Source organism: Streptomyces sp. L500, from assembly GCF_054551825.1.
In genome coordinates, this window is sequence record NZ_JBTOLC010000041.1 from 1 (window position 1) to 52,641 (window position 52,641).

Annotated in this window: 47 protein-coding genes and 1 pseudogene; 22 read left to right on the plus strand and 26 right to left on the minus strand. The window is 73.2% G+C overall.

All coding sequences use genetic code 11. The annotated features are described in order from the left end of the window. Window positions 1-368 (minus strand): annotated as a pseudogene (locus ACX9I7_RS26610) (hypothetical protein); the annotation flags it as partial. Window positions 369-1,058: 690 nt separating this feature from the next. Between ACX9I7_RS26610 and ACX9I7_RS26615 the strand changes: the two are divergent. The 7 genes from ACX9I7_RS26615 (at window position 1,059) to ACX9I7_RS26645 (ending at window position 8,995) form a co-directional block, all read left to right on the plus strand. Next, window positions 1,059-2,300: a S8 family peptidase gene (locus ACX9I7_RS26615; RefSeq protein ID WP_387569802.1), complete on the plus strand. Its 1,242-nt coding sequence runs from the start codon at window positions 1,059-1,061 to the stop codon at window positions 2,298-2,300. A 224-nt stretch (window positions 2,301-2,524) separates the two neighbouring features. Further along, window positions 2,525-2,728, plus strand: a complete 204-nt coding sequence (locus tag ACX9I7_RS26620; protein WP_386727304.1) for a hypothetical protein — start codon at window positions 2,525-2,527, stop codon at window positions 2,726-2,728. Window positions 2,729-2,850: 122 nt separating this feature from the next. Beyond that, window positions 2,851-3,081 (plus strand): hypothetical protein, encoded by a 231-nt coding sequence (locus tag ACX9I7_RS26625; RefSeq protein ID WP_387569805.1) that lies wholly within the window; start codon window positions 2,851-2,853, stop codon window positions 3,079-3,081. 148 nt (window positions 3,082-3,229) lie between these two features. Beyond that, the gene (locus ACX9I7_RS26630; RefSeq protein WP_387569807.1) at window positions 3,230-5,596 is read left to right on the plus strand and encodes an Orn/Lys/Arg family decarboxylase; all 2,367 of its coding nucleotides are present in this window, start codon (window positions 3,230-3,232) and stop codon (window positions 5,594-5,596) included. A gap of 16 nt (window positions 5,597-5,612) precedes the next feature. Next, window positions 5,613-6,410, plus strand: a complete 798-nt coding sequence (locus tag ACX9I7_RS26635) for a 3-hydroxybutyrate dehydrogenase (RefSeq protein WP_387569810.1) — start codon at window positions 5,613-5,615, stop codon at window positions 6,408-6,410. Between the two features lie 43 nt (window positions 6,411-6,453). Beyond that, window positions 6,454-7,647, plus strand: coding sequence for a saccharopine dehydrogenase family protein (locus ACX9I7_RS26640; protein WP_459388761.1), 1,194 nt, complete (start codon window positions 6,454-6,456; stop codon window positions 7,645-7,647). A 247-nt stretch (window positions 7,648-7,894) separates the two neighbouring features. After that, complete coding sequence (locus tag ACX9I7_RS26645; RefSeq protein WP_459388762.1) at window positions 7,895-8,995, plus strand: calcium:cation antiporter; 1,101 nt, start codon at window positions 7,895-7,897, stop codon at window positions 8,993-8,995. 49 nt (window positions 8,996-9,044) lie between these two features. On the opposite strand, the gene ACX9I7_RS26650 is transcribed toward ACX9I7_RS26645, so the two are convergent. From ACX9I7_RS26650 to ACX9I7_RS26685, 8 genes are all read right to left on the minus strand, one after another. Next, window positions 9,045-10,235 carry an MFS transporter gene (locus ACX9I7_RS26650; RefSeq protein ID WP_459388763.1) on the minus strand — a complete coding sequence of 397 codons (1,191 nt, stop codon included), beginning with the start codon at window positions 10,233-10,235 and terminating at the stop codon, window positions 9,045-9,047. Next, a complete protein-coding gene (locus ACX9I7_RS26655) occupies window positions 10,232-11,251 on the minus strand; it encodes an agmatine deiminase family protein (protein ID WP_459388764.1) in 1,020 nt (339 codons plus the stop codon). Before ACX9I7_RS26655 ends, ACX9I7_RS26650 begins: the two co-directional genes overlap by 4 nt. Window positions 11,252-11,325: 74 nt before the next feature. Further along, window positions 11,326-12,189 carry an aminoacyl--tRNA ligase-related protein gene (locus ACX9I7_RS26660; protein ID WP_459388765.1) on the minus strand — a complete coding sequence of 288 codons (864 nt, stop codon included), beginning with the start codon at window positions 12,187-12,189 and terminating at the stop codon, window positions 11,326-11,328. Next, entirely contained in the window at window positions 12,179-12,454 is a 276-nt protein-coding gene (locus ACX9I7_RS26665; protein ID WP_358633568.1) for a phosphopantetheine-binding protein, read from the minus strand. Before ACX9I7_RS26665 ends, ACX9I7_RS26660 begins: the two co-directional genes overlap by 11 nt. Next, window positions 12,438-13,325: a diiron oxygenase gene (locus ACX9I7_RS26670; protein ID WP_387569826.1), complete on the minus strand. Its 888-nt coding sequence runs from the start codon at window positions 13,323-13,325 to the stop codon at window positions 12,438-12,440. Before ACX9I7_RS26670 ends, ACX9I7_RS26665 begins: the two co-directional genes overlap by 17 nt. A gap of 94 nt (window positions 13,326-13,419) precedes the next feature. Next, window positions 13,420-14,796, minus strand: coding sequence for a condensation domain-containing protein (locus ACX9I7_RS26675; protein ID WP_459388766.1), 1,377 nt, complete (start codon window positions 14,794-14,796; stop codon window positions 13,420-13,422). A 216-nt stretch (window positions 14,797-15,012) separates the two neighbouring features. Beyond that, window positions 15,013-15,780 carry an antibiotic biosynthesis monooxygenase gene (locus tag ACX9I7_RS26680; protein ID WP_459388767.1) on the minus strand — a complete coding sequence of 256 codons (768 nt, stop codon included), beginning with the start codon at window positions 15,778-15,780 and terminating at the stop codon, window positions 15,013-15,015. Window positions 15,781-15,913: 133 nt separating this feature from the next. Then, window positions 15,914-16,846, minus strand: a complete 933-nt coding sequence (locus tag ACX9I7_RS26685) for a LysR family transcriptional regulator (RefSeq protein WP_459388768.1) — start codon at window positions 16,844-16,846, stop codon at window positions 15,914-15,916. An 87-nt stretch (window positions 16,847-16,933) separates the two neighbouring features. Here ACX9I7_RS26685 and ACX9I7_RS26690 point away from each other — a divergent pair, with 87 nt between their 5' ends. Next, window positions 16,934-18,322 (plus strand): MFS transporter, encoded by a 1,389-nt coding sequence (locus ACX9I7_RS26690; protein WP_387569837.1) that lies wholly within the window; start codon window positions 16,934-16,936, stop codon window positions 18,320-18,322. 25 nt (window positions 18,323-18,347) lie between these two features. Here ACX9I7_RS26690 and ACX9I7_RS26695 read toward each other — a convergent pair whose 3' ends face one another. The 5 genes from ACX9I7_RS26695 to ACX9I7_RS26715 all read right to left on the minus strand — a co-directional run bounded on the left by ACX9I7_RS26695 (window position 18,348) and on the right by ACX9I7_RS26715 (window position 22,328). Further along, on the minus strand, window positions 18,348-19,259 hold the full coding sequence (locus ACX9I7_RS26695) for a LysR family transcriptional regulator (RefSeq protein WP_387569840.1): 912 nt from the start codon (window positions 19,257-19,259) through the stop codon (window positions 18,348-18,350). Between the two features lie 184 nt (window positions 19,260-19,443). Then, a complete protein-coding gene (locus ACX9I7_RS26700) occupies window positions 19,444-20,118 on the minus strand; it encodes a type 1 glutamine amidotransferase domain-containing protein (RefSeq protein WP_459388769.1) in 675 nt (224 codons plus the stop codon). Window positions 20,119-20,168: 50 nt separating this feature from the next. After that, complete coding sequence (locus ACX9I7_RS26705) at window positions 20,169-20,897, minus strand: HAD family hydrolase (RefSeq protein WP_358633545.1); 729 nt, start codon at window positions 20,895-20,897, stop codon at window positions 20,169-20,171. A gap of 91 nt (window positions 20,898-20,988) precedes the next feature. Beyond that, window positions 20,989-21,549, minus strand: coding sequence for a DJ-1/PfpI family protein (locus ACX9I7_RS26710; RefSeq protein ID WP_387569848.1), 561 nt, complete (start codon window positions 21,547-21,549; stop codon window positions 20,989-20,991). Window positions 21,550-21,575: 26 nt separating this feature from the next. Next, entirely contained in the window at window positions 21,576-22,328 is a 753-nt protein-coding gene (locus tag ACX9I7_RS26715; RefSeq protein WP_459388770.1) for a cupin domain-containing protein, read from the minus strand. A gap of 319 nt (window positions 22,329-22,647) precedes the next feature. On the opposite strand from ACX9I7_RS26715, the gene ACX9I7_RS26720 reads away from it, so the two are divergent. From ACX9I7_RS26720 to ACX9I7_RS26755, 8 genes are all read left to right on the plus strand, one after another. Continuing rightward, the gene (locus ACX9I7_RS26720) at window positions 22,648-23,472 is read left to right on the plus strand and encodes a DJ-1/PfpI family protein (RefSeq protein ID WP_459388771.1); all 825 of its coding nucleotides are present in this window, start codon (window positions 22,648-22,650) and stop codon (window positions 23,470-23,472) included. Continuing rightward, the gene (locus ACX9I7_RS26725) at window positions 23,469-24,710 is read left to right on the plus strand and encodes a ferritin-like domain-containing protein (RefSeq protein ID WP_459388772.1); all 1,242 of its coding nucleotides are present in this window, start codon (window positions 23,469-23,471) and stop codon (window positions 24,708-24,710) included. Before ACX9I7_RS26720 ends, ACX9I7_RS26725 begins: the two co-directional genes overlap by 4 nt. Before the next feature lie 23 nt (window positions 24,711-24,733). Further along, entirely contained in the window at window positions 24,734-25,465 is a 732-nt protein-coding gene (locus ACX9I7_RS26730) for an SDR family oxidoreductase (protein ID WP_459388773.1), read from the plus strand. Between the two features lie 121 nt (window positions 25,466-25,586). Next, window positions 25,587-27,608, plus strand: a complete 2,022-nt coding sequence (locus tag ACX9I7_RS26735) for a M6 family metalloprotease domain-containing protein (protein WP_459388774.1) — start codon at window positions 25,587-25,589, stop codon at window positions 27,606-27,608. A gap of 101 nt (window positions 27,609-27,709) precedes the next feature. Continuing rightward, entirely contained in the window at window positions 27,710-28,774 is a 1,065-nt protein-coding gene (locus ACX9I7_RS26740; RefSeq protein WP_459388775.1) for a chitinase, read from the plus strand. Window positions 28,775-29,203: 429 nt separating this feature from the next. Then, window positions 29,204-29,950 carry a polyprenyl diphosphate synthase gene (uppS, locus tag ACX9I7_RS26745; RefSeq protein WP_459388776.1) on the plus strand — a complete coding sequence of 249 codons (747 nt, stop codon included), beginning with the start codon at window positions 29,204-29,206 and terminating at the stop codon, window positions 29,948-29,950. Window positions 29,951-29,996: 46 nt separating this feature from the next. Continuing rightward, window positions 29,997-30,584 carry a GNAT family N-acetyltransferase gene (locus ACX9I7_RS26750; RefSeq protein WP_459388777.1) on the plus strand — a complete coding sequence of 196 codons (588 nt, stop codon included), beginning with the start codon at window positions 29,997-29,999 and terminating at the stop codon, window positions 30,582-30,584. 9 nt (window positions 30,585-30,593) lie between these two features. Then, window positions 30,594-31,805: a cytochrome P450 gene (locus ACX9I7_RS26755; RefSeq protein ID WP_459388778.1), complete on the plus strand. Its 1,212-nt coding sequence runs from the start codon at window positions 30,594-30,596 to the stop codon at window positions 31,803-31,805. A 15-nt stretch (window positions 31,806-31,820) separates the two neighbouring features. On the opposite strand, the gene ACX9I7_RS26760 is transcribed toward ACX9I7_RS26755, so the two are convergent. Both ACX9I7_RS26760 and ACX9I7_RS26765 read right to left on the minus strand, forming a co-directional pair. Further along, complete coding sequence (locus ACX9I7_RS26760; protein ID WP_387569879.1) at window positions 31,821-32,024, minus strand: ferredoxin; 204 nt, start codon at window positions 32,022-32,024, stop codon at window positions 31,821-31,823. 15 nt (window positions 32,025-32,039) lie between these two features. Further along, the gene (locus ACX9I7_RS26765) at window positions 32,040-33,230 is read right to left on the minus strand and encodes a cytochrome P450 (protein ID WP_459388779.1); all 1,191 of its coding nucleotides are present in this window, start codon (window positions 33,228-33,230) and stop codon (window positions 32,040-32,042) included. 134 nt (window positions 33,231-33,364) lie between these two features. Here ACX9I7_RS26765 and ACX9I7_RS26770 point away from each other — a divergent pair, with 134 nt between their 5' ends. Continuing rightward, window positions 33,365-33,940, plus strand: a complete 576-nt coding sequence (locus ACX9I7_RS26770) for a TetR/AcrR family transcriptional regulator (protein ID WP_459388780.1) — start codon at window positions 33,365-33,367, stop codon at window positions 33,938-33,940. 79 nt (window positions 33,941-34,019) lie between these two features. After that, complete coding sequence (locus ACX9I7_RS26775) at window positions 34,020-35,621, plus strand: phytoene desaturase family protein (protein WP_459388781.1); 1,602 nt, start codon at window positions 34,020-34,022, stop codon at window positions 35,619-35,621. Between the two features lie 13 nt (window positions 35,622-35,634). Here ACX9I7_RS26775 and ACX9I7_RS26780 read toward each other — a convergent pair whose 3' ends face one another. After that, the gene (locus ACX9I7_RS26780) at window positions 35,635-36,750 is read right to left on the minus strand and encodes a serine hydrolase domain-containing protein (RefSeq protein WP_459388782.1); all 1,116 of its coding nucleotides are present in this window, start codon (window positions 36,748-36,750) and stop codon (window positions 35,635-35,637) included. 120 nt (window positions 36,751-36,870) lie between these two features. After that, the gene (locus tag ACX9I7_RS26785; RefSeq protein ID WP_459388783.1) at window positions 36,871-37,221 is read right to left on the minus strand and encodes a hypothetical protein; all 351 of its coding nucleotides are present in this window, start codon (window positions 37,219-37,221) and stop codon (window positions 36,871-36,873) included. Between the two features lie 166 nt (window positions 37,222-37,387). Between ACX9I7_RS26785 and ACX9I7_RS26790 the strand changes: the two genes are divergently transcribed. Beyond that, a complete protein-coding gene (locus ACX9I7_RS26790; RefSeq protein ID WP_459388784.1) occupies window positions 37,388-38,257 on the plus strand; it encodes an ATP-grasp domain-containing protein in 870 nt (289 codons plus the stop codon). 8 nt (window positions 38,258-38,265) lie between these two features. Here the strand turns inward: ACX9I7_RS26790 and ACX9I7_RS26795 are convergent, their stop codons facing one another. Both ACX9I7_RS26795 and ACX9I7_RS26800 read right to left on the minus strand, forming a co-directional pair. After that, entirely contained in the window at window positions 38,266-39,138 is an 873-nt protein-coding gene (locus ACX9I7_RS26795; RefSeq protein ID WP_459388785.1) for a class II glutamine amidotransferase, read from the minus strand. Between the two features lie 127 nt (window positions 39,139-39,265). Next, window positions 39,266-40,570 carry a CAP domain-containing protein gene (locus ACX9I7_RS26800; RefSeq protein ID WP_459388786.1) on the minus strand — a complete coding sequence of 435 codons (1,305 nt, stop codon included), beginning with the start codon at window positions 40,568-40,570 and terminating at the stop codon, window positions 39,266-39,268. 449 nt (window positions 40,571-41,019) lie between these two features. Here ACX9I7_RS26800 and ACX9I7_RS26805 point away from each other — a divergent pair, with 449 nt between their 5' ends. Next, on the plus strand, window positions 41,020-42,684 hold the full coding sequence (locus tag ACX9I7_RS26805; RefSeq protein ID WP_387569903.1) for an APC family permease: 1,665 nt from the start codon (window positions 41,020-41,022) through the stop codon (window positions 42,682-42,684). Window positions 42,685-42,702: 18 nt separating this feature from the next. Here ACX9I7_RS26805 and ACX9I7_RS26810 read toward each other — a convergent pair whose 3' ends face one another. Both ACX9I7_RS26810 and ACX9I7_RS26815 read right to left on the minus strand, forming a co-directional pair. Further along, the gene (locus ACX9I7_RS26810) at window positions 42,703-43,539 is read right to left on the minus strand and encodes an SAM-dependent methyltransferase (protein WP_459388787.1); all 837 of its coding nucleotides are present in this window, start codon (window positions 43,537-43,539) and stop codon (window positions 42,703-42,705) included. A gap of 89 nt (window positions 43,540-43,628) precedes the next feature. Next, complete coding sequence (locus ACX9I7_RS26815) at window positions 43,629-44,672, minus strand: hypothetical protein (protein ID WP_387570269.1); 1,044 nt, start codon at window positions 44,670-44,672, stop codon at window positions 43,629-43,631. Between the two features lie 80 nt (window positions 44,673-44,752). Here ACX9I7_RS26815 and ACX9I7_RS26820 point away from each other — a divergent pair, with 80 nt between their 5' ends. Beyond that, window positions 44,753-45,193 carry a MarR family winged helix-turn-helix transcriptional regulator gene (locus tag ACX9I7_RS26820; RefSeq protein ID WP_229820023.1) on the plus strand — a complete coding sequence of 147 codons (441 nt, stop codon included), beginning with the start codon at window positions 44,753-44,755 and terminating at the stop codon, window positions 45,191-45,193. A gap of 147 nt (window positions 45,194-45,340) precedes the next feature. Continuing rightward, on the plus strand, window positions 45,341-45,691 hold the full coding sequence (locus ACX9I7_RS26825; RefSeq protein ID WP_358633480.1) for a peptidase inhibitor family I36 protein: 351 nt from the start codon (window positions 45,341-45,343) through the stop codon (window positions 45,689-45,691). A 76-nt stretch (window positions 45,692-45,767) separates the two neighbouring features. Here the strand turns inward: ACX9I7_RS26825 and ACX9I7_RS26830 are convergent, their stop codons facing one another. The 4 genes from ACX9I7_RS26830 to ACX9I7_RS26845 form a co-directional block, all read right to left on the minus strand. After that, window positions 45,768-47,954 carry a fructose-specific PTS transporter subunit EIIC gene (locus ACX9I7_RS26830; protein WP_459388788.1) on the minus strand — a complete coding sequence of 729 codons (2,187 nt, stop codon included), beginning with the start codon at window positions 47,952-47,954 and terminating at the stop codon, window positions 45,768-45,770. Next, complete coding sequence (gene pfkB / locus ACX9I7_RS26835; protein WP_459388789.1) at window positions 47,951-48,940, minus strand: 1-phosphofructokinase; 990 nt, start codon at window positions 48,938-48,940, stop codon at window positions 47,951-47,953. The genes ACX9I7_RS26830 and pfkB overlap by 4 nt, the downstream gene beginning before the upstream one ends. Then, window positions 48,937-49,698, minus strand: a complete 762-nt coding sequence (locus tag ACX9I7_RS26840) for a DeoR/GlpR family DNA-binding transcription regulator (RefSeq protein WP_358634710.1) — start codon at window positions 49,696-49,698, stop codon at window positions 48,937-48,939. The genes pfkB and ACX9I7_RS26840 overlap by 4 nt, the downstream gene beginning before the upstream one ends. Before the next feature lie 122 nt (window positions 49,699-49,820). Next, window positions 49,821-52,532, minus strand: a complete 2,712-nt coding sequence (locus ACX9I7_RS26845) for a M4 family metallopeptidase (protein ID WP_459388790.1) — start codon at window positions 52,530-52,532, stop codon at window positions 49,821-49,823. Window positions 52,533-52,641: the final 109 nt, after the last annotated feature.

Sequence of the window (52,641 nt, forward strand, 5' to 3'; positions counted from 1 at the left end):
CCGGGGGAGCGGGCGGTGCGGGTGGCGCCGGGGCGGGGGGCGCTGGTGCTGGTGGTGCGCCCGGGGCGGGCGGTGCGGGCGCCGGAGGCGCGCCAGGCCCCGGTGCCGGTGGCGCGGGTGCGGGGGGTGGCGGTGGTGCGCCCGGGGCCCCCGGTGCCGGGGGAGCGGGCGCGGGCGGCGCGGGAGCCGGCGGGGCGCCCGGTGCAGGCGGTGCCCCCGGCGCTGGAGGCGCGCCAGGCCCCGGTGCCGGAGGCGCGGGGGCGGGAGGTGCCGGTGCGGGCGGCGCGGGAGCCGGTGGCGCCGGTGCCGGAGGGGCGGGAGCCGGCGGGGCCGGAGCCGGCGGTCGCGGCTTGCGGCAGCGCAGCCACACCTCCGCGTCCGCGTTCGCGGGAGGTACCTGCGCGTTGACGTTCAGACACCCCGTACCGCTGTCGATGACCTCGGCGTTCACCGCGCCGCCCAGGAGGGACGCGGTCACGTGGGTCGGCGGGTGGGGGAGCAGCGCCAGCGGATTCGGCAGGTGGTGGAGGACCGCCGTCACCGATGTGTCACCGAGCGCGGCGTGCGCGCCGCCGTCGTCCGCGGCCGCCTCGCCCGCCGGCGCGAACACGGCGAGCGCCGCCAACACCCCGGCGTGTGCTGCTCTTCGCCATCCCGTCACGAGGACAGCCTGCACAACCGAGCGTGTGTCCAGCCGTGTTCGCGAGCGGATTCCTCCGATGGGCGGAAAAATCGCCGAGCGCACCCGTAAGAGGTTTATTACGCCGACAAGGCGACGGCGAGCAAGTCGCGTGTGCGAGAGATGAGTTGTCTGTGTCGGGGTTGTAAAACGTGACAGCGGTTATCAGAAGTAGTTGTCCAACTTGCCTGTGTTCCTTGCTGTTTGTAGTTCCGCAAGGATGTTGCGTATGCCACACATCTTCGATCGGTGTTGATCTGAGCGCGTCAACGCTGCCAGGGTTTTGGATCACCCGGAGCGAATCGGTGTTCGCCTCGGGTGTGTCGTGTGACCGAACACGCGACGCCCCCCCACAACTCCACGAGGAGGAACCCTCGTTATGGCAGCCCACAAGCGCACCGGCAAACGGCGTCTCGTCCTGGCGATATCCACCGCCGCGGCCGTGACCGCCGGAGCCACCCTGCTGGCCCTGCCCGCAGGAGCCAGTGCGCCCGCGGAAGGTACCGTCTTCGGAACGGCGTCCAAGGACGCTGTCGACGGCAGCTACATCGTTCTGCTGAAGGACGGCGCGAAGGGCGTGGCGAAGAGCGCCGACGCCCACGCGGTCTCGACCGAAGGCAAGGGCCTGGCCGAGCGGTACGGCGGCAAGCTGGAGCGTACGTACTCCTCCGCCGTCCACGGCTTCTCCGCCAGCGGCCTCGACCTGAAGGAGGCGAAGCGGCTCGCCGCCGACCCCGCCGTCGCCAAGGTCGTCCAGAACCACCGCTTCACGGTCAAGGGCGCTCAGGAGGCCCCACCCTCCTGGGGCCTGGACCGGATCGACCAGACCGAGACCAAGGGCGACGGCAAGTACACCTACCCCGACAGCGCCGGTGAGGGCGTCACCGCGTACGTCATCGACACCGGTGTGCGCATCAGCCACAAGGACTTCGGCGGTCGCGCCTCGTACGGCTTCAACGCCGTCGACAACAACGACAAGGCCGACGACGGCAACGGCCACGGCACCCACGTGGCGGGCACCATCGCCGGTACCGCGCACGGCGTCGCCAAGAAGGCCAAGGTCGTGGCGGTGCGGGTGCTGAACGCCGAAGGGCAGGGCACCACCGAGCAGGTCGTGGCCGGCATCGACTGGGTCACCAAGAACCACAAGGGCCCCTCCGTCGCCAATATGAGCCTCGGCGGCGGCGCGGACGAGGCGCTCGACGCCGCCGTCCAGAAGGCCGTCGCGTCGGGCGTCACCTTCGCCGTCGCGGCGGGCAACGAGTCCACCGACGCCGGCCAGGGCTCCCCGGCCCGGGTGAAGGAGGCCATCACCGTCGCCTCCAGCACGAAGGACGACAAGCAGTCGGACTTCTCGAACTACGGCGCTGTCGTCGACCTCTACGCCCCCGGCTCGGACATCACCTCCGACTGGAACGACAGCGACTCCGGCACCAAGACCATCTCCGGTACGTCCATGGCCACCCCGCACGTCACGGGTGCCGCCGCGCTGTACCTCGCGGGCCACAAGGACGCCACCCCGGAGCAGGTGGCGACCGCCCTGACCCAGGGCGCCACCGCCGACAAGATCGCCAACCCCGGTGCGGGAACCCCCAACAAGCTCCTGAAGGTCGTTCAGTAGTACCTAACGGTTCCTCCCCCGCTGCCCCCGGCCGGTCGCCCGGCCGGGGGCGGTCGCGTGTGGTCACCCGGGCGTGATTTCCCTTTCGGATTGCGACACAAGGGTGAGTAATTCGCTTTGTATTTGATTGCACACCCTTTCAGGCTGCACAGTTCCGTTAAGCGGAAACATCATGTTCCGCCGGTAACCCAGTCACGACAGTCAGGGGAGTGATCGTGAAGGGCATGAGGATTCAGCAGATTCGGCGGTACGCGCCCCATCGTCATCCGCTCGCCGATCAGGTGCACGACGCGCTCACCGTCGTGATCGTGGTCGTCGTCGTCGCCGTCTGTTCCCGGGGAATGAGTCCGGAGGCGCTGGGACTCGTCGGGGTGGTGGCGACCGTCATCGGCTCACGGTCCCGGGCGGGCGCCGGGCAACGGGGATAGTCGCCCCTTGGCGAGACCTGGACGGATTCCCGGCGCGCCCTTGCCCCGCGCTTTGTTCCCACCCCGAGCGCACGGCCCGATGATGGCCGGATATGTGCGTCGCCAAGGCCAAAGGGGTGCGGATGAACGCTGACAAGGGCATAGACGTCGTCGAGTTCGCGTGCGCGCACTGCGGACTGAGCTGGACCCACGAGTACGAGGTGGTCCGCTGCGCGACGTCGAGCGGTTTCGAGCGGGAGTGCTTCAGCATCCACGACCTGCCGGTGATGCCCCCGTACAGCTGGGAGGGAGCGCCCGAGTGCTCCCGGTGCGGTCACTGGGTGGTGGGAAAACTGGCCATGCGGCGCTCATGACCCACCGCCCCGCGCCGCGTTGAAGCCGTGCCGCGTTGAAATCGCCCCGGAGAGTGGTTTGCCCGCCGGAGGAGCACAGACGGCAGGAGTCCGCCAGGACACTGCCGTGGTCCGGACAGGCGGATCATCTCAACAGACGGGGGATGCCATGATGGGCGGCACGGTGCTGTTCGCGCTCGACGAGGACCCGCTCGGCGCGGGCGCCGCGGGCGGGCAACTGCGCAGGATCCGCGAGGAGGTGGAGGCCCACGGCCTCGAGGTGCGCTGGGCCCGCACCGGGACCGACGCGGGGGCGGTACTGCGGACCGAAGCCGGACTGGCGGCCGCCGTGGTGGCCTGGGACCTCCCGCCGGGAAGGCGCGGCCCCGCGGGGAAGGACCGGGAGAAGGACGGGAACGAGCCGGGCGGCGCGGCGGTGCTGCGCCGGATCGGACAGCGCTTCACCGACCTGCCCGTGCTCCTGGTGATGACCGACGGCGCCGACGACGACCTCGAACGGCTGCCCCTGTGGGTGGCGGAGACCGTCGTCGGCTACGTCTGGCCGCTGGAGGACACCCCCGCGTTCATCGCCGGACGGATCACCGGCGCGGCGCGCGCCTATCGCCAGTCGGTCCTCCCGCCGTTCTTCAAGGCGCTGCGCCGCTTCGACGACGCGCACGAGTACTCCTGGCACACCCCGGCCCACGCCGGCGGCGTGGCCTTCCTGAAGTCGCCCGTCGGACGCGCCTTCTTCGACCACTACGGGGAGCGGCTCTTCCGCAGCGACCTGTCGATCTCCGTCGAGGAGCTCGGCTCCCTCTTCGAGCACACGGGCCCGATCGGCGAGGCCGAGCGCAACGCCGCCCGGATCTTCGGCGCCGACCGCACCTACTTCGTCCTCCACGGCAACTCCACCGCCGACCGCATGGTCGGCCACTACTGCGTCGCCCAGGACGAGATCGCCCTGGTGGACCGCAACTGCCACAAGTCCGTCCTCCACGGGCTCGTCCTCTCCGGCGCCCGCCCGGTCTACCTCGTGCCCACCCGCAACGGCTACGGACTGGCCGGCCCGCTGCCCCCGGCGGAGATCGGGGCGGCTTCCGTGGCCGGCCGCATCGCCCGCAACCCCCTCACCCCGGGCGCGGTGTCACCCCACGCCGAATACGCCGTCCTCACCAACTCCACCTACGACGGCCTGTGCTACGACGCGCTCCGGGTCGCCCGCGAACTCGCCCCCAGCACCCCGCGCGTCCACTTCGACGAGGCGTGGTTCGCCTACGCGCGCTTCCACCCCCTCTACGCGGGGCGCTACGGGATGTCCGTCGGCCCCGACACCTTCGACGGGCCCGACCGTCCCACGGTCTTCTCCACCCAGTCCACGCACAAATTGCTGGCGGCGCTGTCGCAAAGCGCGATGGTCCACGTCAAGCCGTCACCGAGGGCACCGGTCGAACACGAGCGGTTCAACGAGGCGTTCATGATGCACGGCACGACCTCGCCGCTCTACCCGGCCATCGCCTCCCTGGACGTGGCGGCCGGGATGATGGACGGGCCGCAGGGCCACTGGCTGGTCGACGAGGCGGTCACCGAGGCGATCCGCTTCCGCCAGGCCGTCGTCCGTACCGGGCGGCGCGTCGCGGCGGCCGGCGACCGCCCCGCCTGGTTCTTCGGCGCCTGGCAGCCCCCGGCCGTCACCGACCCGGCGACCGGCGAGCGTTACGACTTCGCCGACGCCCCCGCCGAGCTGCTGCGCTCGCACGCCTCGTGCTGGGATCTGGAACCGGGCGCCGACTGGCACGGCTTCCCCGGCCTCGCCGACGGCTACTGCCGGCTCGACCCGGTCAAGGTCACCCTCACCTGCCCCGGCATCGACGCCACCGGCGCCTGGGCGGAGTGGGGCATCCCGGCCCGGGTCCTGACGGCCTACCTCGCGACCCGCAACATCGTCGTGGAGAAGACCGACAGCTACACCACGCTCATCCTCTTCTCCATGGGCATCACCAAAGGCAAGTGGGGCACCCTGCTGGACGCCCTGATGGACTTCAAGGCGCTCCACGACGAGGACGCGCCCCTGGACCGCGTCCTGCCCGGCCTGGTGGACCGGTACCCCCGCCGCTACACCGGCACGACCCTGCGCGAACTGTGCCGGTCGATGCACGACCACCTGCGCGACGCGGACCTCGTCGGCCTCCTCGACACGGCCTTCCAGGAGCTGCCACGACCCGTCGTCCCGCCCCAGTGGTGCTACCAGCGCCTCATCCGCCAGGGCACCGAGCGCGTCCGCCTCGCCGACGCGGCGGACCGTGTGGCCGCGGCCATGGTCACCGTCACCCCGCCCGGCATCCCGGTCCTGATGCCCGGCGAGTCCATCGGCGCCGCCGACGGCCCCCTGCTGCGCTACCTCGGCGCGCTCGAGTCCTTCGACCGCCGCTTCCCCGGCTTCCGCAGCGAGACCCACGGCGTCACCGTGGACGACGAGACCGGCGACTACGCGATCGAGTGCGTACGCCAGGACGAGGACATTCCCGCCTGTTGATGCCTAGGGTGCGGGTATGACCGCCACTTCCGTACCCGCACCCCCGCCCGGCGTCCCCGGTCACCACGGACGCACCGCGCTCGTCACCGGAGCCGCGAGCGGCATAGGGGCGGCCTGCGCCTTACGGCTCGCGGCCGCCGGGGCCCACGTCCGCGCGCTGGACCGCGACGCGGCCGGCCTCGACGGGCTCGTCCGGCGGGCGCCGGACCTCCCCGGGACGATCGAGGCCGTGGTCCTCGACCTCACCGACCTCGACGCCGCCGAACAGGCCGCCGCCGGCGCCGACATCCTCGTCAACAACGCGGGCATCCAGCTCGTCCGCCCCGTCGAGGACTTCCCGCCCGCCGCCTTCCACACGATGCTCACCATCATGCTGGAAGCCCCCTTCCGGCTGATCCGAGGCGCCCTGCCGCACATGTACGAGGGGGGCTGGGGCCGCGTCGTCAACATCTCCTCCGTCCACGGACTGCGCGCCTCCGCCTACAAGTCCGCCTACGTCACCGCCAAACACGGCCTCGAAGGGCTGTCGAAGACCGTGGCCCTCGAAGGCGCCGCACACGGTGTCACCTCCAACTGCGTCAGCCCCGGCTACGTCCGCACCCCCCTCGTGGAGAAACAGCTCGCCGACCAGGCCGCCGCCCATTCGCTGCCCGTCGAGGACGTCCTGGCCGACGTCCTCCTGCGCGACTCGGCACTCAAGCGGCTCGTCGAGCCGGAGGAAGTGGCCGAGGCCGTCGCCTATCTCTGCGCGCCGCACTCCTCCTTCGTCACCGGCACCACCCTCGTCATGGACGGCGGTTGGACCGCCCACTGAAGCGCGGGCGTAAGGTGGCCCGGACACGGGAGACGGAGGCGCCATGAACAGACAGGACGGGCCCCAACGGCCCTACGACGTCGTGCTTTTCGGAGCCACGGGGTTCGTCGGCGGGCTCACCGCCGAGTACCTGCTGGAACACGCGCCGCGATCCTGCCGACTGGCGCTCGCCGGGCGCGACCGGACGAAACTGGAACGGCTGCGGGAACGGCTGGCGGCGGTGGACCCGGCGCGGGCCGCCGAGCTGGGGATCGTCACGGCCGACGCGTCCGACCCGGCGGCCGTGCGGGCGCTCGCGGAGTCTACGCACGTCGTCGCGTCGACCGTCGGGCCGTACATCCACCACGGCGAGGAACTGGTGGCCGCGTGCGCGGAGACCGGCACCGACTACACGGACCTCACGGGCGAGCCGGAGTTCGTGGACCTGATGTTCCTCCGCCACGGCGCGCGGGCCCGGGAGACCGGCGCGCGGATCGTCCACGCCTGCGGCTTCGACTCGCTGCCGCACGACCTGGGGGCGTACTTCACCGTGCGGCGGCTCCCGGAGGGCGTGCCGCTGACGGTCGACGGCTTCGTCCAGGCCATGGGGCTGGTCTCCGGCGGCACGCTCGCCTCGTCGCTGACGATCCTCTCCCGGCGGAACCAGGCGGCGGCCGCCGCCCGGGAGCGGCGGCGCCACGAACCCCGGCCGGCCGCGCGGCGGGTCGCGGCGCCGCTGGGCGCGCCGCGGTTCAGCAAGGAGACGGGCACGTGGGCGCTGCCGCTGCCCACGCTCGACCCGGTGGTCGTACGGCGCTCGGCCGAGGCGCTGGAACGTTACGGCCCCGACTTCCGCTACCGCCACTACGCGTCCGTGAAGACCCTGCCGATGGCGCTGGCCGGGCCCGTCGCGGTGGGCGCGGCCGCGGCCCTCGCACAGGTGCCGCCCGTCAGGTCGTGGCTGACGGCCCGGTACGGGCCCGGGCGCGGGCCCGACGCGCGATGGCGGGAGCGCGGCTGGTTCCGGCTGCGATTCGTGGGCGAGGGCGGCGGACGGCGGGTGTTCACCGAGCTCACGGGCGGCGACCCGGGCTACGGCGAGACCGCGAAGATGTTCGCCGAGGCGTCGCTGTGCCTGGCGCTGGACGACCTGCCGACGACGGCCGGACAGGTCACCCCCGCCGTGGCGATGGGCGACGCGCTACTGGAGCGGCTGGCGGCCGCCGGCCTCGCGTACCGCGTCAGGCACGCGCGCTGACGCGGTCCGCGCGACGGGGGAGCCGGGCCCGGTTCAGCACTGGGGCCGGCGGCCGTGGTTGGCCGCGTGCTTGCGGCGCTGCTTCTTCTTGCGACGGCGCTTCGAGGACATGACGCCTCCTCTCCGGGGGAGCTTCCGTTCCAGGGGAGCTTCCGTCCAATTTATCCGCCTCACCGATGGTTCGCTCGGTGATGGTGGTTCGAATCCGCCTTGGTCGGGTTTTCCGGTCATCTGCGAAGCTTGGGGCATGACGAAACGGTTCCGCTCGCCCCTCGCCCACTGGCCCGCCGTCGTGCCCGTCGTGGCCGCCGTCGTGCTGGCCCTGACCTGGGGACGGTCACTGTCCGTCGGGCTGGTGGTCGTCGTGAGCTGCTGCCTGGCCGGTGCGGTCCTCGCCGCCGTCCACCACGCGGAGGTGATCGCGCACCGGGTCGGTGAACCGTTCGGGTCACTGGTCCTGGCGGTCGCGGTGACGGTCATCGAAGTGGCGCTCATCGTCACGCTGATGGCCGACGGCGGCGAGAAGAGCAGCTCCCTGGCCCGGGACACCGTCTTCGCCGCCGTCATGATCACCTGCAATGGCATCGTCGGCCTGTCCCTGCTGGTGGGCGCCCTCCGGCGGCGGGTGGCGGTGTTCAACGCCGAGGGCACGGGCGCCGCCCTCGCGAGCGTCGCGACGCTCGCCGGCCTGAGCCTGGTCCTGCCGACCTTCACCACCAGCACCCCGGGGCCCCGGTTCTCCCCGCCCCAGCTCGTCTTCGCCGCGACCGCCGCCCTCATCCTCTACGGCCTGTTCGTCGCGACCCAGACCGTGCGCCACCGCGACTACTTCCTGCCCGTGACCGCCGAGGGCGTGGTCATCGACGGCGACGACCACGCCCACCCGCCGTCCACCCGCGTCGCCCTGGTCAGCCTCGGGCTGCTGGGCGTCGCCCTGGTCTCGGTGGTCGGCCTCGCCAAGGGCGTCTCGCCCACCATCGAGTCGGGCGTGGCGGCGGCCGGGCTGCCCGCCTCGGTCGTCGGCGTCGTCATCGCGCTGCTGGTGCTCCTTCCCGAGACGATCGCGGCCCTGCGCGCCGCCCGCCGCGACCGCGTCCAGACCAGCCTCAACCTCGGCCTGGGCTCGGCCATGGCCAGCATCGGGCTGACCATCCCCGCCGTCGCGGTGGCCTCGGTGTGGCTGGAGGGCCCGCTCGTCCTCGGCCTGGGCGCCACCCACATGGTGCTGCTCGCCCTCACCGTCGCCGTCGGCACCCTGACCGTTGTCCCGGGCCGGGCCACCATGCTCCAGGGCGGCCTCCACCTCTCGCTCCTGGCCGCCTACATCGAGCTCGCCGTCACCCCCTAGAACGCGAAGGGGCGGCTCGTCCGTCGCCGAGCCGCCCCCTCGCGTGCCGTCAGCCTTCCGTCGTCCGGTGGTGGGCGTCGTGCGCGGGAACCGCCCGGCTGCCCGCGGCGATCAGGAGCGCCGCCACCGTCGTCAGCCCGATCCCGGTGCGCAGGGTGCTCGCCTCGGCGACGAACCCGATGACGACCGGGCCCACCAGCAGCCCCGAGTAGCCCATGGCCGACACCTGGGCGATGGCCGCGTCCGACCGCCCCGGCGCGACCGTCCCGGCCAGCGACATCGTCAGCGGGACGACCACGCACACCGCCAGACCCGTCAGCGCGAACCCCGCGATCGCCACCGGCGCCGTCCCGGCGGTGACGACCACCAGGACGCCCACGGCCGTCGCCCCGCCCGCCGCCGCGAGCAGCGACCGGCCGCCGACCCGGACGCGCAGCCGGTCGCCGAACAGCCTGCCCGTGAGCGTCGCGAGTTCGAAGGCCGGGTAGGCGAGCGCGGCGAGCGCCTCGGAGGCGTGGAGGTCGCCGTGGAGGAGCAGACCGCTCCAGTCGGCGACCAGCCCCTCCAGCAGCAGGCCCAGGAACGAGATCGCGCCGATCACATAGACGCTCGCGGGCAGGCCCCGCCGCCCCTCGGACGTCTCCTCCTCGGCCGGCTCGTCCAGATACGTGCCGCCCACCGCCAGCGCGACCGGCAGCGCGCACACCGCCACGGCCACCACCGAGGCGGTGTACGAGACGTGGAGGGCGGCCAGCAACGCCGCCAGCAGGCCGCCCGTGACCGCCCCGGTGCTCCACCCGGCGTGCAGACCGTTCATCAGCGGCCGGCCGGAGAGCCGTTCGACCAGGCTGCCCTGGGCGTTCATCATCGTCTCGGCGACACCGGAGGTGACGCCGAAACAGGCGGCCGCCGCGAGCAGCAGCGGATAGCTGGGACTGAGGCCGAAGAGGCCCACCGCGACGGTGACCGCCGGGGCGCCGACGCGCAGCAGCGCCCGGTTGCCCACGGCGGCGACGAGCCAGCGCACGCACTGCATCGTCACCGTGGCCGCGACGCCCCAGGTGAGGATGAGCACCCCGACCTTTCCGGCGTCCAGCCCCAGCTTGGCGGCGAGCCCGGGGAGGCGTGCCACCAGGATGCCGTTGACCACGCCGATCAGCGCGAAGGTGACGACGACCCCCGCGTGGGCCCGGCGCAGGGTGCCCGGCGGTACGCGTATGTCGCTGTCGGCGGTGCTCACGACGCTCCCGCTTCCCGGCGTTCGGCGGGCAGTTGCAGCGTGACGCAGTGGATTCCGCCGTCGCCGAGGGCGAGGGCCCGGGCCTCCACGCCGACGATCTTGTGCTCCGGGAGGACGGCCGCGAGGGTGGCGAGCGCCCGCGCGTCCGCGTCGGTGCCGGCCAGGGGCACCACCACTCCGCCGTTGGCGATGTAGAAGTTGGTGTAGCTGATACCCACGTCCTCGCCGTACGCGCGCACGGTCTGCCGGGGCGGCAGCTCGGTGATCTCCAGGCGACGGCCGTGCGCGTCGGTGGCCGCCTCCAGGACGGCGAGGTTGGCCTTGAGCCGCGCGTGGTCCGGCCCGGCGGGGTCGCCCGGGGCCTCGACGACGACCCGCCCGGGCCCCACGAACTGGCACACGTGGTCGACGTGTCCGTCGGTGTCGCCTTCGAGGTGGCCGTAGGGCAGCCAGATCACCTTCGTGGCCCCGAGCAGGTGTCCCAGCTCGGCCTCCATGTCGTGCCGGTCCAGCCGGGGGTTGCGGTTGGGGTTGAGCAGGCACTGCTCGGTGGTGATGAGGGTGCCCTCGCCGTCGACGGTGACCGCACCGCCCTCCAGCACCGTCATGCTGCCCCGGCGCGCCACGCCGAGCGCGCGCAGGAGCCGCTCGCCGGCCTTCTCGTCCTGGTCGTAGGGGAAGAACCGCTCGCCGAAGGAGTTGAACCGGAAGTCCACGCCGACGGGTTCGCCCGCCGGGCCGTGGACGAAGACCGGGCCGGAGGCCCTGAGCCAGGAGTCGTCCAGCGGGATCTCTACGGTGTCGATGTCCACGCCGCACAGCTCCCGCACCCGGCCGGCCCGGCCGGGCAGCACCACGACGGTGACGGGCTCGAACTCCGCGACGGCCCGCACCGTCGCCGCGTAGTCGCGCTCGGCGCCCTCGAAACCGTCACCCCACAGCGCCTCCCGGGTCGGCCACGCGATCAGGCAGGCCGCGTGCCGATGCCACTCCGCGGGCATCCGCAGTCGCTTCACAACACTTCTCCTCAGTCGATAAGGACGGCCGGTGAGCCGCCGTGGAGGGGCTCACCGGCCGGGTCCGGATCCGGCTAGGCCGTCACGGGGGCGAAGGACGTCACCGCCTCGTACGCCGCGTCCCAGTCACCGTCGAAGCGCCCGGCGAGCACGTGCAGCCACCGCTCGACGCCGAAGGCCACGCACGAGGTGCTGGCCTGGACGCCGGACACCAGGATGTCGGCGCGTTCACCGAAGAAGTTGCGGTGGTAGTTCACCGACGCGATGGCGAGCCCGCCGCCGCTGAGGAACTCCTCCTTGGTGGGGAAGAGCTTCTGCATCACGGCACGGGAGCCGTTCGCGTCGAAGAACGGGTCGGTGGCCGTCTCGGTCACAAGCTTCAGCCCGAGGTGGTCGGCGAACCGCAGGATGAGCGACTTGTGGGTGTCGAGGTGGTCCTTGACCGTCTCGGGGTCGCCGATGGCGATGATCTCCCGCATGGTGAAGCCGTGGAGGCGCCGCAGCCCGGTGTACTCGTTCTCGCGGCGGAAGCACTGCGCGATCGTCGTCAGCTTCACCGGCCGGTCCAGCCGGGCGCCCGCGAGGGCCGCGTAGGCGTTGTAGCAGGCCGCCGAGGGGAGCATCAGCGCGGCGTCGGCCAACTGGCCGGCGCCGAGCCGCTCGTCGCGGGCGGCCGGGTGCCGGGGCAGCCCGCTCGTGTCCGAGGTGTCCACGGGGGCCGCCGCGAGCGCCAGGTGGGGGAAGTTGACGAAGTAGTCGAAGCGCGCCAGGTCCGCGACCCGGCTCAGCGGGGGATAGAGGACCTCGGCGGCACTGGCCGCGGCGGCCCAGCCGGTGAACACCGCGTCGAGGGCGGAGCGGAGCCGGACGGCGGTGGGGCCGAGGGTGACGAAGCCGTCGGCGACGTCGACCGGCGGGAAGAGATGGTCACCGGTCACTTCCGGCACCCCCGATCATCGCGTGGATGCGGTTGAGCGTCCGGAAGTTCTCCACGTCGATCGTGCCGGGATCGACGGGCGCCCCCGTGATCTCCTCCAGCAGGACGAGGAACTCGACGAACGCGAGCGAGTCGAGGATCCGCAGCTCGATGAGGTCCTGGTCCCAGTCGAGGGCGTCGGTGGCGTCGTTGGCGCGCCGGAGGAAGTCGACGACCTTCTCCATGGCCTCGTCCGTCTCCGTGGCCTTGTCACTTGCTGACGTCATCGCCGACCCCCCAAGCGGTCTGGAAAATCCCGGCTGCCACGAAGAACCTGTCGACGCGGGCCATCACCTTGCTGTGGAACGCCTCGCGCACCGGGTGCGTCATCGCCGCCCTGCGCGTCTCCAGCGCCTTCGGCATCCCCGAGTCGCGATAGGCGTGGGGGCTGTAGAGGCTGCGCACCGAGTACGTCATATAGGACTTGATGTAGTTCTCGATCTCCAGGCGGCGCTCGGGCCCCGCCTGGTCCTGCTCGCAGGCCCGCGCGTAGAGGTGCTTGAGCAGCTGCTTGCCGAACGCCACGTGCCGGCTCTCGTCGTGGTGGTGCACGGCGTGGATCTCCCGCAGGATCGCGGGGATCTCGGCGGACTTGCCCAGCCGGCTGTTGAAGTAGTCGAAGATCTCCTCGAAGATCAGGATCCTCGCGAAGACCACGACGTCCTCCCAGGCGGGGCCGAAGCCCTCGCCCCGCACCGGGGAGTAGGCCTCCGGGTAGATCCCGCCCGCGTAGCGGTAGCAGAACTCGGCGAAGAACCACATGTGTGCGTTCTCCTCGCCGAGGAAGTGGTGGAGGTATTCGTTGTAGTCGGCGAAGTCCGGGGTGTGGATGCGCTGGGACACCCCGATCATCAGCTCGCGGATGCCGTGCACGTGGAGGCTGAAGAAGTTGACGGTCTCCCGGCGGGCGAGCGCCTTGAGGATCCTCTCGTCCTCGACCAGGCCCGTGCCGTGCGTGGTGAGGTACTCGGGGGTCATCCACCAGGAGTCCTCGGGGACCGCGTCGGGCCAGGAGAACCGGGTGTAGGGGTTGTAGTGGTCGTGCCGCGACTTCTCGGAGAGTCGCGCGAGCATGGCGCCGCTGCCGGCGTCGTTCATGGTGCACCTCTGACTGGCCGTCCGGAGGACGGCGGAGGATTCGCGATGGGTGGTGTTGCGTGGGGGATTCGGAAAGTCGAATGCGGCCGTGGGGTCAGCCGTCGGTGGCGGGCACGCGGCCGGCCGCGGTGAGGAGGAAGTTCTCCAGCGCCCGGAGGAAATCCTCGGTGTCCGCCGGCGCGAAGTGCGCGGCGTCGCAGGTCAGGGAGAACTCCATGGCGTCGCCGTCCTCGTCGACCACGAGGTAGAACGGCTCGCGCTCGGTGACCGGGAGCCAGGTGAGCGTGGAGTCGCCCAGCAGGTCCCGGGGGTCCGTTCCGGGGGCGAGGGGGACGGGTTCGGTCCGGCGGCGCTTGTCGTTGAAGCAGTGGGAGAGCCGCAGCGGGGCGTCGGGCCCGTCCCCGAGGCGGCCGAGCAGCTCGGTCAGGGCGTCGGTGGCGCAGCCCGCGTTCCGGTAGGCGGTGATCGACGCCCGCCACGAGCGCTTGACGACCTCGAAGACGTCCGCCGCGCCGGTGACGTCGACGGAGAAGTACGCCTCCTGCATCAGGGTCGCGACCATGTGCCGCAGGTCCCGGTCGAAGCGCTGGGAGCTGGTGAGGAGGAGGTCCACGGTGCCGCTGCCGGTGCGCTCGGCGAGCAGCGCGGCCGCGCAGCCGAGGACGACCGAGGTGGTGCTCAGGCCCATGTGCCGGGCGACGACGCCGGTGGCGAGGTTCGCGGCGGGCGAGCGCAGGGCGGCCCGGTGGTGCCGGGGGCCGGTCGTGGGCGTGCCGAGCGCCGGGGGCAGGGGCAGGAGCGGCCGGCCGCCGAAGGCCGTCTCGATGTGGCGCAGGGTGCGCGCGCCCCGGGCGACGCCCTCGGGCGATGCCTGGCGGTTCGCGAGGTCGGCCGGGCGCGGCGCGTCGTCGGCGAGCGGGGGCAGGGTCCCGCCGTCGCGGGGGGTCGGCGTCGACGTGAAGTAGGCGCGGACCTCCCGGAGCAGGGCGTCGAGCCCGAACCAGTCGACGGCCATGTGCGAGAACGCGTAGACGGCCGCGCGGACGTCGCCGCCGGAGACGACCAGCCCGATCCGTACGGGCAGTTCGTCGGCGTAGGAGAAGGGCCGGGAGGCGAAGTCCTCGCGGAACGCGGCGGCCGGCCCGGCGACGTCCGTCCCGTCCGTGTGCGCCACCGCGACAGGGACACTTCCCTCGCGCAGCACCCGCTGCAAGACCCGTCCGTGCCGGTCGCGCGGGAAGAGCGTGCGCAGCGCCTCGTGGCGCGAGACGAAGAAGGAGACGGCCCACAGGCAGCGGTCCTCCTCCAGGCGCGTGCCGTCCGGGACGTCGATGACGCCCACCACGTTGTAGACGTGGTCCTCGGGTGCCGCGTCCTCGATGAGGGACCAGATCTCCTGCTGGCTCCAGGTGAGGCCGGCCTCGACGCTCCGTGTGCCGGTGAAGGCCGCCTGTTTTCGTTCGGGGTTCACCGGGCGGGTTCCTCCGCCACGGCGTCGGTGGAGCCGCATGCCGCCGGGTCGTGCAGTCGTGAGATCACGTCGTCGTTCCGTCCCCGTGTCGGCGCCGCTTGTCATGAGCATTCCTGCCGGTCGGCAGGTTGATCATTATTGGGGAGCGGTACCGGCGGCACAAGACTTCCCGCGCACTTGATCGTTGAGGGGAGATCCTCCGGGGGGCCGTCCGGCTCACTCCGGATAGCGGCCGGTGCGCACCCACTCCTCGATCGGGGGCCGGTCGCCCAGGCCGACGTACTCGACGCGCGCGCCCAGCAGATCGGGCGCGGTGATCACGGCGAACGGGGTGGCGCCCGGCCCGGAGCGGAAGTAGGCGTCCACGCCGATGCCCTGCCGCCGCAGCCGTTCGAGCCGGGCGTCCATGTCGGGCTCCCAGACGCCGTAGTAGAGGATCCTTCCGCAGTGGGCGGCCGAGATGATGCCGTCCCCGGCGGCCTGGATGAGCTCGTAGTAGGGCGCCCCCGTGCGGGAGAACACGGCCGTCAGCTCGGCCGGGTGCGGGTCCGGGTCCTCCAGCCGGGGGATCCGGAAGACGTGCGGCTCGGTGAACTCGATGCCGAGCACGTCGGAGTGGAGCGCCACCGCCTTCTCCAGGTCGGGCACCACCATGCCGACGTGGAACAGGGAATCCGGCACGGAGTCCGGCACCGGCACCACGCCCCGGTACGTGGTGACCTTCGGGAATTCCGTCAGGCAGGCCAGCAACCGGGGCAGGAATTCCCGGAGATGACGCGAGCCCTGGTGGGTCTCCAGTGCCGCCGTGTCACGGTACTCCTCGATGACCAGACGGCGCAGCGGCGATTCCTCGGTGCGGACGTAGTCGAAACGCAGACAGCCCGGCTCGCTCCCCAATATGGCCTCGCGCAATCCGGCCATCACGGCGTCGAGTTCCTCTTCACGGCCCGGGACGACCTGCTGCTCGGCTATCACGGTGATCACGCGGATTCCCCCTTGAACTCCGGTAGGGAACCGAGTGAAGCAGCGGCCCGGTGACCCGGCAAATAAGGAGAGGTCGCAGGGGGCATCGCCCGCTGAATATCCGCATTTCCGCGGTCGTCCGCCGCCGGGCGGGTCAGGCGGAGCGCGCCACCCCGGTGAACGACGCCTCCGCCGCCCAGGGCGCGTTGCGGCGGGCCAGGGAGACCAGGGCCGTCAGGGAGCGCTCGGCCGGGCCGAGCCCCGTGCGCCAGCGGGCCTCGATGCTGACCGGTTCCAGCCCTTGCCGGACGTCCAGCTCGACCAGTTCGCCCGTCTCCAGGTCCTGCCGGACGGCGAGGTGGGGGAGGAGCGCGATGCCCCGGCCGTGGGCGGCGAGGCGGCGGAGCGCGGCGAGGGAGCCGGTGACCATGCCCAGGCGGGTACGCGGGGCCAGGTCCCGGCCGAAGCGGTCGACGAGCATCTGCGAGGTGCAGCCCGCCTCGGCCACCAGGAACTCCTCTTTCAGCAGCTCCTCCGGGGCGAGCCCCCGGACCCGGGCCAGCCGGTGCCCGGGGCCGGCGACCGCGACGGTCCGGTCGTGACCCACCACGGAGCACGGGCCGCTGCCCGGAGCCCCGTTGTCGAACAGGAAGATGAGGTCCAGCCGCCCGGCGGCCAGCTCCTCCTGGAGCACGCCCCGCCCCGCCACCCTCAGCCGCACCTCCGCCGCCCCGGTGCCCGGACCCGCCGCCCCGCGCCCGAACGCCGCGAGGATGTCCGGCAGCCACTCCACCGCGAGCGAATCCAGCGCCCCCAGCCGCAGCCGCGGCGCCCGGTCGCCGACCGCGCGCCGCATCCGCTCCTCCAGCTCCAGCGCCTCCCGCGCGTACGGCAGCAGCAGCCGCCCCGCCTCGGTGAGGGTGGTGCCGGTCGGCGAGCGGCGCAGCACCTCCGCGCCCAACTCCCGCTCCAGCCGCCGCAGCTGGACGCTGAGCGTGGACTGCGCGTAGCCGAGCGCGGCGGCCGCCGCCGAGATCCCGCCCGCGTCCACGACCGCCACGAAGGCCCTGAGATAGCGAGAGTCCATGACCCCCAGCATGCCATCGGGAAGTCCGATGGGGCCATCGAAGAACCGGCCTGGCCGGATGTCCCCCGGACCGCGAGCCTGGGGGCCATGTCGACAACGAATGACAGAGTCGAGCGGATCCCTCGGGCGGCGTCCGGAGCGAAGCACAGCGGGGCGCGCCCGGCCGGGCCGCGCCTGCTCTTCGCCGGGGTCGTCGCCGGCAACTTCCTCGTCCTCCTGGACACTTCGATCCTCAACGTGGCGCTGCCGGACGTACGGGAGGACCTCGGTGCCCCGGCGGCGGCCCTGCCCTGGGCGGTCGACGCCTACACCGTCGTCTTCGCCGGGCTGCTGCTCGTGGCCGGCGTCGTCTCCGACCGCTTCGGGCCCCGGCGCGTCTACCGCGCGGCGCTCGTCGCCTTCGGCGCGATCTCGCTGCTCAGCGCCCTCGCTCCCGACGTGGGGTCCCTGATCGCCGGACGGGCGCTGCTGGGCGTGGCCGCCGCCGGGCTGGTGCCCGCCTCGCTGGCGCTGCTGGCCCGGCTCCACCCCGACCCCAAGGAGCGGATGCGGGCGGTGGGTTCCTGGGCGGCGCTCAGCAGCATCGGGCTGATCGCGGGCCCGGTGCTGGGCGGCCTGCTCGTGGACCAGGGCGGCTGGCGGCTGGTGTTCCTCGTCAACCCGCCGATCGCCCTCCTCGCCCTGCTGGCCGCCCGCCGGCTCAGCGGGGAGCGGCCCGAGTCCGCAGCCCGGCCCGACCGCGCCGGAATGCTGCTGTCGGTGCTCGCCCTGGGCACCCTCGCCTACGGCCTGATCGCGGCCGGCACGGACGGCTGGGGACGGCCGCTGCCGCTCGCGGCGCTGGGCGTCGCGGCGGTCGCCCTGCTCCTGCTGGCGCTCGCCGAGCGGCGCGCCGAGGCCCCCGCCCTGCCGCCCGCGCTGACCGGCCTGCCCCGGGTCCGCGCCGACCTGGTGGCCGGCGGGATGGCCTCCTTCCTCTTCTACGGGCTGCTGTTCGCCCTCACCCAGTGGCTCGTCGACGAACGCGGGCTCTCGCCCCTGAGGACCGGGCTGGCGTTCCTGCCGATGACCCTGCCCATGTGCTTCATGCCGTACTTCACCGGCCGCATCGTGGCACGCTGGGGCGCCCGGCCCGTGCTGTACGCCGGGCTGGGGCTGGACGCCGCCGCGGGCACGGCGCTCGCGTTCTGCTCGCAGGACTCCCCGTTCGCCCTGATCACCGTCGCGCAGGTGCTGCTGGCCTTCGGCTCGACCCTGGCCATCCCGGGAGCCACGGCCGACATGGCGGCCGCCGCCCCCGCCCGGTACGCCGCCACCGGACAGGGGGCGCTCAACGCCTGCCGGCAGGCGGGCGCCGCGCTGGGCGTCGCGGTACTGGGCACCCAGGCCACCCTCCACGCCTCGGGCGTCACCCTGGCCGTCGGCGCCGTCCTCTCGCTGGCCCTGGTGGCCGCGGCCCGCCCGAAGCCCGCGTGAGCAGACGTACGGCGACGGGTACGGCTCAGCCCCACAGCGGCGCCTTCAGCAGCAACTGGCCGTGCACCAGCTGGACATGAGGCTGGTGCCGGCCGCCCGCGCGCGTGGTGAGATAGATGGTGTTGATCGGCGGGATCTCCGGCTCCAGCAGCGGCACCACCTCACCGCGCGCCAGCTCGTCCCCGCACAGATACGTGGGCAGGACGGAGATTCCCGCGGAGGCACGCACGGCCGCCAGGACGCCCCGTAGATCGGGCACCACCACGGCGGGCACCGTCCCGGGCGTGGCGTCGAAGACGCCGCGCCAGTAGCGGCGCACGATGGGCAGCGACTCCGCGTAGGCGATGACCGGGTACTTCTCCAGCACGGCGGGGCCCTCGCCGGCCAGCCGGTCCAGCGGGATCTCCGCGCGCAGCCCGGGCGAGGCGAGCAGCACGAACTCCTCGTCGAAGAGCGCGATCGCCGAGAACGCCCGCGACCGCGGCCGCTTGGTGGACAGCACCAGGTCGAACCGGCCGTCCGACAGCTCCTGGAGCAGCGCGTCGGCCGGCCCGAACCCGCACCGCAGCCGCAACCCGCCGCGCACGAGCTCGCCGACGGCGGGCAGCACGCGGGTGGTGAGCAGCTCGTTGGGCCCGCCGAGGAGGACGGGCCGGTCCGCCACCGCCTGGGAACAGCCGGTGAGCCGGTCGGTGACCAGCCCCAGGGTGTCGATGGGCGACTCCACCTCGCGGATGAGGGTCTCGGCCGCCGGAGTGGGACGCGCCCCTTCCGGCATTCTCTCGAAGAGCTGTCTGCCCAGCTTCGTCTCCAGCGCCCGGATCTGCTGGGTGACCGCCGGCTGGGACAGCCCGAGCTCCCGCGCGGCCCGGGTGAACGAACCGCGCCGGTAGACGAAGACGAAGGTACGGAGCCACCCCAGCTGCATGGACTGCATCGGCCTGTCTCCCCCGTGATGACGCCGACAGTACGTTCGCTGTTCGCACTTAAAGATGCTCGGGGGCGGTGAGGCGTTGCGGCGGAGGCCGAGCTTGTGACTACGGCATACGGAAGCACCAGCTCCCGGGGGAGCTGGTGCTTCGCGTTCGCGCGGCCTGGTCCCGGGCGGTGGCGCGCCCTCGCTAGGCCCGCAGGGCGGCCAGCGCGAGCCGGGCCACCTTGACGGCCGAGGCGGGGTTCTGCCCCGTCACCAGGCGGCCGTCGGCGACGGCGTGCTCGGTGAAGTCCGGGGCCTTGGAGAACTTCGCGCCCCGCCGCGTCAGCGTGGTCTCCAGCGGGAACGGCACCACGTCGGTCAGCCCGACGGCCGCCTCCTCGTCGTCGGTGAACGACGAGACCTGTTTGCCCTCGACGAGATGCGTCCCGTCGGAGAGCCTCAGCCCCACCAGCCCGGCCGGCCCGTGGCACACCGCGGCCACCACGCCGCCGCGCTCGTACACCCGGGCGCCGAGCGCGGCCAGGGCGGTGTCGTGGGGGAAGTCCCACATGGCGCCGTGCCCGCCGGCGTAGTAGAGGATGTCCACCGCTTCTGGGTCCACCCGGTCCGCGGTGGGGGTCTCGCTCAGGGCGCGTCGCGTCGCGGGGTCGGCGAGGAATTCGGCGACGACGGTGTCGTCCGGCTTCACCCCGTCCCGGGGCGGGGCGCCGCCCCGCACCGAGACGAAGCCGATCTCGCAGCCCGCCTCCGCGAACACCCGGGCGGGATGGGCGACCTCCGGTACGTAGAAGCCGGTGGCGCGACCCGTGTCGCCCAGCCTTCCGTGGCTGGTGAGGGCGAACAGAACCTTGACGGTCATGACAGCGGTCTTCCTCTCGCTCGCGTGTCCGATGGTGGCCGTGGTGGGCATCATGCCGAAAGCCCGCCCAGTTCCGGCAGATAGAGACGGGCCACGCGCCGCCGCAGCGACTTCCGTACGTCGTCGGCGGTGTGGTAGCCCCAGTAGGCCCACAGGGCACGGGCGCCGGTGTCCCGCACCTGGAGGGCGTTGCGCAGGTTGTCGTCGACGAACGTGGCGTGCTCGGGCCGCAGCCCGTCCTCGGCCACCAGCTCCAGCACGGCGGCGCGCTTGTCGGCGCACTCGCCGACCACCGACACCACCGCTCCACCGAGCCCGTGGTGGGCGAGGATCTCCCGCACGGACGTCTCGTCCTTCGCGGTGACGATGCTGACGCGTCCCGCGTGCCGCTCCAGCAGGCCGCGGATCCCGGGGTAGAGCCGGTGCATCCCCAGCCACTCGGCGCGGTGCCGGCGGCGCAGCTCGGCCCGGAGCGCGGTGGCCCCCGCGACCAGCCGCTCCCGCCGTCCGTCCGGGATGGCGGCGAAGAGGGCGTCGAACTCCTCCTGGCCCCCGAGGCGTTCGCTGCGGGGGTCGAGGGCCACCATGAAGTGGTCCAGCAGCCGGGAGTGCCGGCGCACGGCCCGGAAGCGGTCGAGGAACGCCGGGGCGAGCCCGGCGGCCAGCTCGGCCGGGGACTTCGCGGCGGTGGCCGCGACACCGTCCCCGGCGTGACGGGTGACGACCGCGCACTCCTCGAAGGCGTCGCAGACGACGCCGTCGAAGTCGAGTATCAGCATGGCTGTGCTCCTTCGTGGGCGCGCGGGGACGGGCGGGGGTTCTGGGACGGAACGGCTCGCCCGTCCCCGCGCCTGCGGTGGCCCCGCACGCTCAGGGCGCCACCGGCTCGGGAGTCGCCGTACGCTCGCGTACGGTCTCGAAGACGGCCCGCATGAAGCGGCCGACGTAGCCGTAGTAGGAGCAGGTGACGATGTGGCCGTCCACCACCACGTCCCCGTCCACGACATGGGCGCCCGCGTTGACGACGTCGTCCCGCAGCCCGATGTAGGCGCACGCCCTGCGGCCCCTCAGCACCCCGGCGCTGACCATGATCCACGGGCCGTGGCAGAGCCCCGCGACGACCTTCCCCGCGGCGTCCATGCCCCGGACGAAGTCCAGCACCCGCGCGTCCTGGCGCACCCGGTCCGGGGCCTCGTGGCCACCGGTGAGGATGACCGCGTCGTACGCGGCCACGTCCAGCTGGTCGAAGGAGACGAGCGGCTTGGCGGTCTTGTCCATCGGCAGCGGCACCCCGTACTTGCCGGTGACCTCGCCGCCGTCCCGGGTGGCGACGTCCGCGTGCCAGCCCTCCTCCAGGAGGCGGTAGTAGGTGTAGACGACGTCGTGGTCCTGGAACCCCGGACCGGTGACGATCACCGCGCGGTGGGTCATGGCGGATCCTTTCCTCTCCGTACTCATCAGGTGGTGGCGAGCGCGAGGCTCAGGTAGTACTCGTCGACGGCCGGCCGCCGGCCGTCGCCGCGGGCGGCCACGAGGATCCCCAGCTCCCCGGTGACCACCCCGGTCAGTCCCAGCGGAACGTGGAAGAGGTCCTCCGGGCGGGGCCGGTAGAAGATGTCCATGCCCGCCCGGATCTCGAAGCGGAAGCCGCCGCAGGGCGAGCGGTCCCGCATCCGGGCCTCGGGCAGATAGGGCACCGGGCGGACGGGCAGCTCCGCGAGGTGCCGGTGCTCGGACTCGTAACCGGTGTTCTCCCGGCTGTAGCCGTCGCGCAGCCGGATCAGGTCGAACTTGTTGCGCGGCGCCTCGACCTCGACCAGGAACAGCGGGCCGGGGCCCAGCGAGCGCGTCGAGTGGAACGCCCCGCCGCCGATCCTCAGCAGCGTGCCGGCCTCCACCGGGTACTCCGCCGAGAGCGTCTTCGCCACGCCCTGCCCGCCCAGGCAGAGCAGATAGGTCAGCTTGCGCGGATGGACGTGCAGCGAGGTGGCGTGCCCCTCCTCGATCCGCAGGTTCCAGATGTCGATGAAGTCGTCGACGTACACCCGGTATTCCAGGCCCCAGGGCTTGGGGATGACCTCGTCCAGATGATTGTCGGCGTCCAGCCGCTCGTTTCCGACGCGGCTTCCCTTGCGCACCACTTCGCGGAGCACCGCGAAGTCGCGCGGGCCCGGGTCTATCCGCACCACGAGGTTTTCCCCGACGGTCACGGGTATGACGTCATTGCTCGTTCCGGGCATTGTCCCCCCTGTCGCGTGCAATTCCCCCGGCCGCCGGGAAACCGTCCCGAACCCCCGTGTCCGGCGGGCCGACGCACTGACGCTATACCGTCCGGGAAGGCGGGCCAAATAGTTCTCCATGCACCCCCGATAAGGAATCCTTTCGTCCGGGATCCTCGATGCGGATTCCCTCATTTCCTCTTATGGACGGCCCCGGTTCCGTTATTTGCCGGACCGTCCGGGGCGCTGATTCACTCTCCTGCGTTCACCGCGCGCATTGCCGCGCGAACGCATCCGAGGGGGAATCGCCATGACGACGGTGACACGGGAGACGGCGGAGGGGACCCGTCCGGGCACGAGCGGCGTCGTCCGCTCCATCGCGGTGCTCGGCTACGAGAAGTGCAGCGAGCAGGACACCATCACCCCGCTGGAGATCTTCAAGGGCGCCGCCCTGGTGACCTCCGGCGGCGTCGCGCCCTGGCAGCGCGAGGCCGCGCCCCGGGAGCTGGACGTCCGCCTGGTGGGGCTGACGCCGGGCGTGGTGACCATGCAGATGGGCACCCAGGTGGTCGCCGACTCCGTGCTCGACCCGGACGAGCTCTTCGACATCCTCTACGTGCCCGGCGGCGTCGGCTCCGGGGAGCTCACCTCCGACGAGCGGGTACTGGAACTGATCCGCCGTCACCACCAGGCGGGCCGGGTCGTGGCCGCCAACTGCTCCGGCGTCGGCGTGCTCGCCCGCGCCGGCGTCCTGGACGACTCGCCCGTCACCTGCGTCGCCGCCGTCGCGCGCGGGCTGCGCGCCGAGGGCTTCAACGTGCCCGTCGGCCGCCGGATGTGGATCGGCAACCCCGACACCGGCATCTGGACGGCCACCGGCTCGTACGGGGTGCACGGCGGCGCCGTCGCCATGGTGGCCCACTACCTGGGCCGGGAGACCGGGACGATCGTGTCGATGATGTTCGACACCCTCAGCGGGCTGGGCGACGTCGTCTTCGAGGAGGTCGGCCCGGAGTTCTACCAGCACCCCGAACTCGAGCGGTCCTTCCAGGACTACTTCCAGGACATGCTGCTGCCCCGCGTCACCGACGAGCCGTCCGCCGACGCCCTGCCCGGCCGCGAGGGACGCCGGTGAGCCCGCGCTCGGTCGTCACCCCCGCCGGGCCGCCCGCGGCCGCCGCACGCACCGGGCCCGGCATCCGCGTCACGCCTCCCGCCCTGCGGGACCTGGACTGGATCCGGGGCGCCCTCCAGACCGCGGTGGCCCTCGAACACGCCACCATGCCGCTGTACTCGGCCGCCATGTACTCGCTGGAGGTGCAGAACTACCCCTCCTGCAACACCATCCGCAGCGTCCTGATGGAGGAGATGGTCCACATGGCCATCGCCGCCAACATGCTCGCCGCGCTCGGCGGTTCACCGGACATCAAGGGCCTCCGGCCCGGCTACCCGGCACCGGGCGGCGGCCTGCCCGGCGGCGTGATGCCCGACCTCACCCCCGTCCTCGCCCGGCTCTCCGCCCGCCAGCTGGACGACTTCCTGCGGATCGAGGCCCCCGCGCGCCTCCTGACCGAACGCGAGCGGCGCTCCGCCTACCCCACCATCGGCCACTTCTACGACGCCCTGCGCCAGGCCGTCACCGCCAACGCGGACCGGGTGCGCCGGGCCGTACGGGCCGGGGGACCGGCCAACCAGGTCGGCGGCAACCTCGGCTACCCCACCTTCACCCCGGACGACCCCGACCCCGTCGAACGGTTCCTCCACGGCATCGACATCATCACCCACCAGGGAGAGGGCGAGCACGAGCGCACCATCGAGGCGGGCGGCACCTACCAGCACGAGGGCTCCCACTACGCCCGGTTCGCCGAACTCCGCCACCGGCGCCGCTACCGCGCCCCCGACCCGGCGCGGCCGCTCACCCGGGACGCCGAGGCGGACTTCTTCCGGGGCGAGGAGATCCCCTGGCCGGTCGTCATCAACACCCTCGCCGTCCCGGCCGACGGCTACGCGGCCGTCCTCGCCGAGGACCCGGACGGCCCGGCCGCCCGTAAGGAACTGGACGCCTTCGACGCCGCGTACACCGCGATGATGACGGCCCTGGACCGGGCCTGGAACGGGCCCGCCGAGACCTGGTGGCCATCCCTGGGCGCCGCGGTGGAGCGGATGAACGACATGCGGGTGCTGTCCTGCTTCAACGTCATGCGGCAACAGGTCCCGGAAGCGGTGGTGGAGCGCCTGGAGGCCCTCTACCCGCGCGAGTACAAGCTGCTGGCGGACCGTACCGATCTCGGCCGGCCGGTCTTCTACGGACCCAGGTTTTGGAACAACGCCGCCAGGAACAACGCCGCCCGTAACAACTCTGCCCCTTGGTAACGGAGTTGAGTGAGAATGCGGTCATGACCGACACCACCGCACCGAACGGGACCGAGGGTCCCGTCACGCTGATCACCGGCGGCTCGACCGGCATCGGAGCCGCCACCGTGCTCCGGCTGCTCAAGGCCGGCCACCGGGTCGCGGCCACCGGCCGGGACGCCGCCAGGCTCACCGCGCTCGCCGGGCGGGCGGCCGCCGGGGAGCGGCTGCTCACCCTGCCCGGCGACGCCACCGACCCCGGGGCCGTCGCCTCGGCCGTCGCGGCGACGGCCGAACGGTTCGGCGGACTCGACCACGCCGTCGCCAACGCCGGGTTCTCCACCCACGACACCATCGCCGACGGCGACCCGGCGGGCTGGCGGGACATGGTGCTCGCCAACGTCCTGGGCCCGGCGCTGCTGGTGAACGCCGCCCTGCCCGCCCTGCGCGCCAGCCGCGGGCGGATCGTCCTCATCGGCAGCGTCGCCGGGGTGAAGAACACCCCGGGCAATATGTACTCCGTCACCAAATGGGCCGTGCACGCCCTCGCGGAGAACACCCGGATGCAGGTCACCGCGGACGGAGTCGGCGTCAGCCTGATCGCCCCCGGCAGGGTCGACACGCCCTTCTGGGACAGCCGCCCCGACGGCACCCGCCCGCCCGGACCGGCCCTCTCCGCCGAATCGGTCGCGGAATGCGTCGCCTGGGTGCTCTCCCAGCCCGAGGGGACGGACGTCAACCAGGTCCTGGTGCGGCCCCTGGGCCAGCCCCTCTGACACCACGCGGGCGCTCTGGCGTCACTCTTCTCTCCGCTCTACCTTTTGACGGCGATGGGCACATCCCATCGAACGGCTTGCCATCTCCTCGTCCGAGGACGACAGACAAGAGGTAAGTCCCGTGTTCCCTCGCCGTAGTCACCACCGCCGCTTACGGCGCCTGGGTATCGTCGCCGCGCTCCTCGGTGCCCTGGCCGTCGTGGCCCCCGGAGCCGCCCGGGCGACCCCCGACGCGACCGCCCGGGCGAGAACGCCCCTCGTCCAGCCGATCGACCCCCAGCACTGGCGCAACCCCGACGACATGACCTGGGCCGAGTACCGGGCCGTCCCCGGCACCCGCTGGGCCGACCCCGACGTCAAACCCACCCGGCGCACCTTCAAGGGCGCCCTCGTCCTCCTCGACTACCCCGACGAGGAGTTCGCCGTCACCCGGCCCGCCGGGTCGACCGTCTTCGGCAACCCCCAGCCCACCGCCGCCGGCATCCCGCGCGAGCAAGTGCCCCGCTTCTACCAGGACTTCCTCAACAAGCCCGGGACGCTCAACCACGGCCACACCATCAACGAGTACTGGATGGAGGACTCCGGCGGCCGCCTCGGCGTCGACCTCACCTCCTTCGGCGTCTACCGGATGCCCGGCAAGTCCCACCAGTACGGCATCGATTCCGGAATGAACCCCGGCGCCTGCCCCTCCGGCGACACCTGCGACAAGGACATCCGCGCCGACGCCAGGAGCGCCTGGGTCGCCGACGTCGGCGCCGACCGGGCGAATCAGTTCGACTTCGTCTTCTACCTCGGCGCCGGCGAGGACGAGTCCGCCACCTGGCAGGAGTTCGGCCAGATGAGGTTCGCCGGACCCCAGGACGTACCGGCCGCCTGGGGGCCGCCGTCGCCCGTCCCCGCCGGGGGCAACGCCGCCCGGACCCGCTACGTGCCCTGGACGTCCTGGCAGGCCGCCGCCCGCCTGTGGCCCAACGCCGAGAACGGCTCCTCCACCCAGACCGAGAGCTCCGGCATGGCCACCTTCGCCCACGAACTCAGCCACATCCTGGGCATCGGCGACAACTACAACAACCCCTACGGCACCCCCCTGAGCCGCGCCTACACCGGCATCTGGGGCATGCTCTCCCGGGGCACCTTCAACGGCCCCGGCGGACCGCACACCCGCTGGAAGATACCCGCGACCGGCGGCGGCTCGATGGGCGCCCAGCACGTCCTGCGCGACAAGCTCAAGCTCGGCATCGTCGACGAGAAGAACGTGCTGCGCCTCGACCGCGACGCCCTCAAGGACTCCGGCCCCGTCGTCGCCCGCGTCACCGCGCGCTCCGCGCCGCCCGGCGACAAGGGACTCGCGGGCGTCAACATCACCATGGGCCGCGATCTGTCCCCGGCCTGCGACCGCGCCACCGACCCGCTGTGCGACGGCGGCGGCTACCAGAACTACACCGTCGAGGTCGTCGACCGCATGGGCATGGACTCCTTCACCCCGGACAGCGGAGTGCTCCTCACCAAGACCAAGAACGCCGACCGCGCCCCCTTCGCCTGGGTGGTCGACGCCCACCCCGAGGACATCGGCATGGTGGACTTCACCCGCCCCGACGGAACCCAGCAGAAGATCACCATGGGGGACTACCGCCAGCTCAGCGACGCCCTCTTCCACGCGGGCGCCGACTCGGGCAGCTCCTACGAGTACGTCGACCGGGCCAACCGGCTGCACTTCTACATCGTCGACATCCGGCGCGACGCCTCCGGCGTCCTCTCCTACACCGTCGGCGTCAGGTCCCTGGACGGCTCCGGGGCGCGGGCGCGCGGTGTGGCCCTCGGCCGGGGCGCGGTGAAGGGCGGGCCGGCCGGCGGCCGGGCGATGTGCGTCTTCGCGCTGGCCAACACCGGCCGGGCCGCGCCCCAGGACGATCCGTCCCGGGCCGCCGACATCTACCGGCTGTCGGCCACGGCCTCCGGACGCGGCTGGTCCGCCTGGCTCCCCAACCGGCTCGCCACCGCGGCCCCCGGCGAACGGATCCCCGTCGACGTCGCCGTGAGCGCGGCGGCGGGCGCCGAACGCAACGGCAAGGTCACCCTGACCGCGCGCTCGGAGAGCGACCCGGGCAGAACGGCGACGGCCACCTGCTCCCTCCGGAAGTAGGGAGCTTGGTCCAGACCTATTGACGTCGGTTCCGGGCTCTCCTACCGTGCGGTCGACCCCACCGCACCAGTCTCCAGGCCCCCACAGCCCCGGAGGTGGACATGTCGCGCGCGCTGCTTTGGAGAGCCCGGCTGCTGGGCGTCTGCACGGCCCTGGCCCTCGCCCTGCACACGCCGGTCGCGGCCGCCGCGACCGGCGCCGCGCGCGAGGACACGTGCGCGCTCAAGCCGAGACCCGCGGGGAAGGTGCTCCAGGGGTACTGGGAGAACTGGGACGGCGCCGCCAACGGCGTCCACCCGCCCTTCGGCTGGACCCCCGTCGACGACCCCCGCCTCCCCGCCCACGGCTACAACGTGCTCAACGCCGCGTTCCCCGTCATCCACCCCGACGGCACCGCCCTCTGGGAGGACGGGATGGACGCGACCGTCAAGGTCCCCACCCCGGCCGAGATGTGCCGGGCCAAGGCCGCCGGGCAGACGGTCCTGCTGTCCATCGGCGGCGCGGCGGCGGGCATCGACCTCAGCTCGAGTGCCGTGGCCGACCGGTTCGTCGAGACGATCGTCCCCATCCTCAAGAGCCACAACTTCGACGGCATCGACATCGACATCGAGACCGGCCTCGTCGGCAGCGGCGACATCACCCGGCTCTCGGCCTCCCAGGCCAATCTGATCCGCGTCATCGACGGCGTACTCGCCCGGATGCCCCAGGGATTCGGCCTCACCATGGCGCCGGAGACGGCCTACGTCACCGGAGGTAGCGTCACCTACGGCTCGATCTGGGGCGCGTACCTGCCGATCGTCAAGAAGTACGCCGACGACGGCCGCCTTTGGTGGCTCAACATGCAGTACTACAACGGCAGTATGTACGGCTGCTCCGGCGACTCCTACTCCGCCGGGACGGTCGAGGGGTTCACCGCCCAGACCGACTGCCTGAACCGCGGACTCGTCGTCCAGGGCACCACCGTCACGGTCCCGTACGACAAGCAGGTCCCCGGGCTCCCCGCCCAGCCGGGCGCGGGCGGCGGCCATATGTCCCCGGACCTCGTGGCCCGCGCGTGGAACACCTACGGCGGCGCCCTCAAGGGTCTGATGACCTGGTCGGCCAACTGGGACGGGGCGCGGAACTGGACCTTCGGCGACAACGTCAAGGCCCTGCAAGGCCGTTGAGCGGCCATCCGGAAGGGCCCGGCACCTGCCTCCGGCGAACCGCCTACGGAATATGCCGCCCGCCTCGTGGTCGAAGGTGTCGTAGGACCGTAGCCCGGGCGAACAAAGTTGCCGAGGTTGAGTCAGCCGCCTCACGGAAAGTGTGTGACCGTGGCTCACATTCATCACCATCGCGATGGCCGGCCGATCACGGCGTACGAGGCGCGGAGCGCGGGCGCGCGGAGCGGGGAGCCCGCCGCTTCCCGGCGCCGGTGGTAGCTGTGCGCCGCTGAGGCGCGTGAGCCCCCCGTGAGGGTGATTGCCCTCCGGGGCTCAGAGGTGTGAGGTGTGACGGTCCCCGATCCACCCCCGAGACAGGCCCTGCGTACGTTCCCGGACCCGGGCCGGCCCCCGCCGGCGGGAACCGGGTGAGCGGCAAGGAGGCACCGCATGTCAGGAGTGGTCAGTACGAGCCCCGCCGTGGCCCGGCCGGCCACGGCCCGGCCGATACCGCAGCACGTGGGCATCATCATGGACGGCAACCGGCGCTGGGCCCGGGCCCGGGGGCTCGACGCCGTCGAGGGCTACCGGGAAGGCGCGCGCCGGCTCCGCGAGGTGTGCGAGTGGGCCGAGCAGGCCGGGCTCACCGCGCTGACTTTATGGGGGCTGTCGACCGACAACCTGAAGCGGCCCGACCAGGAACTGTCCGGCCTGCTTCCGCTGATCGGCGAGACCATCGAGGAGCTGGCCGCCCTCCGGCGCTGGCCCGTCAACCCCATCGGCGACCTGATGGCCCTGCCGGCCCATCTGCGCGTCGCCATGGAACGGGCCCGCGACGCCAGCCACCGGGCGCCCGGCATGACCGTGAACGTCGCGGTCGCCTACGACGGCCGCCGGGAGATCGCCCACGCCGTACGGCAGATCCTGTGCGCCGGCACCATGCCGCCCGCCGACGCCGACGACCCGGCGGGCAACTGGCAGCACCTGATCGCCGAGCACCTCTACACCCGCAACCAGCCCGATCCCGACCTGATCATCCGGACCTCGGGGGAGCAGCGGCTCTCCGGCTTCCTGCTCTGGCAGACCGCCGCCTCCGAGTTCTACTTCTCCGACGTCCCCTGGCCCTCCTTCACCCGTGACGACTTCGACCTGGCCCTGGACTCGTACGCGTCGCGGCACCGGCGCTACGGCTTGTGAACACCCCGCCCGCCACCGGCGAAAGGAGATCGACTACAACACAGGCATGACCTTTGCCACGCGGACCCTGGACCCGACGACCCTCACCGCCGGGGGCCTGCTCCTGCGGCCCCTCCGGGAGAGCGACGAGCCCGCCGTCGCCGAAGCGCTGCGCGACGCGGACATCCTCCGCTGGGCGGCCGGCCACGCCACCGTCCAGGCGCCCGTCCACGAGCGCGCGGCCGTGTGGCTGGGGCCGCGCACGGCCGGTTGGGCGGCCGGGGACGCCTACTTCGCCATCACTGACGGAACGACGGGGGAGTTCCACGGGGCGCTGGGCGTCCGTGAGATCAACCGGCTGCCGGACCAGGCGGTCGTCGGCTACTGGGTCACGCCGCGCTCCCGGGGCCGGGGCGCGGCCCGCACCGCCCTGGACGCGGCGGCCCGCTGGGCCCTCGCCGCCCCCGAGGACGGCGGGCTCGGCCTGCACCGGATCGCGCTCGACCACGTCCTGGCCAACGTCGCCTCGTGCCGCGTGGCCGTCGCCGCCGGCTTCCGCCTGGAGGGAGTGATGCGGGACTTCTTCAAGGAACCCTCCGGGCGGCGCCACGACGCCCACCTGCACGCCCGGCTGGCGACCGACCGCCCCGAGTAGCATCCGCACATGGATGCGAGCGCCGATTTCGCCCCGTGGTCCCCCCGGTTCGTGGCCGACCCCTATCCCGGCTTCGCGGCCCTGCGCGCGGCCGGGCCCGTGCACTGGTTCGAGCCCACCCGGCAGTGGCTGGTGCCCCGGCACGCCGATGTCTCGTCGCTGCTGCGCGACCGGCGGCTGGGGCGCACCTACCTCCACCGGTTCGGCCACGAGGAGTTCGGGCGGACGCCGCCGCCCCCCGAGCACGAGCCCTTCCACACCCTCAACGACCAGGGCCTGCTGGACCTGGAACCACCCGACCACACCAGGATCCGGCGCCTGGTGTCACAGGCCTTCACCCCGCGCACCGTCGAACGGCTCGCGCCGGTCGTCCGGCGGCTGGCCCGCGAACTGGTCGACGGCCTCCTCGCCGACGGCGGCGGCGATCTGATGACGTCCCTGGCCGAGCCCCTGCCGGTGGCCGTCATCGCCGAGATGCTCGGAATCCCCGCCGCCGACCGGGGCCTGCTGCGCCCCTGGTCGGCGGACATCTGCGGGATGTACGAGCTGAACCCCGGCGAGGAGGCGGCGCGACGCGCGGTACGGGCCTCGACCGAGTTCTCCGCCTACCTGCGCGAACTGATCGCCGCCCGCCGCGCCGACCCCGGCGACGACCTGATCAGCGCGCTGATCGTCGCCCACGACGAGGGGGACCGGCTGACGGAGCAGGAGATGGTCTCCACCTGCGTCCTGCTCCTCAACGCCGGTCACGAGGCCACCGTCAACACCACCGGCAACGGATGGTGGGCCCTCTTCCGCCACCCGGAGCAGCTCGCCGCCCTGCGCGCCGACCACGGGCTGCTGCCGGGGGCGATCGAGGAGCTGATGCGCTACGACACCCCGCTCCAGCTCTTCGAACGCTGGGTGCTCGACGACATCGAGATCGGCGGCACCCTCATCCCGCGCGGCAGCGAGGTCGCCCTGCTCCTCGGCTCCGCCAACCACGACCCCGACCGGTTCCCCGCGCCGGAGCGGCTGGACCTCGCCCGCGCCGACAACCCCCACCTCAGCTTCGGCGCGGGCATCCACTACTGCCTGGGCGCGCCGCTCGCCCGCCTCGAACTCGCGGCGTCCTTCGGCGAGCTGCTGCGGCGGGCGCCGGGCCTGCGGCCGGTGACGGAGCCGGAGTGGAAGCCGGGCTTCGTCATCCGGGGGCTGCGGGAGCTGCTCGTGGAGTGCTGAGCCACCGGCCCCGGCTCAGTCGCTGGGGCCGATCACCCGCCCGTCCTCGACGACGGTGATGGCCCCCGCCGGGCAGGAGTCCGCCGCGTCGACGAGCGCCTCGTCCGGCGCGCACTCCCCGTCCGGCCCGTGCGACCGCTCGCCGTCCATCCTGAACAGCCCCGGCGCCAGGGCCGTGCAGATCCCCGAACCCATGCACCGGCCGCGGTCCACCGTCACCCGCCAGACCATCGCTCACCACCCCACCGGCATCGAACGCGGCCCCCGGACCAGCATCTCCGTCTTCCACACGACATCCCCGGCGAGGTGGACGCCGGGCAGCCGCAGGGCCAGGGCCCGCAGCGCCTCCTGGAGCTCCAGACGGGCCAGGGGCGCGCCCAGACAGTGGTGGACGCCATGGCCGAAGCCCAGGTGCTGGTTTCCCTCCCGGCCCAGGTCGAGACGGTCGGGGGAGTCGAACCGCCGCGCGTCGCGGTTGGCGGAGCCGACGGCCACCAGGACCGGCTCGCCCGCCCGCACCAGCGTGCCGCCCACCTCGACGTCCTCGGTGGCGTAGCGGGCGAAGCCCGCGGCCATGCCCAGGGGGACGAAGCGCATCAGCTCCTCGACCGCGGCCGGGATCCGCTCCGGGTCCTCGCCCAGCCGCGCCAGCTCACCGGGGTGCTCCAGGAGCGTCAGCAGGAAGTTGGGGATCTGGGTGGCGGTCGTCTCGTGGCCGGCCACGAGGATGCCCACGCACAGGTCGACCAGCTCCAGTTCGGAGAGCCGTCCGGTGCCGTCCCGCGCCTCGATCAGCGCCGTCATCAGGTCGTCGGCGGGCCGGGCGCGGTGCTCGGCGACGAGCCCGGCCATATAGGCCCGCAGTTCCTCCCGGCTCTTCTCCCACTCCTCGGCGGTGAGCGAGCTGGTGGACAGCGCGTCGTCGCTCCACTTGCGGAAGAGCGGCCGGTCCCCCTCGGGCACGCCGAGCATCCGGCAGATCACGGCGACCGGGAGCGGCAGCGCGAAGTCCTCGACCAGGTCGGCGGGCGGGCCCGCCGCGACCATGTCGTCCACCAGGCCCTCGGCCAGGGCGCGGATGCCCGGCCGCAGCCGTTCCACCCGCTGCACGGTGAACGCCTTGGTCACCAGGGTGCGCAGCCGGGTGTGGTCGGGCGGGTCCATGGAGAGGAGGCCGGCATCGGTCCTGCCCTCCGACTGGCGGGGAGCGTCGTGCTCCTGGGCGGCGGCCCGGCTGAACCGGCGGTCGCCCAGGACGAGCCGGGCGTCCGCGTAGCGGGTCGCGAGCCAGGCCGGCTCGCCGTAGGGCAACCGCACCCGCAGCAGCCCCTCTTCGTGCCGCGCCCGCTCGTACGCCGTGGACAGGGCGAGCTCCTCGGCGTTGTTGAAGGGATAGACGACAGGTTCGTCGTGGGAGGTGGACATGAGACCCCTCTTCGCGATGTAAGCGTCTGCTTACAAAAACGTAGGGCGAGGTGGGTAGCGCGTCAACGGTGCCTTCGGCCAGGGTTGTCGCACCCGCCGGGGGGACACCGGGCGGTCTCGTGGGGAGGAGCGGGATGACCGAGGGCAAGCCCGTACGGCGGCGGCACGCCGACACGACCCGGCAGGCGCTGATCGACGCCGCGGCCGGGCTGTTCGCCGAGCGGGGGTACGACCGGACGACCGTCCGCGCGATCGCCGACCGCGCCGGCGTCAACCAGGCCCTGCTCTTCCGCTACTTCGGCTCCAAGACCGCCCTCTTCGGCGAGGTCATGGCCAACGACGGACGCAGACGGCTGCGCGAGACCCCACCGGAACGGCTGCTGGAATCGGCCCTGCGCGGGCTGCTCGACCCCGCCGGCGACGCCCCCCAGGGCGACCGCTCCCTGGAGGTCTTCCTGCGCTCCGCCGGGGGCGAGGACGAGGTGGCCGACACCAGCCGGCGTCTGAGCGAGGAGTACGCCCGGACGCTGGCCCGGCTCACCGGCGAGGAGGACGCCGAGCTGCGCGCGGCCCTCGTCCTCGCCTGGCTGCTCGGCATCGGCCTCACCCGGCTCGTCGTACGCCAGGAACCGCTGGCCGGCGCGGACCCGGAACGGGTGTGCCGGCTGATGCTCGACGCTTCCCGGACCCTGCTGGAAGGGCTGGCCTGAACGGGAACGGGCCGCGCCGCGTAGACGCGGCTCCCGTCCCGTCTCAGCCCTTTGCGTACTTCACCCGGGCGAAGCCCGCGTGCCACCATCCACCATGCGGCGTTACGACGTGGTGGTGGTCGGCAGCGGCCACAACGCCCTGGTCACGGCGGCATACCTGGCCCGGGCGGGCCGGGGCGTCATCGTCCTCGAGGGAAACGACCGGCCCGGCGGGCTCGTACGCACCGAAGAGCTCACCGTCCCCGGCTTTCTCCACGACACCTACTCCTCCGCGCACCCCCTGTTCACCACCGGTCCCGCCTACGCCGAACTCGGCCCGGAACTCACCGCCCTCGGCCTCACCTACCGCAACTCCCGCTACTGCGTGGGCGTGTCGATGCCCGGCGCGCGGACCGCCGTCCTCTCGACCGACCCCGAGGAGAACGTGGCCGAGGCCGAGCGCCTCGCCCCCGGCGACGGCGCCGCCCTGACCGCCCTCCTCAAGGACTTCCAGCCCCACGCCGGCCCGGTGTTCCAGCTGTTCGCGGCCGAGCTCGCGAGCCCCGCGTCCGCCCGCGCCATCCACGACCTGACGCACGACGACGGGCACTACTCGACCTTCGCCCAGCAGTTCCTGCGCACCGCCCGGGACCTGCTGGAGCACACCTTCGCCTCACCGGTCGCCCACGGACTGCTCGCGCCCTGGGCCCTCCACCTGGGCCGCGGCCCCGACGAGGTCAACAGCTCCTTCTGGACCGTCATGGTGCTCCTCGCCGTCACCTCCGCCGGCATGCCCACCCCCGAGGGCGGCAGCGAACGGCTCGCCCGCGCCCTCGCCGCGCTCACCGAACGGCACGGCGGCCGCGTCGAGACCGGGCGGTGGGTGGAGCGGATCCTGGTCCGCGACGGCCGCGCCGTGGGCGTCCGCACGGCCGACGGCGAGGTCGTGCGCGCCGACCGGGCCGTCGTCGCCTCCGTCAACCCCGACCAGCTCTACCTCGAACTGCTCGCCCACGAGGACGGCGTCGTCCCACCCCTCATCCGGCGCCAGGCGGCCGACTACCGCTACGGGCGCGGCTGCGTACAGATCCACCTCGCCCTCTCCGCACCGCCCCGGTTCGCCGACGAACGCCTCGCCAGGACCGGCCAGTCCCACCTCACCGGCGGCCTCGACGCCCTCTCCCGCTCGGTCAACGAGGCCACCCGCGGCCTCCTCCCGGCGGAACCCACCATCTCCCTCGACACCCCCGCCGCGGCGGACCCCACCCGCTGCCCACCGGGCGCGGCCGTGGCCCGGCTGCAACTCCTCGACGTCCCGCTGCGCCCGCGCGGCGACGCGGCGGGCGAGATCGACACGACGGACGGCTGGACCGACGACGTCAAGAACGCCTTCGCGGACCGCGTCCTCGAACTCGCCGCCCGCCACGTCCCCGGCCTGCCCGGCACCGTCCTCGGCCGCCATGTGATCGCCCCGCCCGACCTCGCCCGCTTCAACCCCAACTGCGGCCCCGGCGACCCCTACGGCGGCAGCCACGAACTCGCCCAGAGCTACCTCCTGCGCCCCCTGCCGGGTCAGCCCTCGCACCGGACGGTCGTGCCCAACCTCTTCATGGTCGGCGCCGCGACCTGGCCCGGCCACGGCGTCAACGGCGGCTCCGGCTACATCGTCGCCAAGGAACTGACCGGACCCGAGCGGGGGTGAACCCGCCCCCGCCTCAGCCGCACAGGGCGGCGTCGGTGAGTTTCCGCACGGCCGCGTACACGGGCGAGTCGTCGGGCAGGGGGTACGTCGCGGTCGTCACCGACACGACCGCCCGCCGGGAGCGGTCCGGGGTGGTGAGGGCCGGCGTGTAGTAGCCGTGGATCTCCCCGGTGTGGCCCCAGGCCGTCACCCCGCAGGAGTTGGGCACCCGGAAGATCCCCAGACCGTAGGGGACGCGGTCCCCCTCGCGGGGGAGGAGCTCGGCGAGCTGTCGCGCGGGCAGCAGCCGCCCGCCGGTGAGCGCGGTGAGGAAACGGTCGAGGTCGGTGTCGCTGGAGATCATCGCCCCGGACGCGTCCGCCACGGACGGGTCGAGCTCGGTGACGTCGACGGGCTCGGCGCCGGGGGAGACCCGTTCGTAGCCGTGGGCGTGCGGGCCCGGGACGCGCGCGTCGTCCCCCGGCACGCTGGTCGCCCGCAGCCCCAGCGGACGGATGACGCGCCGGGTCACCTCCGCTCCCCAGGGCCGGCCCGTCACCGCCTCGACGAGCAGGCCCGCGAGGACGTAGTTGACGTTGGTGTACTTCCAGTCCGTTCCGGGTGCGAACAGCAGCGGCTTGTCGGCGATCCGGCGCACCAGCTCCCGGGCGTCGTAGTGGTCGAAACGGTGCCGCACGAAGTCGGCCCCCTTGGGAACGGTCGAGACGTAGTCGGCCAGCCCGCTGGAGTGGTGCAGCAGCATGCGCACGGTGATCGCGTCCTTGTCGGCGGGCAGCAGACCGGGCAGACGGCGCCGCACCGGCTCGTCCAGTCCCACCTTCCCCTCGGCGACCAGCTGGAGCAGCACGGTCGCCACGAACGTCTTGGTGACGCTGCCGATCCGGTACCGCCCCTCGTACGGCACCGGCCGCCGCCCGCCCAGCGTGGCCGAACCCGCGCGCAGCCGCATCGTCCGGCCGTTCCCGGCCACCAGGACCCGCGCCCCCACGGCGTCACCACCGGCCACCACGCCGTCCAGGGCTTGCTGTAAAACCGCGTCGGACGACCCGGCGGCGGCCGCGGGCACCCCGACCCCCATCCCCACCGCCGCCACCAGAGCGGCGGCGAGCATCCTGACCGTACGGCGCATCGCATCTCCTGCACATCTGCCGGGTGTTCCGTCACCCACGACGGTAGGAAACCGGCGGCCGCCGTCCCATCCGGCCCGCACCCCTCACCCGGGTGTCGCCAGGCCCCCTACGGCAGGTGGCTACTCATGAACCTGCACACACGCGTGCCCGTGCGGCGCGAAGCCGCCCTCGTCGAGCTTCCGCCACCCGTCGACGCAGAACCACGTACGGTCCGGGACCTTCCGGCCCAGCGCCATCCCGTAGAACTGCCCGGGCCGCCAGTGCCGCAGCGCGCTCTTGCCGTCCAGGCCGCCGCCGTACATGTGGAACAGCCCGACGAAGTCACCGTCCGGCGCGGGCGTCGCCGACGCCCGCAGCACGTACCGGCCGTTCGCGTCCACCGTGAGGCACGACTGCCCCCCGCACGCCGTCGCCGCGAAGGCCGTCGGCCCGCCGGCGAGGAACAGGGCCAGGGCCCCCACCGTGCTCACCCCCGCGCGCAAGGCCCAACGCGTCCTCGTCGCCAACCACTTCATCGCTGCTCCGCCCTTCGCTCGTCGATGTGCGACGAGCCTGCCAGCACACCCGGCCCCGGCCTCCCGCACGCTCGCGCCGACCGCCGATATCACCCGAACGGAGACCCTCTACGGTGGGGCGGTGACCGACTCCCTGCTGCTCTGCGCCGACCCGCTCCGCCCCGCCCGCAGCGACCCGCACTTCGCCGCGCAGGCCGCCGCCGCCCACGAGGCCGGCGCGACGGTGGCGCTGCTCGACCACGACGCGCTGCTCGCGGGCCGCGCCGAGGAGGCCGTCCGGCGCGTACCCCGGGGCATCGGACCGCTGTGGTACCGGGGCTGGATGATCCCCGCCACCGGCTACGCCGGGCTCGAGGCCGCGCTCGCCGCCCGCGGCGCCCTCCTGCGCACCGGCGCCGGGCACTACCGCACCGCCCACGAGCTGCCCGGCTGGTACGGGGCGTTCACGGCGGTGACACCGGCGAGCACCTGGCTGCCCTGCGCGCCCTTCCGGGCACCGGGACCGGCGGCGCTCGCGGAGGCGGCGGCACGCCTCCCGAAGGGCCCCGGCATCGTCAAGGACTTCGTGAAGTCCCGCAAGCACGACTGGGAGGAGGCCTGCCACGTGCCCGACCTCGCCGACACCACGGCGCTCCACGCCGTGGTGTCCCGGTTCGTGGAGCTCCAGGAGGACTCCCTGGCCGGAGGCGTCGTCCTGCGCGCCTTCGAGGAGCTGCGCCGGGAGGAGGGCGAGGCACGGGTGTGGTGGCTCGACGGGCGCCCGCTGCTGACCACCGCCCACCCGGACACCCCCGGCCTGACGCCCGAGCCCGGCCTGGACGCGGTCGCGCCGCTGGTGGCCCGGCTCGGGTGCCGGTTCGTCACCACCGACCTCGCCCGGCGCGCCGACGGCGCCTGGCGGGTGATCGAGGCCGGCGACGGCCAGGTCGGCGACCTGCCCGCCGGGACCGACCCCTCGGCTCTGCTCGGACCACTGCTGAACGCGGGCTGAGCCCCGGTTCAGCGCGCCTTCTGCGAGCGCGCTGCCTCGGGGCGCAGATCGCCGAGGGCCAGCCGGTGGCGGGGCGGGCCGGGCAGGACGATGTGGCCGGTGGTGGTCAGGTCCGGGCCGACGTGGAGGAGTTCTCCGCTCTCCAGGGGCCGCCAGCCGGGGTTGTCGTCCATGGCCTCGCTGGCGACGACGACCGCCGGGGCCTCGCTCAGGTCGTGCGAGTGGACGCGCAGCCGTCCGCCGGTGCCGCTGTGGTCCAGGTGCCGGCTGCCGTGCTGGCCGCCCGGCGCGCGCTCCAGCACGAACAGCTCGTGGGTGCCGGGATAGCGCAGCGCCCACAGCTCGTCCCGCGTGGTGAGGACGAGGTTGAGGGAGTAGACGGGCAGCTCGTCGGCGACCCACCGGGCGGCTCGCACGATGCCCGCCGTGACGTCGCCGCCGTGCGCCGCGATCTCACGGGTGATCAGGGCGAAGAACCGCTCCGAGTCGGTGTCGCCGCGCACCGTGGCCCGGGCCGCCGGCCCCAGGTGGGCGTCGAGCGCGTCGAGGCCCTCGATGACGCCGTTGTGGGCGAACAGCCGCCCGTCCTGCTCGAACGGATGGGTGTTGCGCGTCTCCAGCCGCCCGGTCGAGGCGAAGCGGATGTGGGCGAGGAACGTCGCCGACTCCACCTGCCGCGCCTCCTCGGCGAAGGCCCGGTCCGCGTAGGCGGCCACGGGCGCCTTGCGCACCTGCGGCACCCCCGCCGCGTCGAAGAACCCCAGGCCCGTCCCGTCGGGGTCGCGACGGCTCTGGACGCTGAGGCTGTCGGGCGCGTCCAGCAGCCAGAACGTGGCCCGGGCACGCAGCGGAGCGCTGCTCATGCCGAACAGACGGCACATGGGCCCGTCCCCTCTCCTCCGACGATCCCGTCGATGTGCGTCGATCCTGTCGAACCGTCGCGTCCAGCATCGGCGCGCCACGCGCACGCCGACAGTCGGTATCCGGCTGCGTCGCGCCCCGCCCGGCTCAGGCCATGCCGAAGAGCTGCGTCCAGTACGTACCGGCCGGGCCGCCGCCCGCGTAGCCCACGCCGAGGTGGGTGAACCCGGGCTTGAGGATGTTCGCGCGGTGACCGGGGCTGTCCATCCAGCCGCGGACGACCTCGGTGGGGGAGCGCTGCCCGCACGCGATGTTCTCGCCGATGCCCCGGTGGCGCGCCCCGGTGGCCGCCGCCCGGTCCCAGGGCTCGGTGCCCTCGGGGGAGGTGTGGGAGTAGAAGCCGCGCGCGGCCATGTCCGTGCTGTACGACTGGGCCGCCGCGGCCAGCCGGGCGTCGGCGGCCAGCGGCGGCAGACCGGCGGCGGCCCGTTCCGCGTTGGTGAGCGCCAGGACCTCCGCCACCGTGCGCGCCAAGCTCCCGTCGGTCAGCTGCTCGGCCCATAGCGCCGTCCAGTACATGTCACCCGAGGCCGCGACGGCGTGGGCGATGCCCACGTGGGTGAAGGCCGGGTCGTGCGCCGGATGGCCGTCCCGCGCCCGGCCCTCGGCGAGGCAGTAGTCCAGGAACGCGTCGACGGTACGCGGCCCGGACACCAGGTGCTCCGCCATCCGCACGTACGCGTAGCCCCCGGCGGTGACCCGCTGGAAGACCGAGGACCCGTCAGGGCCCGTGGCGTCCAGGCGCCGCTGGGCGGCCATGGCCTCCGCGTGCGCCCGGGCCGCCGCCACGAGACGGGCGTCCGAGGTCAGCGGGGGAGCGCCGACGCGCCGGCGGACGGCGTTGACCAGCGCCGTCGTGGCCGGGTCGGCGTCGGGGGCCGGGCCGTCGGCTCCGCCGTCGGGCTCCGCGCGGTCCTCCGTCACCTCGATGCCGAAGTCGCGGACGAGGCCCGCCAGCCCGTCCGCGTACCCCTGGCCGAGCGCGCGCAGCTTCCACTGCGGCCCGCGCCGGTAGAGCTCGGCGAGCAGCAGCACCGTCTCGTGGACCGGCCGCGCGGGCGCGAACCGGGCGAGCGCGCCCCGGCCGCCGGCGTCGACGCACAGGACGGGCGCGGGCAGTCCGCCGAGCCCGGCACCGGGTTCGGCGGGGGTGACGACCACGGTGACCCGGGTCGCGCCGGGCCGCAGCCGCCGCGGATCCACCGTGAGCCCGCCGGGCGCGAGGCGGGCGCCGGGGACGGTGGGCTGGTTGTAGAAGACGAAGTCGCCGTCGCCGGAGACCTTTCCGTCGTCCCCGGTGATCAGTGCCGAGATGTCGAACGGGCCGGGCACCCGGACCGACACCGGCCCGTCCGGCAGCGGAAGGTTCCCTCCGGAAGTGAGGTCGCGCACCTGGTCCGCCCTTGGTGAGGGAGGCGGGCTGCCACCCGCCCCGGATCGAGGTATGTGCCGGAGGAACGCCCGGCGGACGACGGGGGTTCCCGGCGTCCGCACGGGCCGGGCGGGCGGCGCGATTGGAGGTGTTACTCCTGGTTGGCGTAGTATGACCGGCGTCGCTATCGCGTCCTCGGCCATCTCGTCGTCAGCGAGCCCGGACCGTTCCCGAACCGCTTCGGGGGCAGCCCCAGGGCTCGTCGCGTCGTACCCGGTGTCCGTTCCCGGGGCCGATCCCGGCGAAGCCCAACAGGCCGGTACGCGGTGTCGGCGACTGATCCCCGTTCAGTTCGACAGGCGTCGCCGTCCATCGGCGCGAGCCGGTGGAACGACCCCGGCAGCCGAACGCCGAAGAGGCGCGTAGGGACTTCCAGTCCTTGTCTCCCGGCAGAACGGAAAAACAGCTCGTGGACATGAGCGCGGCCAACAGGAAAGGCCTCAGCCTTTTCGCCCTGATCATGATAGGCCTGGGGTCGATCTTCGGCTCCGGCTGGCTCTTCGGAGCCGGTCAGGCGGCCCAGGTGGCCGGGCCCGCCGCCCTGGTCGCCTGGGTGATCGGCGCGATCTTCATCGGCATGATCGCCATGACGTACGCCGAGGTGGGCGCCGCCTATCCGCTGCCGGGCGCCATGGCCCGCTTCGGCTCCATCTCCCACGGCCCGGTGCTGGGCTTCATCACCGGCTGGGCCGTGTGGATCGCCACCGCCTCGCTGATCCCCATCGAGGCCATCGCGGGCACCCAGTACATGTCCTCCTGGAGCTTCGGCTGGGCCAAGGGCCTGGTCGCCGACGGCCACCTCACCGGCACGGGCATCGCGACGGCCCTGCTCCTGACCTTCGCCCTGTGGCTGGCCTGCTACTGGTCGGTCGAGCTGCTGGCGCGCGCCAACAACCTCCTGACCCTGGTCAAGTTCGCCATCCCCGTCCTCGCGGTCGGCGCGCTCATCGCCTCCGGCTTCCACACGGACAACTTCACCGCCCACGGCGGCTTCGCCCCCAACGGCTGGTCGGCCGTCCTCACCGCCGTCACCGCCTCCGGCGTCGTCTTCGCCTTCAACGGCTTCCAGGCCGTCGTCAACCTCGGCGGCAACGCCAAGAACCCCGGCCGCGCCATCCCGCTCGCGCTCGTCGGCGCGCTCTCCCTCGGCCTGGTGATCTACCTGGCCCTCCAGGTGGCCTTCCTCGGCGCCGTACCCCCCGAGAAGCTCGCCGAGGCCGGCGGCTGGAGCGGCGTCAACTTCGCCTCCCCCTTCGCCGACCTCGCCAAGCTGCTGATGCTCCACTGGGTCGTCACCATGCTCCAGTTCGGCGCCTTCATCTCGCCCAACGGCGCCAACATCGGCAACGTCGCCTCCTCCGCCTACCTGGCGCAGAACCTCGCCGAGACCGGCTTCTTCCCCAAGAAGATCGCCGAGGTCCACCCCCGCTACGGCGTCGCCCGCCCCGCCATGTGGCTCAACCTGGGCTTCTCCGTCCTCCTGCTGCTGACCATCGGCCACAGCTGGGAGGCCCTGGCCAGCGTCGTCTCCGCCGCGATGGTCGTCTCCTACCTCATGGGCCCCATCGCCGTCGGCGTCTTCCGGCAGACCAAGCCCGAGCTGCCCCGCCCCTTCCGGCTCCCGGCCGCCAAGGTCCTCTGTCCCCTGATCTTCGCCTTCGCGGCCTGCGCCCTGTACTGGTCGAAGTGGCCCAACACCGGCAAGGTCGCCGTCCTCACCCTGCTCTCGGTGCCGATCGCCGCGATCGTGCTGCGCCGCCGGGGCGAGAAGGACCTGCGCAAGCAGTTCGCGCCGGCCTGGTGGATGGCCGCGTTCCTGCTGTGGCTCTCGGCGCTGTCGGCGCTGGGCAGTGCGGAGTTCGGCGGTCACGGGGTGATCCCGGGCGGCCTCGACATCGCCCTGGTGGGCGTGTCGGCCCTGGGCTTCTACTTCTGGGCGGTCCGCGCGGGCGTCCGGGCCCACCACGCCGGGCTGCCGGACCCCGACCCGGTGCTCGACGGCGGGGCCCGGCCCGCGCCCGGGACCGAGGACGAGCGGAAGGCCGCCGAGCCCGTGGCGGTCACCGCCGCCTGACGACGGCCGCCGCGCCGTTCAGCGGCGCGTCGCGCTGTGGAAGCCGCCCCGGGCCGGACCGGTCCCGGGGCGGCCGTATGTCGCCGACAGTTCCTCGATGGGGTGGGTGGCCACGTCCCAGCCGTTGGCGCCGAGCCAGTCGCCGAGGCCCGGCCCCAGGCCGCCCAGCCAGAGCGGGGCGATGTGCGCCAGTCCCGGTTCGGCGTCGGTCGGCGGGAGGTCCCGGCCGCGCTCCAGGGCGAGCCGGTCACCCGGCCGGGACAGCCCGCCCAGGGCGAGGAGCAGGCCGGTGGCCTGCTCCTCCGTGAGATACACCAGGAGTCCCTCGGCCAGCCAGGCCGTCCGCACGGCCGGGTCGAAGCCCGCCTCGACCAGCAGGCCGGGCCACTCGGGCGACAGCAGGTCGGCCGGCACCGCCGTGCGGGCGCAGCGCGGCCGGGCCGCCCGCCCGGCCAGGACGTCCTCCTTGAAGGCCAGCACGGGCGGCAGGTCCAGCTCGAAGAGGCGCACCCCCTCCGGCCAGTCCAGCCGGTGGGCCCGGGTGTCCAGCCCGGCGGCCAGCAGGACCGTCTGACGGCACCCGGCCGCGCTCGCGGCCAGCAGGAAGTCGTCGTAGAAGCGGGTGCGGATCACCGTGTGATGGGCGATGGCGGTGGCGTACGGACCGGGCCGTACGGCCGGCTCGGCGGGGTATCCGGCGGCGGTGAGGAACGCGGCGGCGTAAGGGTCCGTGAAGAGGGCGTCCGGGCGTTCGCTCTCCCGTGCCCGGACCCGGGCGACGGCCAGGGCCGTCCTGCTGACGGGGCTGAACGACGCGGCCCGGGTGGGCCCGGTGGCGGGTTCCGATGTGGTCATGGGGGCAGGATGCCCACCGGCGCGGCCGGGGACCGTGACGAGCGCCCGCGCGCCCGCCGGGTCCGGCGGGCGCGCTCGGGCGGTGTCGCTCAGACCCCCACGGCCTCCTCCATCTCCTCCTCCGCGGCCTCGGCGGCCGCCGCGGGGGCCACGGGCGCCGCGGGCCGGGCGCGCCGGGCCTCGGTGGCCCAGGCCGCGCAGACGGCCACGACGCCGGCGAGCAGCCACAGCGCCAGCGTCCACACGTGCCCGCCCAGGCCCGCGTGGTCGAAGTAGACGAGGCTGCGTACGCCCTCGACGAACCCGGCGCCGTTCCAGAAGGAGTGCAGCGCGGCGAAGAAGCCGTTCTGCAGCTCGGGGCGGTAGACGCCGCCCGCGCTGGTGAAGTTGAGCATGACGAAGAGGACCATCACGCCCAGCGTCGTCCAGCGCTTGAGGAAGGTGTGGAGCCCGGTGCCGACGAGCAGGACGCCCGCCGAGTAGACCCACGCCATGGCCCACAGCCCCGGCAGGCCCTGGTCGACCAGGTGGAAGACGGGCCCGGCGAAGACCGCGCCGATCACACTGACGACGAGCGACATGGCACCGGCGAGCGCGATCCGCAGCCGCATCGGCAGCACCGCGCCCGCTCCGCCGATCACGGCGACGGAGGCGTACGAGCCGATGCTCAGCGCGACCAGCAGGAAGAAGATGCCCTGTCCGGTGGGGTCGCCCTCGGCGGGCGGCACCACGTCGGTGACCTTCAGCGGGGCGCCCTGGCGCGCGGCCACGGGCTGGAAGACCTTCTGCACGGCGACGGCCGTGGTGTCCGAGCCGGCCGAGGCGGTCAGCAGCTCGGGGGAGCGCTTGCCGGGCAGGTACGCGCCGAAGATCTTCTGGTCCTTGAGCTGCCGGACCGCCTCCTCGCGGTCGGCGACGGTCCGTACGGCCAGGCGGTCGCCCGCCTTGTCGCCGATGGTCTGCGCGAGCACCTGGGTGCCGGTGCCGGAGCCCACGACCGCGACGGGCAGCCGGTGGGGCTCCGGGTGGGCGAACGCGCCCAGGTAGGCGAGGCCCATGCCGACGCACATCAGCAGGGGGGTGAGCAGGTGGGTCAGCACATGACGCAGTGCGCCGCCGTTGGTGGATCTCATCGACACCCTCAAGATAGTTGGCAAATGCAACTCTTCCTTCAAGTTGTACTCTACAACCACATGGCCTGAAAGGAGTCCCCGTGCCCCACCGTGACGAGTCCGTGGAGATCATCCAGCGGGAGCTGACCGCCTTCGCCCGCCGCGCCCGCGCCTCGGCGGCGCGGATGCACCCCGAGCTCTCCCTGGTCTCCTACACCCTGCTCTCCCACCTCGAGGACCAGCGGGGCTGCCGCGCCACCGACCTCGCGGCCCACTACCTCCTGGACAAGTCCACGGTCAGCCGGCAGATCGCCACGCTGGAGCGCCTCGACCTCGTCGAACGCCGCGTCGACCCCGACGACCAGCGCGTTCAGGTGCTCCATCTCACGGCGGCGGGCCGGGAGACCCTCGCCCAGGTCGCCGCGCGACGCCACGCGGCCTTCCAGGAGCGCCTCGCCGACTGGAACGAGGACGACCTCGCCGGCTTCGCCGCCCAGCTCCTGCGCTACAACGCGGCGCACGATTCGTCCGGGGGCGCGTAGGCGTCGCCGGGAGCGGTCTTCGACGGTGATCGAAGCGCTCGACGGTGCTCACCAAGGGTGCGGATGATGTCGCTGTCGGTGGCGGTGAAGCGACTGCTTCAGGACACCGCCGCCGCCTTCCGTGACCGTCGCAGAAAAGGACGCACCATGCGAATCGTCTCCGCCGTCACCATGTCCCTCATCGCGCTCATCCTGCCCGCCACCAGCGCCTTCGCCGCCCCGGCGGCCGGCCCACCGGCCTGCCCCAGCGGCTCGGTCTGCTTCTTCAGCGGCTCGGACTACCACGGCTCCAGCTGGGAGTGGACGGCCTCCAGCGGCTACCGGGACATGCCCCCGGCCCTCCACGACAACGTCGGCTCCTTCGTGGCGAGCACCGACGCCTGCTTCATCAACTGGGACCCGAAGGAGACCCGCCAGGTGCACAACGGTGACTGGCGCAGGGCGTACGGGGGCGACTTCGGGGGCCGGATCGACGGGGTCAACGGAGGCAACTGCTGACGCGGTGACCCGCTGAAACGCCTGCGGGTCCCGGCGGGGGAGGCCGGGGCCCGCAGGCGGCGCGCCAGCGGCGACGTCAGGCGGCGGCCACCGCCGCCGCTGACGTCTCCGCCTCCGGCTCCTGGTCGCGCAGCCCCTTGAGGAGGACGACCAGCGCCGCGCCGACCGCCGTGCCCGCCGCGATCGCGACGAGGTACAGCAGCGGCTGCCCGATCAGCGGGACGACGAAGGCGCCACCGTGCGGGGCCCGCAGGGTGCAGCCGAACGCCATGGACAGAGCGCCCGTCACCGCGCCGCCCGCCATCGCGGACGGGATCACCCGCAGGGGATCCGCCGCCGCGAAGGGGATCGCGCCCTCGGTGATGAAGGAGGCGCCCAGCACCCACGCGGCCTTCCCGTTCTCCCGCTCGGCGCGGGTGAACAGCCGGCCGCGCACGGCCGTGGCCAGGGCCATCGCCAGCGGCGGCACCATCCCGGCCGCCATGACCGCCGCCATCACCTTCAGGCTGCCCGCGTTGGGGTCGGCCAGCCCGCCGACCGCGAAGGTGTACGCGCACTTGTTCAGCGGGCCGCCGAGGTCGAAGCACATCATCAGGCCCAGCACCGCGCCCAGGACGACCGCGTTCGTCCCCGACAGGCCGCCCAGCCAGTCGGTGAGCGCCTTCTGCAGCGCGGCGACCGGCTTGCCGACCACCAGGAACATCAGGAACCCGACCACCGCCGACGAGAGCAGCGGAATCACCACCACGGGCATGATGCCGCGCAGCGCGGGCGGCACGGCCACCCGCCGGACGCCCAGGACGGCCGTCCCGGCGAGGAGACCGGCGATCAGCCCGCCCAGGAAGCCCGCGTTCACGGTGAGGGCGATCGACCCGCCGACGAAACCGGGCACGAGACCGGGCCGGTCGGCCATCCCGTAGGCGATGTAGCCCGCCAGCACCGGCACCAGGAACGCGAAGGCGGCCCCACCGGTCTGGAAGAACAGCGCGGCCCAGCTCGCGGACTCGGTCCACAGGAAGTGGTCGGCGACGGACGGTGCCTTGTTCACCTGGTAGCCCCCGACGGCGAAGGCCAGGGCGATCAGCAGACCGCCCGCCGCGACGAACGGCACCATGTGGCTCACGCCCGTCATCAGCCACGTGCGCAGCCGGGTGCCGAATCCGTCGCCCGCCCGGGCCCCGGCGTCCATGGGCACGGCGGCCGGGCGCGCCGCCGCGCGGACCTCGGCGATCAGCTCGCCGGGCCGGTTGACGCCCGCCTTCACCCCGACGTCCACGGTGGGCTTGCCCGCGAAACGGGCCCGCTCCCGCACCTCCACGTCATGGGCGAGGATCACACCGTCGGCCGCCGCGACGACCGCCGGATCGAGCCGCGTGAACCCGGCGGAGCCCTGCGTCTCGACGGCGATCTCCACCCCCGCCTCCCCGGCGGCCCGCCGCAGGGCCTCGGCCGCCATATAGGTGTGCGCGATCCCGGTCGGGCAGGACGTGACAGCGACGATCCGAAACGGCCGCGGCCCGCGGCCGCCGCCCATGGCGGATGCCGCCGGCTCGGCCACGGCCGGCTGTACGGCGGCCTCGCCGACGCGGGGGGCACCGACCGGGTCGGGTGCCTGGGCGGTTTCCACGGTCCCGGCCACGCCCGGGCGCGGGGCAGTCTCCGAGGCCGTGGCCGGCTCCGGAGCCCCGGCCGGGGCGGGGGCCTGGGCTGTCTCCGGGGTTGCGGCCAACTCCGGGCGCCGGGCCGTGGCCGTGGCCGGTGCCCCGGCCGGGGCCCGCAGCCCGGGCGGCTGGCCAGCCCGGGCCTCCTCCCGCGCCGGAGGCGCGTCACCGCGCAGCAGCGCGGCGACCGCCTCCGCGCTCTCCGCCGCCCGCAGGGCGGTCGTGAACTCCGGGTCCATCAGCTGCCGCGCCAGCGCCGACAGGATGGTGAGGTGGTCGCTGTTGGCGCCCGCAGGGGCGGCTATCAGGAAGATCAGGTCCGCCGGGCCGTCCGGCGCCCCGAAGTCGATCCCGGCGGACGCGCGGCCGAAGGTCAGGGTGGGCTCGGTGACGTGCTCGCTGCGGCAGTGGGGGATGCCGATGCCGCCGTCGAGTCCCGTCGGCATCTGGGCCTCGCGCGCGGCCACGTCGGCCAGGAAGCCCTCCAGATCCGTGACGCGGCCCAGCGCCCGCATCCGTTCGGCGAGCGAGCGCGCCGCCGCTTCCTTCGTACCGGCGGACAGGTCCAGATCGACCAGTCCGGCAGTGATCAGTTCACTCATCGCGGGCTCCCTTGCACGCGCTGACGCCCGTCGGGCGGTGGTGGTGGACCGTCGGCCAGCGCGCGGTCGTACGGCACCGTCGCCGTGACCGTCACCGCCTCCGGCACGAGATCGGCCGGACCCGGCATCACGCTGCCGGGCAGCCCCACGGCCGCCGCGCCGTGCGCGAGGGCCGAGGCCAGGGCGGCGGGGCCGCTCCCCCCGGCGGTGAGGAAGCCGGCCAGGGACGCGTCACCCGCTCCGACATCGCTGCGCACGACGGCGACGGGCGCCGTCCCGAAGTGCGTACCGCTGTCGTCGACCAGCAACTGCCCGTCCGCGCCGAGGCTGGCCAGGACCGCCCGCGCGCCCAGGGTCCGCAGCTCGGCCGCCGCGTCGGCCACGTCGCCGATCGTGGTCAGCGGACGGCCGACGGCCTGGGCGAGCTCGTGGACGTTGGGCTTGACGACGTCCGGGCGCTCCCGCAGGGCCGCGGTGAGCGCGGGCCCCGAGGTGTCCAGCGCGATCCGGGACCCGCCCGCGTGCGCGGCGGCCACCAGCCGCCCGTACCACTCGGGGGCCAGGCCGCGCGGCAGGCTCCCGCAGCAGGCCACCCACTCCGCATGGGCCGAGCGTGCCCCCACGGCGGCGAGCAGGGCGTCCGCCTCGGCCGTGGCCAGCACGGGACCCGCGGCGTTGATCTTGGTGAGGGTGCCGTCCGGCTCGGCCACGGCGACGTTCACGCGCGTCGAGCCGTGGACGGGCACGCCCGCCACCTCGATGCCGTGCCCGTCCAGCAGCCGCTCCAGCAGCTCGCCCTCCGCGCCGCCGAGCGGCAGCACCGCGACCGTGCGCCGCCCGGCGGCCGCCACGGCACGCGAGACGTTGACGCCCTTGCCACCGGGGTCCACCCGGTCGGCACCGGCCCGCAACACCGCGCCGCGCTCCAGCCGGGGCACCTCGAAGGTGCGGTCCAGGCTGGGATTGGGAGTGACGGTGACGATCACGCGCGGACCACCGCCGGCCCGGCCAGCTCGACGGCCCGGGCGTCCTCGGCCGACAGGCCCGCGTCGGTGACGACCACATCCACGTCGGCCAGGTCGCCGAAGCGCGCGAAGTGCCGCCTGCCGTACTTGCCGGAGTCGGCGAGCAGGACCACCCGCCGCGCCGCCCCCGTCACCGCCCGCTTGACGGCGGCCTCCGCCAGATCGGGCGTGGTCAGACCGCCGTCCAGCGAGAAGCCGTTGGTCGCCAGGAAGGCGACGTCCGCGTGGATCTCGGCGTACGCGCGCAGCGCCCACTCGTCCACGGCGGCGCGCGTCCGGCGCCGCACCCGGCCACCGACCAGGTGCAGCGCGATGCCCGGGTGGTCGGCCAGCCGGGCGGCGACCGGCAGGGCATGGGTGACGACGGTGAGGGAGGAGTCCAGGGGGAGCAGCCCGGCGAGGCGGGCGGCCGTCGTGCCCGCGTCGATGATCACGCTGCCGTCGGCGGGGAGCTCGGCGAGCGCGGCCCGTGCGATGGCGTCCTTCTCGTCCGCCGCCGTGGTCTCGCGCTCGGCGAGGTCCGGCTCGAAGTCGAGCCGCCCGGCGGGGATGGCGCCGCCGTGGACCCGCCGGACGAGCCCGGCCCGGTCGAGGGCCTTGAGGTCGCGCCGCACGGTCTCGGCGGTGACCCGGAAGTCCTCGGCGAGGGAGAGCACCTCCACCCGGCCGCGCTCGCGGGCGAGGCGCAGGATCTCCTGCTGACGCTCGGGTGCGTACATGAGGGATTACTTCCGTTCGATGCCCGAATCTGTGGTTTCCGCTCACCCTAGTGGCAGGATGGCAGCGAAGTAAACAGAAACGGGCAATCAAACGGGCATGGTCGGGCATCGCATGCGGAGCGTCAGCCGCATTCACCGGCCGGCCGCGACCGGGTGACGAGGTCGGGGTACCCGGTGGTGGCGTCGATCCACACCACCCGGGTGCCACCCGCGGCGGCCGCCCCCAACTGCTCACCCCGGTCGCAGGAGACGCGGCCCTTGCGCGAGCCGTCGGTCGAGAACTGCCACAGCTTGGACAGCGTCTCGTTGCGGAGGGCGCTGTCCGGCGTCCTCGACGTGACGGTCACCGCGTCCTCGGAGGCCGTGAGACCCACGCCGTACAGCGCGTCCTCACCCTGCCCCGGGCTGATGTCCACGACGCCCGTGCCGTCGAGGCCCACCCGCCGCACGGCCGTCCGGGCGCTGTCCTTGACGTCCTTGACCAGCCAGAAGACGTGTTTGCTCGTGATCGCGGTCCGCCCCAGGCCGTGCGGCGTACCGATCTGCGGCAGCACCGTCACCTTGCCGGTCGCGATGTCCAGCAGTTTGGTGTCCTGGCGGTAGACGCCCTGGACGCGGCCCGAGTCGGTGTAGGCGATCCGGCCGTCGCTCAGGGACGGCCGTGCCGTCTCGGCCCAGAGCTTGCCCGACGCCGGCTGGACCTCCGTCGGCCCGATCTCACCGATGCGCAGGTACACCACGCGGTTGCCGCCCTTGCGCAGACCGATCTCGAAGACCACGTCCTTCCCCTCGACCCGCGGCGCGTGGACTCCGTGCCGGTCGGCGTACAGCTTCTTGACGGGCCCGCCGGCGATCGGCCGCGCCAGGACCTCCACCCGGTTGCCCCGGTACGCCACCCAGACCACCGTCCTGCCGTCGGTGGCCGGCTCGACGTGGTTCCGGCCGTCATGGGGGCTGATCAGCTTCTTCTCACCCGTGCCGTCCGTACGCCCGGCCCAGACCGAGTTGGCCTCGGTGCCGCTCTCGTTCGACGCCGGCGCGACCCACCAGCCGCCGCCCGCGCCCACGTTCGTCCTGCTGCTGGTGACCCTGCCGAGGAGGCGGTCGGAGTCCACGCCGATGGCGAGCTCCCAGCCGGGGACGATGCCGTGGGCCGTGAAGGCCCGTTCGACGGCCCTCAGATCCTTGCCCGTGACGCCGAGTTCCCCGGCGGCGGCGATGACGGCGTCACGGCCCTCGGTGAAGCCGTCCAGCGGGGTCATATAGGCGGTGAGCGCCCGGTGGACGATCCTGTCGGCGAGGGTGCGGTCCAGGTCCTTGCGGATGTCCCAGAGGGCGCCGGAGAAGATGGTGGAGTTGAGGTGGACGCCGCCGTTGTCGGTGGCGAAGCCCACGCCGAGGAAGGACGTGGCGGTCGTCCTGCCGTCGTTCATGTCCCGGACGGCGCACTCGCGCGGGGATTTGGTGCGGCACAGCGTGTCGCCCAGCAGTCCCGACGCGGGGTCGTCCATGGACGTGCCCCGGGCGTCGGTCTTGACGGCGGCACCGAAGTAGTCCGCGATCGCCCCGGCGAGCGCTCCGGACTGGCCCGCGTAGACGAGCCCGGCGGTGCGCTCGACCACGCCCTGCGTCATCACGTGGCCGACCACGTCCAGGGCGGCGGAGAACGGGCGGTACTCCGCGTCACCGTTGCCGTACGCCGCCTTGGAGCCGGCCCAGAAGGCGTTCTTGAGCGGGTGCCCGTAGTCCCAGACGCCCACCAGGGAGTCGACCGCCATGCCCCGGCCGTCGATGCCGTCCCGGCCGAGGACGGACAAGTAGTAGTCGTGGACCTTGCCCGCCGCCCAGTGGGCGTCGACCGCGCCGGTCTCGGTGGCCTCCTTGCCGAAGGCCGGGGTCGCCGAGCCGAACTCCTTGAGGCCGGTCGGCCAGGTGCCGGCCAACTCGTCGGCGCTCCTCCGGCGTGCGTCCCAGGTGGTGATGGGCTTCCCGCCGCCGTCCCGTGCCCGGGAGTAGTCGCGCATGACGTATTCCTTGCGCGCCTCGTCGCGGTCCAGCCGCAGCTCGACGGTCGTCCCGTCCGCCCTGACGCCGGAGCCCGGCGTCGCGGTCCCCGGCGCGGGCGGCCGGGGCGCGTCGGGGGTGCCGTTGGAGTCGTACGGGCCGGTGGGGAAGCGGTACGAGGGCACGTCGAACGTCCTGATACTGCTGTACTCGAGGACCGGGTAGCCGTCGGCGGCGTCGATGTAGACCTCGTCCAGCACCGGCGCCCCGGAGGCCGGGTCCGTGCCGCGCACGGTGACGTGCCGGGCGAGCACGCCCGTACCCCTGGGCAGGACGACCAGGCCGCGCGCGGTGCCGGTCAGCGGCTCCTCTTGTGCCTGCCGGGCGTCGAGCCGTGTGAGCGTGGCGTCGACGGCTCGCTCGACAGCGATTTCCTCACTCACCTCGGGCGTGGTGCCGGTGGTCAGCGCTGTGAAGTACTTGCCGGACGTTCCGGTCACGACCCGTTTACCGTTCTGACGCTTCATGCGGACGATGTACTGCCCGCCGAGGACGTCCACACCCCGGTGTTTCTGCTGGAACCGCACCGTCTCCGAGGTTCCGGAGGCGGTGGTCCGCAGGGGCGCCAGGTCACGCTTCCCCTGGGCAGTGAGATGGCCGAGCGCCACGTCCACCGCGCTCCCGGTGGCCGCCGTCGTCGGCCCGGTGGCCGCGTCGGCGGGCGCCGCCGAGACGACGAGTGCGGCGGCGCTGATCAGCGCCGCCGCACTCGTGAGTGAAGCTCTCGGTCTTGCTGTCCGTCTTGCCGTCCGTGCTCTGGGCTCGCGCAAGGTTTCCCCCTCCGACAGCAGGAACAACTGTGGGTGGAGCCATGCAAGCGGTGGTGCGTCGGCCCATCAATGGGCCGGGTGACTGCGCGAGTGGAATCAGGCCTTGATC

What these genes read in the sequence shown, in the direction of transcription:
- ACX9I7_RS26825 (WP_358633480.1), top strand. Translation starts at nt 45,341, where the DNA reads ATGCGAATCGTCTCCGCCGTCACCATGTCCCTCATCGCGCTCATCCTG.
- ACX9I7_RS26830 (WP_459388788.1), bottom strand. Translation starts at nt 47,954, where the DNA reads ATGAGTGAACTGATCACTGCCGGACTGGTCGATCTGGACCTGTCCGCC.
- ACX9I7_RS26645 (WP_459388762.1), top strand. Translation starts at nt 7,895, where the DNA reads ATGACGAAACGGTTCCGCTCGCCCCTCGCCCACTGGCCCGCCGTCGTG.
- ACX9I7_RS26630 (WP_387569807.1), top strand. Translation starts at nt 3,230, where the DNA reads ATGATGGGCGGCACGGTGCTGTTCGCGCTCGACGAGGACCCGCTCGGC.
- ACX9I7_RS26770 (WP_459388780.1), top strand. Translation starts at nt 33,365, where the DNA reads ATGACCGAGGGCAAGCCCGTACGGCGGCGGCACGCCGACACGACCCGG.
- ACX9I7_RS26640 (WP_459388761.1), top strand. Translation starts at nt 6,454, where the DNA reads ATGAACAGACAGGACGGGCCCCAACGGCCCTACGACGTCGTGCTTTTC.
- ACX9I7_RS26665 (WP_358633568.1), bottom strand. Translation starts at nt 12,454, where the DNA reads ATGACGTCAGCAAGTGACAAGGCCACGGAGACGGACGAGGCCATGGAG.
- ACX9I7_RS26840 (WP_358634710.1), bottom strand. Translation starts at nt 49,698, where the DNA reads ATGTACGCACCCGAGCGTCAGCAGGAGATCCTGCGCCTCGCCCGCGAG.
- ACX9I7_RS26750 (WP_459388777.1), top strand. Translation starts at nt 29,997, where the DNA reads ATGACCTTTGCCACGCGGACCCTGGACCCGACGACCCTCACCGCCGGG.
- ACX9I7_RS26695 (WP_387569840.1), bottom strand. Translation starts at nt 19,259, where the DNA reads ATGCAGTCCATGCAGCTGGGGTGGCTCCGTACCTTCGTCTTCGTCTAC.
- ACX9I7_RS26780 (WP_459388782.1), bottom strand. Translation starts at nt 36,750, where the DNA reads ATGCGCCGTACGGTCAGGATGCTCGCCGCCGCTCTGGTGGCGGCGGTG.
- ACX9I7_RS26685 (WP_459388768.1), bottom strand. Translation starts at nt 16,846, where the DNA reads ATGGACTCTCGCTATCTCAGGGCCTTCGTGGCGGTCGTGGACGCGGGC.
- ACX9I7_RS26730 (WP_459388773.1), top strand. Translation starts at nt 24,734, where the DNA reads ATGACCGACACCACCGCACCGAACGGGACCGAGGGTCCCGTCACGCTG.
- ACX9I7_RS26795 (WP_459388785.1), bottom strand. Translation starts at nt 39,138, where the DNA reads ATGTGCCGTCTGTTCGGCATGAGCAGCGCTCCGCTGCGTGCCCGGGCC.
- ACX9I7_RS26810 (WP_459388787.1), bottom strand. Translation starts at nt 43,539, where the DNA reads ATGACCACATCGGAACCCGCCACCGGGCCCACCCGGGCCGCGTCGTTC.
- ACX9I7_RS26615 (WP_387569802.1), top strand. Translation starts at nt 1,059, where the DNA reads ATGGCAGCCCACAAGCGCACCGGCAAACGGCGTCTCGTCCTGGCGATA.
- ACX9I7_RS26755 (WP_459388778.1), top strand. Translation starts at nt 30,594, where the DNA reads ATGGATGCGAGCGCCGATTTCGCCCCGTGGTCCCCCCGGTTCGTGGCC.
- ACX9I7_RS26620 (WP_386727304.1), top strand. Translation starts at nt 2,525, where the DNA reads ATGAGGATTCAGCAGATTCGGCGGTACGCGCCCCATCGTCATCCGCTC.
- ACX9I7_RS26710 (WP_387569848.1), bottom strand. Translation starts at nt 21,549, where the DNA reads ATGACCCACCGCGCGGTGATCGTCACCGGTCCGGGGTTCCAGGACCAC.
- ACX9I7_RS26670 (WP_387569826.1), bottom strand. Translation starts at nt 13,325, where the DNA reads ATGAACGACGCCGGCAGCGGCGCCATGCTCGCGCGACTCTCCGAGAAG.
- ACX9I7_RS26720 (WP_459388771.1), top strand. Translation starts at nt 22,648, where the DNA reads ATGACGACGGTGACACGGGAGACGGCGGAGGGGACCCGTCCGGGCACG.
- ACX9I7_RS26740 (WP_459388775.1), top strand. Translation starts at nt 27,710, where the DNA reads ATGTCGCGCGCGCTGCTTTGGAGAGCCCGGCTGCTGGGCGTCTGCACG.
- uppS (WP_459388776.1), top strand. Translation starts at nt 29,204, where the DNA reads ATGTCAGGAGTGGTCAGTACGAGCCCCGCCGTGGCCCGGCCGGCCACG.
- ACX9I7_RS26815 (WP_387570269.1), bottom strand. Translation starts at nt 44,672, where the DNA reads ATGAGATCCACCAACGGCGGCGCACTGCGTCATGTGCTGACCCACCTG.
- ACX9I7_RS26705 (WP_358633545.1), bottom strand. Translation starts at nt 20,897, where the DNA reads ATGCTGATACTCGACTTCGACGGCGTCGTCTGCGACGCCTTCGAGGAG.
- ACX9I7_RS26635 (WP_387569810.1), top strand. Translation starts at nt 5,613, where the DNA reads ATGACCGCCACTTCCGTACCCGCACCCCCGCCCGGCGTCCCCGGTCAC.
- ACX9I7_RS26765 (WP_459388779.1), bottom strand. Translation starts at nt 33,230, where the DNA reads ATGTCCACCTCCCACGACGAACCTGTCGTCTATCCCTTCAACAACGCC.
- ACX9I7_RS26700 (WP_459388769.1), bottom strand. Translation starts at nt 20,118, where the DNA reads ATGACCGTCAAGGTTCTGTTCGCCCTCACCAGCCACGGAAGGCTGGGC.
- ACX9I7_RS26625 (WP_387569805.1), top strand. Translation starts at nt 2,851, where the DNA reads ATGAACGCTGACAAGGGCATAGACGTCGTCGAGTTCGCGTGCGCGCAC.
- ACX9I7_RS26690 (WP_387569837.1), top strand. Translation starts at nt 16,934, where the DNA reads ATGTCGACAACGAATGACAGAGTCGAGCGGATCCCTCGGGCGGCGTCC.